The 55,525-nt window shown below is 64.4% G+C and carries 55 protein-coding genes and 2 pseudogenes (1 of these 57 cut by a window edge); 21 read left to right on the top strand and 36 right to left on the bottom strand.

What is annotated here, in order from left to right; genetic code table 11:
* Nucleotides 1-2,059: the 5' portion of an autotransporter family protein gene (locus IC50_RS14070; protein ID WP_244429580.1), read on the bottom strand. 599 nt of this gene lie to the left of the window's left edge; only the first 2,059 of its 2,658 coding nucleotides appear in the window; the start codon lies at nt 2,057-2,059; its stop codon lies beyond the left edge, outside the window.
* A gap of 494 nt (nt 2,060-2,553) precedes the next feature.
* Here IC50_RS14070 and IC50_RS14065 point away from each other — a divergent pair, with 494 nt between their 5' ends.
* Nucleotides 2,554-3,363, top strand: a complete 810-nt coding sequence (locus tag IC50_RS14065; protein WP_035705284.1) for an extracellular solute-binding protein — start codon at nt 2,554-2,556, stop codon at nt 3,361-3,363.
* Here the strand turns inward: IC50_RS14065 and IC50_RS14060 are convergent.
* Nucleotides 3,337-4,035, bottom strand: coding sequence for an ABC transporter permease (locus IC50_RS14060; RefSeq protein ID WP_035705283.1), 699 nt, complete (start codon nt 4,033-4,035; stop codon nt 3,337-3,339). The two genes, IC50_RS14065 and IC50_RS14060, sit on opposite strands and share 27 nt — an antisense overlap.
* 447 nt (nt 4,036-4,482) lie before the next feature.
* On the opposite strand from IC50_RS14060, the gene IC50_RS14055 reads away from it, so the two are divergent.
* From IC50_RS14055 to IC50_RS14040, 4 genes are all read left to right on the top strand, one after another.
* Nucleotides 4,483-5,334, top strand: coding sequence for a 3-hydroxybutyryl-CoA dehydrogenase (locus tag IC50_RS14055; protein ID WP_035705282.1), 852 nt, complete (start codon nt 4,483-4,485; stop codon nt 5,332-5,334).
* Nucleotides 5,335-5,471: 137 nt separating this feature from the next.
* Nucleotides 5,472-5,936, top strand: a complete 465-nt coding sequence (locus IC50_RS14050; protein ID WP_035705281.1) for a group III truncated hemoglobin — start codon at nt 5,472-5,474, stop codon at nt 5,934-5,936.
* Nucleotides 5,937-6,181: 245 nt separating this feature from the next.
* Nucleotides 6,182-6,832: a ubiquinol-cytochrome c reductase iron-sulfur subunit gene (locus IC50_RS14045; RefSeq protein WP_035705280.1), complete on the top strand. Its 651-nt coding sequence runs from the start codon at nt 6,182-6,184 to the stop codon at nt 6,830-6,832.
* A 129-nt stretch (nt 6,833-6,961) separates the two neighbouring features.
* Nucleotides 6,962-8,689 carry a methanol/ethanol family PQQ-dependent dehydrogenase gene (locus tag IC50_RS14040; protein WP_085973737.1) on the top strand — a complete coding sequence of 576 codons (1,728 nt, stop codon included), beginning with the start codon at nt 6,962-6,964 and terminating at the stop codon, nt 8,687-8,689.
* 218 nt (nt 8,690-8,907) lie between these two features.
* Here the strand turns inward: IC50_RS14040 and IC50_RS14035 are convergent, their stop codons facing one another.
* From IC50_RS14035 to xoxF5, 7 genes are all read right to left on the bottom strand, one after another.
* Nucleotides 8,908-9,165, bottom strand: a complete 258-nt coding sequence (locus tag IC50_RS14035; protein WP_035705276.1) for a hypothetical protein — start codon at nt 9,163-9,165, stop codon at nt 8,908-8,910.
* A gap of 72 nt (nt 9,166-9,237) precedes the next feature.
* Nucleotides 9,238-11,550, bottom strand: coding sequence for a xanthine dehydrogenase family protein molybdopterin-binding subunit (locus IC50_RS14030; protein WP_035705274.1), 2,313 nt, complete (start codon nt 11,548-11,550; stop codon nt 9,238-9,240).
* 1 nt (nt 11,551) lies between these two features.
* Entirely contained in the window at nt 11,552-12,004 is a 453-nt protein-coding gene (locus IC50_RS14025; protein WP_008144235.1) for a (2Fe-2S)-binding protein, read from the bottom strand.
* Between the two features lie 630 nt (nt 12,005-12,634).
* Nucleotides 12,635-13,198: an S-(hydroxymethyl)glutathione synthase gene (gene gfa / locus IC50_RS14020; RefSeq protein ID WP_035705272.1), complete on the bottom strand. Its 564-nt coding sequence runs from the start codon at nt 13,196-13,198 to the stop codon at nt 12,635-12,637.
* Between the two features lie 32 nt (nt 13,199-13,230).
* Nucleotides 13,231-14,340, bottom strand: coding sequence for an S-(hydroxymethyl)glutathione dehydrogenase/class III alcohol dehydrogenase (locus IC50_RS14015; protein WP_035705270.1), 1,110 nt, complete (start codon nt 14,338-14,340; stop codon nt 13,231-13,233).
* Nucleotides 14,341-14,403: 63 nt separating this feature from the next.
* A complete protein-coding gene (locus tag IC50_RS14010; protein ID WP_035705268.1) occupies nt 14,404-14,892 on the bottom strand; it encodes a c-type cytochrome, methanol metabolism-related in 489 nt (162 codons plus the stop codon).
* A gap of 109 nt (nt 14,893-15,001) precedes the next feature.
* Nucleotides 15,002-16,807 (bottom strand): lanthanide-dependent methanol dehydrogenase XoxF5, encoded by a 1,806-nt coding sequence (gene xoxF5, locus IC50_RS14005; protein ID WP_035705266.1) that lies wholly within the window; start codon nt 16,805-16,807, stop codon nt 15,002-15,004.
* Between the two features lie 514 nt (nt 16,808-17,321).
* On the opposite strand from xoxF5, the gene IC50_RS14000 reads away from it, so the two are divergent.
* The gene (locus IC50_RS14000; RefSeq protein WP_035705265.1) at nt 17,322-18,290 is read left to right on the top strand and encodes a helix-turn-helix domain-containing protein; all 969 of its coding nucleotides are present in this window, start codon (nt 17,322-17,324) and stop codon (nt 18,288-18,290) included.
* Between the two features lie 138 nt (nt 18,291-18,428).
* Here IC50_RS14000 and IC50_RS41280 read toward each other — a convergent pair.
* The 4 genes and pseudogenes from IC50_RS41280 to IC50_RS13985 all read right to left on the bottom strand — a co-directional run.
* Nucleotides 18,429-18,557: pseudogene (locus IC50_RS41280) on the bottom strand (tripartite tricarboxylate transporter substrate binding protein); the annotation flags it as partial.
* 27 nt (nt 18,558-18,584) lie between these two features.
* Entirely contained in the window at nt 18,585-19,514 is a 930-nt protein-coding gene (locus IC50_RS13995; protein ID WP_035705263.1) for a transporter substrate-binding domain-containing protein, read from the bottom strand.
* Entirely contained in the window at nt 19,511-19,867 is a 357-nt protein-coding gene (locus IC50_RS13990; protein WP_035705261.1) for a c-type cytochrome, read from the bottom strand. Before IC50_RS13990 ends, IC50_RS13995 begins: the two co-directional genes overlap by 4 nt.
* A 10-nt stretch (nt 19,868-19,877) precedes the next feature.
* Nucleotides 19,878-21,542 carry a methanol/ethanol family PQQ-dependent dehydrogenase gene (locus tag IC50_RS13985; protein ID WP_035705260.1) on the bottom strand — a complete coding sequence of 555 codons (1,665 nt, stop codon included), beginning with the start codon at nt 21,540-21,542 and terminating at the stop codon, nt 19,878-19,880.
* 341 nt (nt 21,543-21,883) lie between these two features.
* Between IC50_RS13985 and IC50_RS13980 the strand changes: the two genes are divergently transcribed.
* The 4 genes from IC50_RS13980 (at nt 21,884) to IC50_RS13965 (ending at nt 24,325) form a co-directional block, all read left to right on the top strand.
* Nucleotides 21,884-22,276, top strand: a complete 393-nt coding sequence (locus IC50_RS13980) for an EF-hand domain-containing protein (RefSeq protein WP_035705258.1) — start codon at nt 21,884-21,886, stop codon at nt 22,274-22,276.
* A 446-nt stretch (nt 22,277-22,722) separates the two neighbouring features.
* Nucleotides 22,723-22,803 carry a pyrroloquinoline quinone precursor peptide PqqA gene (gene pqqA, locus IC50_RS13975; RefSeq protein WP_008562446.1) on the top strand — a complete coding sequence of 27 codons (81 nt, stop codon included), beginning with the start codon at nt 22,723-22,725 and terminating at the stop codon, nt 22,801-22,803.
* Between the two features lie 270 nt (nt 22,804-23,073).
* Complete coding sequence (locus tag IC50_RS13970; protein WP_035705257.1) at nt 23,074-23,916, top strand: hypothetical protein; 843 nt, start codon at nt 23,074-23,076, stop codon at nt 23,914-23,916.
* A 199-nt stretch (nt 23,917-24,115) separates the two neighbouring features.
* Nucleotides 24,116-24,325 carry a hypothetical protein gene (locus IC50_RS13965; RefSeq protein WP_035705255.1) on the top strand — a complete coding sequence of 70 codons (210 nt, stop codon included), beginning with the start codon at nt 24,116-24,118 and terminating at the stop codon, nt 24,323-24,325.
* Between the two features lie 9 nt (nt 24,326-24,334).
* On the opposite strand, the gene IC50_RS13960 is transcribed toward IC50_RS13965, so the two are convergent.
* The 5 genes from IC50_RS13960 to IC50_RS13940 are packed head-to-tail and all read right to left on the bottom strand — an operon-like array spanning nt 24,335 to nt 28,015.
* Nucleotides 24,335-24,682: a hypothetical protein gene (locus tag IC50_RS13960; protein WP_035705315.1), complete on the bottom strand. Its 348-nt coding sequence runs from the start codon at nt 24,680-24,682 to the stop codon at nt 24,335-24,337.
* Nucleotides 24,683-24,708: 26 nt separating this feature from the next.
* Nucleotides 24,709-25,512, bottom strand: a complete 804-nt coding sequence (locus tag IC50_RS13955) for a pentapeptide repeat-containing protein (RefSeq protein ID WP_035705314.1) — start codon at nt 25,510-25,512, stop codon at nt 24,709-24,711.
* A gap of 47 nt (nt 25,513-25,559) precedes the next feature.
* Nucleotides 25,560-26,288: an ABC transporter ATP-binding protein gene (locus IC50_RS13950; protein WP_035705254.1), complete on the bottom strand. Its 729-nt coding sequence runs from the start codon at nt 26,286-26,288 to the stop codon at nt 25,560-25,562.
* Nucleotides 26,278-27,015, bottom strand: coding sequence for an ABC transporter permease (locus IC50_RS13945; RefSeq protein ID WP_035705253.1), 738 nt, complete (start codon nt 27,013-27,015; stop codon nt 26,278-26,280). Before IC50_RS13945 ends, IC50_RS13950 begins: the two co-directional genes overlap by 11 nt.
* 1 nt (nt 27,016) lies before the next feature.
* Nucleotides 27,017-28,015, bottom strand: a complete 999-nt coding sequence (locus IC50_RS13940) for an ABC transporter substrate-binding protein (RefSeq protein ID WP_050990990.1) — start codon at nt 28,013-28,015, stop codon at nt 27,017-27,019.
* An 87-nt stretch (nt 28,016-28,102) separates the two neighbouring features.
* Between IC50_RS13940 and IC50_RS13935 the strand changes: the two genes are divergently transcribed.
* On the top strand, nt 28,103-28,462 hold the full coding sequence (locus IC50_RS13935; protein WP_035705249.1) for a hypothetical protein: 360 nt from the start codon (nt 28,103-28,105) through the stop codon (nt 28,460-28,462).
* Between the two features lie 97 nt (nt 28,463-28,559).
* On the opposite strand, the gene IC50_RS13930 is transcribed toward IC50_RS13935, so the two are convergent.
* Nucleotides 28,560-29,378, bottom strand: a complete 819-nt coding sequence (locus IC50_RS13930) for a quinoprotein dehydrogenase-associated SoxYZ-like carrier (RefSeq protein WP_035705312.1) — start codon at nt 29,376-29,378, stop codon at nt 28,560-28,562.
* 53 nt (nt 29,379-29,431) lie between these two features.
* Entirely contained in the window at nt 29,432-30,355 is a 924-nt protein-coding gene (locus tag IC50_RS13925) for a quinoprotein relay system zinc metallohydrolase 2 (protein WP_035705247.1), read from the bottom strand.
* Nucleotides 30,356-30,481: 126 nt separating this feature from the next.
* Here IC50_RS13925 and IC50_RS13920 point away from each other — a divergent pair, with 126 nt between their 5' ends.
* Entirely contained in the window at nt 30,482-31,366 is an 885-nt protein-coding gene (locus tag IC50_RS13920) for a substrate-binding domain-containing protein (RefSeq protein ID WP_035705245.1), read from the top strand.
* On the top strand, nt 31,363-31,920 hold the full coding sequence (locus IC50_RS13915; RefSeq protein WP_035705243.1) for a PQQ-dependent catabolism-associated CXXCW motif protein: 558 nt from the start codon (nt 31,363-31,365) through the stop codon (nt 31,918-31,920). Before IC50_RS13920 ends, IC50_RS13915 begins: the two co-directional genes overlap by 4 nt.
* 79 nt (nt 31,921-31,999) lie before the next feature.
* Here IC50_RS13915 and IC50_RS13910 read toward each other — a convergent pair whose 3' ends face one another.
* From IC50_RS13910 to IC50_RS13885, 6 genes are all read right to left on the bottom strand, one after another.
* Nucleotides 32,000-32,302 (bottom strand): copper-binding protein, encoded by a 303-nt coding sequence (locus IC50_RS13910; RefSeq protein WP_035705241.1) that lies wholly within the window; start codon nt 32,300-32,302, stop codon nt 32,000-32,002.
* Between the two features lie 137 nt (nt 32,303-32,439).
* A complete protein-coding gene (locus IC50_RS13905) occupies nt 32,440-33,045 on the bottom strand; it encodes a hypothetical protein (RefSeq protein ID WP_035705240.1) in 606 nt (201 codons plus the stop codon).
* Nucleotides 33,042-33,890: an ABC transporter permease gene (locus tag IC50_RS13900; RefSeq protein ID WP_035705238.1), complete on the bottom strand. Its 849-nt coding sequence runs from the start codon at nt 33,888-33,890 to the stop codon at nt 33,042-33,044. Before IC50_RS13900 ends, IC50_RS13905 begins: the two co-directional genes overlap by 4 nt.
* Nucleotides 33,887-34,696: an ABC transporter ATP-binding protein gene (locus IC50_RS13895; RefSeq protein WP_035705236.1), complete on the bottom strand. Its 810-nt coding sequence runs from the start codon at nt 34,694-34,696 to the stop codon at nt 33,887-33,889. Before IC50_RS13895 ends, IC50_RS13900 begins: the two co-directional genes overlap by 4 nt.
* A complete protein-coding gene (locus IC50_RS13890; protein WP_035705234.1) occupies nt 34,693-35,661 on the bottom strand; it encodes a YVTN family beta-propeller repeat protein in 969 nt (322 codons plus the stop codon). Before IC50_RS13890 ends, IC50_RS13895 begins: the two co-directional genes overlap by 4 nt.
* Nucleotides 35,662-35,669: 8 nt before the next feature.
* Nucleotides 35,670-36,851, bottom strand: coding sequence for an ABC transporter substrate-binding protein (locus IC50_RS13885; RefSeq protein ID WP_035705232.1), 1,182 nt, complete (start codon nt 36,849-36,851; stop codon nt 35,670-35,672).
* A gap of 60 nt (nt 36,852-36,911) precedes the next feature.
* Between IC50_RS13885 and IC50_RS13880 the strand changes: the two genes are divergently transcribed.
* Nucleotides 36,912-37,481, top strand: a complete 570-nt coding sequence (locus tag IC50_RS13880) for a DUF3280 domain-containing protein (RefSeq protein WP_085973730.1) — start codon at nt 36,912-36,914, stop codon at nt 37,479-37,481.
* A 157-nt stretch (nt 37,482-37,638) separates the two neighbouring features.
* Here IC50_RS13880 and fghA read toward each other — a convergent pair whose 3' ends face one another.
* Both fghA and IC50_RS13870 read right to left on the bottom strand, forming a co-directional pair.
* Complete coding sequence (gene fghA / locus IC50_RS13875) at nt 37,639-38,484, bottom strand: S-formylglutathione hydrolase (RefSeq protein WP_035705230.1); 846 nt, start codon at nt 38,482-38,484, stop codon at nt 37,639-37,641.
* A gap of 70 nt (nt 38,485-38,554) precedes the next feature.
* Complete coding sequence (locus IC50_RS13870; protein ID WP_035705228.1) at nt 38,555-39,175, bottom strand: response regulator transcription factor; 621 nt, start codon at nt 39,173-39,175, stop codon at nt 38,555-38,557.
* A 190-nt stretch (nt 39,176-39,365) separates the two neighbouring features.
* On the opposite strand from IC50_RS13870, the gene IC50_RS13865 reads away from it, so the two are divergent.
* Nucleotides 39,366-40,724, top strand: coding sequence for a histidine kinase (locus tag IC50_RS13865; RefSeq protein WP_035705226.1), 1,359 nt, complete (start codon nt 39,366-39,368; stop codon nt 40,722-40,724).
* Nucleotides 40,725-40,975: 251 nt separating this feature from the next.
* Complete coding sequence (locus tag IC50_RS13860) at nt 40,976-43,450, top strand: TonB-dependent receptor (protein WP_193374120.1); 2,475 nt, start codon at nt 40,976-40,978, stop codon at nt 43,448-43,450.
* A gap of 146 nt (nt 43,451-43,596) precedes the next feature.
* On the opposite strand, the gene IC50_RS13855 is transcribed toward IC50_RS13860, so the two are convergent.
* The 5 genes from IC50_RS13855 to IC50_RS13835 form a co-directional block, all read right to left on the bottom strand.
* Entirely contained in the window at nt 43,597-44,343 is a 747-nt protein-coding gene (locus IC50_RS13855; protein ID WP_035705224.1) for an SDR family NAD(P)-dependent oxidoreductase, read from the bottom strand.
* A gap of 148 nt (nt 44,344-44,491) precedes the next feature.
* A complete protein-coding gene (locus IC50_RS13850; protein WP_035705223.1) occupies nt 44,492-45,409 on the bottom strand; it encodes an MBL fold metallo-hydrolase in 918 nt (305 codons plus the stop codon).
* A 91-nt stretch (nt 45,410-45,500) separates the two neighbouring features.
* The gene (locus IC50_RS13845; RefSeq protein ID WP_035705219.1) at nt 45,501-46,706 is read right to left on the bottom strand and encodes an NAD(P)/FAD-dependent oxidoreductase; all 1,206 of its coding nucleotides are present in this window, start codon (nt 46,704-46,706) and stop codon (nt 45,501-45,503) included.
* Between the two features lie 120 nt (nt 46,707-46,826).
* The gene (locus IC50_RS13840; RefSeq protein ID WP_050990989.1) at nt 46,827-47,099 is read right to left on the bottom strand and encodes a hypothetical protein; all 273 of its coding nucleotides are present in this window, start codon (nt 47,097-47,099) and stop codon (nt 46,827-46,829) included.
* Nucleotides 47,100-47,193: 94 nt separating this feature from the next.
* The gene (locus IC50_RS13835; RefSeq protein WP_085973728.1) at nt 47,194-48,153 is read right to left on the bottom strand and encodes a helix-turn-helix domain-containing protein; all 960 of its coding nucleotides are present in this window, start codon (nt 48,151-48,153) and stop codon (nt 47,194-47,196) included.
* A 158-nt stretch (nt 48,154-48,311) separates the two neighbouring features.
* Between IC50_RS13835 and IC50_RS39100 the strand changes: the two genes are divergently transcribed.
* The 5 genes from IC50_RS39100 to IC50_RS13810 all read left to right on the top strand — a co-directional run bounded on the left by IC50_RS39100 (nt 48,312) and on the right by IC50_RS13810 (nt 52,822).
* The gene (locus IC50_RS39100; protein WP_081492434.1) at nt 48,312-48,626 is read left to right on the top strand and encodes a hypothetical protein; all 315 of its coding nucleotides are present in this window, start codon (nt 48,312-48,314) and stop codon (nt 48,624-48,626) included.
* Between the two features lie 61 nt (nt 48,627-48,687).
* Entirely contained in the window at nt 48,688-49,089 is a 402-nt protein-coding gene (locus IC50_RS13825) for a hypothetical protein (RefSeq protein ID WP_035705215.1), read from the top strand.
* 177 nt (nt 49,090-49,266) lie between these two features.
* Nucleotides 49,267-50,730, top strand: coding sequence for a GH1 family beta-glucosidase (locus tag IC50_RS13820; protein ID WP_035705213.1), 1,464 nt, complete (start codon nt 49,267-49,269; stop codon nt 50,728-50,730).
* A gap of 213 nt (nt 50,731-50,943) precedes the next feature.
* Complete coding sequence (locus tag IC50_RS13815) at nt 50,944-52,176, top strand: acetyl-CoA C-acetyltransferase (RefSeq protein ID WP_035705211.1); 1,233 nt, start codon at nt 50,944-50,946, stop codon at nt 52,174-52,176.
* A 343-nt stretch (nt 52,177-52,519) separates the two neighbouring features.
* Entirely contained in the window at nt 52,520-52,822 is a 303-nt protein-coding gene (locus IC50_RS13810) for an HU family DNA-binding protein (protein WP_035705209.1), read from the top strand.
* A 70-nt stretch (nt 52,823-52,892) separates the two neighbouring features.
* On the opposite strand, the gene IC50_RS42460 is transcribed toward IC50_RS13810, so the two are convergent.
* From IC50_RS42460 to IC50_RS43890, 3 genes and pseudogenes are all read right to left on the bottom strand, one after another.
* Nucleotides 52,893-53,048 carry a hypothetical protein gene (locus IC50_RS42460; protein ID WP_193374119.1) on the bottom strand — a complete coding sequence of 52 codons (156 nt, stop codon included), beginning with the start codon at nt 53,046-53,048 and terminating at the stop codon, nt 52,893-52,895.
* A gap of 5 nt (nt 53,049-53,053) precedes the next feature.
* Nucleotides 53,054-55,435, bottom strand: a complete 2,382-nt coding sequence (lon, locus tag IC50_RS13805; RefSeq protein WP_035705207.1) for an endopeptidase La — start codon at nt 55,433-55,435, stop codon at nt 53,054-53,056.
* Between the two features lie 8 nt (nt 55,436-55,443).
* A pseudogene (locus tag IC50_RS43890) lies at nt 55,444-55,525 on the bottom strand (Hsp20/alpha crystallin family protein); the annotation flags it as partial.

The raw sequence follows: 55,525 nt of genomic DNA, 5'->3' as shown, positions 1-55,525 counted from the left end.
CGGTTCCTTGCGCGCGGATGCGGCCGTTGCCGAACACTGAATTGACGAAGGCCGTGGTCAGGCCGTATTGCGCCGTGAGGCCGACGATCAGCCGGCCGCGGGTATTGTCGAGCCCGACGCCATCGAGCCCGGCCTGCACCTTCATCTCGTCGGAATCATAGGTCGATCCCGTGGTGTTGGACGGCCGCAACGCGCTCTGCCCGCCTTCGATCCGGCCCCAGAAGGCCGATTGCGTCCATGAGCCCTCGGCAGTCTGCGCGGTATTGACGCCGGCGCGCGCCATCGCCTCGCTGCCGCCCCAATAGCGATTGCCGACGCGCTGCTGAAGGCTGGGTGCCTGGTTCATCCCGAGCAGCACTTGCGCGTAGTTCTCGTACAAGGGGACGCCGGCCTGGTAGAGCGGCCCGGCAGGTGCCGATGGCGGCGGGTTGATCAGGACCGACCTGAGATACCAGTCGCCGTCGGCCGGCGTGCTGATCCCGTTCTTCTGCAGCGTATAGGCATAGGCACCGCCGACGACGGCCTGCTGGCCGCCGATGACGTAGTCGCCCTGCAGCGCGAAGGTGCCGTTCGAGGCGCCGGCGATGTCAACGATCTTAATGCCCTCGATGGTCTGCGCGCCGAGGCCGCCGCGGTTGAGCACGCGCACAGTCGTCGAGCCAGACGTGTTGCCGGTGACGACGAGACGGTCCGTCGGCGAGGCATCGCCAGCGAGCACACTTTCGATCTCCAGCGTGCCGCCACTGCCGGTGTAATTGCCCGCGATCGTCAACGTGCCGATGGAATTGCCGGGCGCGATCACGCCGCCATTGGTCGTGGTGCCGACGGTGCCAGTGCCCTGCAGCCGGCCTCCCGGCAGGACGCCGAGCGGACCGCCGAGACTGCCGTTCACGGCCAACGTGCCGCCCTGCACCGTGGTGGGGCCGGTGAAGGCGGCATTGTTGCCGGCCAGCGTCTCCATGCCGCTCAGAAGTGTCAGTCCGGCGCCGCCCTGGAACGTCCCGAAGAAAGTGTCGTTGGCATTGGTCAGCGTCAGCGCCTTCGTGCCCATCGCGACGGTGCCGCTTCCGCCGAGACTCTGGATGCTGGAGCTGGTGGCGGTGATGCCTGAGATATCGAAGGTGCCGTTGGCGATCACGCCGCTTGATGCGGAAATCGCGCCGACGCCTGTCAGCGCCAGCGTGCTGCCGCCCTGAATGACGGTTTGGCCGGTATATGTATTGGCCGCGGTAAGCGTGAAGATGCTCCCGCCGCTCACGGTCAAACCGCCGACGCCGCTGAATACGGAGGTCGAGGCGACGCCCACATTGAATCCGCCGGTGTTGATGGTCAGCCCGCCCGAGGCAATGTTGAACACTCCGACGCCCGAGATCCAGGACGCGCTGGCGCCGGAGGCAACCAGGGTGGCATTGTCGAAATTCATCTGAGCGTTGGCTCTGTTACTGATCGACGCCGAAATCAGTGTGCCATTGTTGATGTTGACCGTGCCCCTTCCGCTCGTGGGGCTTACCCTGAGTGTGCTTGCGGTAACGGACGCGCCATTATTGATGTTGAGTATCCCGACGCTGGTATTGGACGCCACGTTAAGGACGGCGGGAACAATCCACTGCGATCCGATCCCGGTCACCGTGACTGTCGCGGTGCCCGTTGTCGTGCCGATATTCGCAGTTCCTGTGCTTGTCAGCGTGCTGCCGTTCTGGATGGTGAGCGTGTTCGTACCAGTCGAGCCGATGGCGAAGCTGCCTGTCGTGGCGGTCGCCGGACCGTTGACGCCGAGGACCGGCTCTGGCCCCGAGCTGATGGTGACCGCACCGCCAGCCGGCGCCGTTCCACCGGACCAGTTCGAGCCTACGGTCCAGTCGTTGCTGGTCGCACCGGTCCAGGTCTGCGCCGCCGCCGATCGCGGCACCAACGCCGAGAGCGCGACGAGCGAGACGCCCATCAGCAGCAGGCGAAACGCGGCACGCTTGCCTGTGAAGGACGAAAGGTGGTGCGGATGTCTGCCCTGATTGCCGTTCGATTGCCGTGAAGACGTTGCAGCCCCGATGCATTCGCGCATGGCACACAGCTCTTGTTGTCTTGCTGCTGTGCCTCGGATGGCAGCTTGCCAAGCATCATCGACAGCGGATCGTGGTTGTTAGGGTATGTGGCTGCCGGTGACCGGTCAATGCAGATCATTGCCGCGCATTTGGGAAGGGCTGCGCAGTGTGTTTCCGGTGCAACGTCAGGTCGTCAAAGTTAGTGGAGCAGTAACCACGCCAGATCCGTTGGATGCGCGTGACGGCATGTTGCAATAATACCCCTGTTCTGCCCGACGTCGCAAACGCGTCTTCGGCAAGACCGAAAATCCTCAAGCCTTTCAACCCCATCGCTACTGTGCATGGGGTTGTTTTTTCACTTTTGTTTGCAGGCGCGCCTGGCCCGCGCCGGCGCGCTTTTCTGCCAGACGAGGTGCACCGCGCGCATCAGCCCTCGTTGCGATCCAAGGTTGGGGTTCCCGTCGTCGTCGTCAGCGGCTATTGAGGACCGTCAATATCTGGTCGGAGACGGCGCATGAGGAGGCTTGCCACCATCGGAGCGGCTCTGCTCTGGTCCACCATCGCATTCGCACAGGATCGCACCATCACCGTCGCCTCGACCACGTCGACGGAACAGTCGGGGCTGTTCGGCCATTTGCTGCCTCTGTTCTCTAGGGACGAGGGCATCAGCGTCAAGGTCGTCGCCGTCGGCACCGGCCAGGCGCTGGATATCGGGCGGCGTGGGGATGCCGACGTGGTGTTCGTCCATGACCGTGCTGCCGAAGACAAGTTCATGTCCGAAGGGCAGGGCGTGAAGCGCTTCGACGTCATGTACAACGACTTCGTCATCATCGGCCCGAAGAGCGATCCCGCGAAGATCGCCGGCGGCAAGGATGTCGCGGATGCGCTGCGCAAGATCGCGGCGGCAAAGGCGCCGTTCATCTCGCGCGGCGACAAGTCCGGCACGCACGCGGCCGAGCTGAGGCTATGGAAAGAGGCGGGCGTCGACCTCAGTGCCGCCAAGGACCATTGGTACCGGGAGATCGGTCAGGGCATGGGTCCGGCGCTGAACATGGCCTCGTCGTCGAACGCCTATCTTCTGTCGGATCGCGGCACCTGGTTGTCGTTCAAGAATCGCGGCGAGCTCGCCATCCTGACCGAGGGCGACAAGCGGCTGTTCAACCAGTACGGCGTCATGCTGGTGAATCCTGCAAAGCATCCGAACGTCAAGGCGAAAGACGGGCAGGCCTTCATCGACTGGCTGGTTTCGCCAAAGGGGCAGGAAGCGATCGCCGGGTACAAGGTCGGCGGCGAGCAGCTATTTTTCCCCAACGCGTCCCACTAGCACGAAGGCGACGGTCGAAACCGCCACGCTGAGCGCGAGCAGGATCAGCCCGAGCCCCAGCGCCAGCGGCAGGTCGCCTTTGCTGGTCTCGAGTGCGATCGCCGTCGTCATCGTGCGGGTGAAGCCGCGGATGTTGCCGCCGACGATGATGATGGCGCCGACTTCCGCAATGGCGCGCCCGAACGCCGCGAGAAAGGCCGTCAGCAACGAGGTCCGGCCGAGCGCGAACAGCAGCGCCATGCTGCGCAGGGCCGACAGTCCGTCGATCCGCGCCAAGTCGCCATATTCCGCCCAGAGCAGGCTCGCCGGCCGATGCACCAGCGCCACCACGATCGGCGTGGCCAGCAGCGTCTGCGCGATCACCATGGCGGCCGGCGTGAACAGCAAGCCCGCCGCCCCGAGCGGCCCAGACCGCGACAGCAGGAGATAGAGGGCGAGCCCGACCACGACCGGCGGCAGGCCGAGCAGCGCATTGGTCAGAATGATGATGACCTGACGCCCCCGGAAACGGGTGATCGCCAGCAGGGCCCCGAACGGTGCGCCGACCAGGAGCGCGACGATGCTGGCGGTCAGGCTGACCCGAACCGACAATGCAACGATGCCCAGCAGCTCGGCGTCGGCTTCGCCGATCAGCGCGAACGCGGCACCGATGGATCGTGCGAAATCGTTCATCCGGCCCGACGCCGTTGCGCCGGCTCAGTGCCGGTGATTCCGATCACGTCCATCGCGAAACCCCTTCGTCCTCAGCAGCCCGCTCGTCACAGCTCCAGCCTGCATCGGCAGGCCGGTCCTACGGGCACATCCCGGGATGGCAATCGCATCGGTTGTGGCCGCTGCGGACGCCACAATCAAGAGGTGGCATCGGGGTGTTGGTTCTCGTCCATACGAAATCGGGCTTCCGGTCCCTCGGCCTTCATTGGGCCATAAGGGCCAATTCTGGCACGAAGAGCCCAAATCCCGCCCAGGCGCGGTCGCGGACGGCTTTATTCCCCCCGTGGATGCTTTAAGGAGAGGTACAGTCGGGTCGCACCCGCCGCTCGGCAGTGCTAGACCCCGATGCAGGAACAGATCGGGCCGGAGCGATACTGCCAAGCCCGCAAGGATGAAGGATTTGACGCAATGATCCAAACCGTTGGCATCATCGGGGCAGGGACCATGGGGAACGGCATCGCGCAGGTCTGCGCCGCGGCCGGACTCTCGGTCGTGATGGTCGATATCTCCGATGCGGCGGTGAACCGCGGCCTTTCGACCGTCGGCGGCAGCCTCGAGCGCCTGGTCAAGAAGGAGAAGATGACGGCGGCCGACCGCGAGGCGACGCTCAAGCGCATCACCGGCACGACCGATCGGGCGAAGCTGTCGGATTGCGATCTGGTCATCGAGGCAGCGACCGAGAACGAGGAGCTCAAGGTCAAGATCCTGAAGGATCTCTGCGCCACGCTGTCGCCGCGCACGCTGGTCGCGACCAACACATCGTCGATCTCGATCACCAAGCTCGCTGCGGCGACCGATCGTCCCGATCGGTTCATCGGCATGCACTTCTTCAACCCGGTGCCCGTGATGGCGCTGCTCGAGCTCATCCGCGGGTTGCAGACCTCGGACGACACCCATGCCAAGGCACTCGATTTCGCCAAGCGCGTCGGCAAGGTGGCGATCACGGCGAAGAACAGCCCGGGCTTCGCCGTCAACCGCATCCTTTGCCCGATGATCAACGAGGCGATCTTCGCGCTCCAGGAGGGCATTGCGACCGCGGAAGAGATCGACGCCGGCATGAAGCTCGGCTGCAATCATCCGATCGGGCCGCTGGCGCTGGCCGATCTCGTCGGGCTCGACACCATGCTTTCGGTGATGGAGGTCTTCTACAAAGGCTTCAACGATCCCAAATACCGGCCAGCGCCGCTGCTGAAAGAGATGGTCGATGCCGGTCATCTCGGCCGCAAGACCGGGCAGGGCTTCTACACCTATAGCGCCTGATGAAGGCATCGGCGGCGGGGCACTCGGAGCCCGCCGCCAGATCCCGCAATTTGCGCTGCGACAAAGACGCCGCGCGCAATTGACCCGACAATGGCGAACGGGCGGCGTGCGGGAACATAGAACGGATAACAAGGGACATGTCGGATCGACTGAAGGCCGAGCGGGAAGCTGCGGCCGCGCGACGGAACCTGTTGACCCAGGATGCGATCGAGCGCACCGGGATTACCGAGGAGATGATCGGGGAGCTCGTCACCCGCTTCTACGGACGCGTGCGCGAGGACGCGCTGCTTGGTCCGGTTTTTGCGATCGTCCGGAACTGGGACGAGCACCTCGCCAGGCTCAGGGATTTCTGGTCCTCGGTGGTGCTGATGAGCGGCCGCTATCATGGCTCGCCGATGCGGGCGCATCTGCCGCTGAGCCTGGTCGGCGATCATTTCGACCGTTGGCTCGACTTGTTCGAGCAGACCGCGCGCGAGGTCTGCCCGCCGGCGGCGGCGGCGCTCTTCATCGACAAGGCGCGTCGCATCGCCGACAGTTTCGAGATGGCATCGGCAACTATTGCGGGTCGTATCGCATCGCCGCGTCACGTGCTCAGGCCGTGAATACAAAATACCTGCCCGAGAAACGCGCAGCTCGCATCGCGCGATGGCGCGCTGCACCAATTCCAACATCATCGGTCTGATCTGCAAGATCATCATGCTGTTCGCGCGATGCGATGTAGAATTCGCGAAAACGCGCCTGAACGCGTTCAGTATAATTCAATCATCGCGAGCAAAGCCATATTGATGCACTGCGGCGCCAATTCTTCGCCTTGTTTTCGGCAGAGTTCCGGCGCCTGCTATCGTGCATGTCGAGTGCACCGTTCAACGTCAATTCCTCACCATCCGACATTGCGGAAGCTGAAGCCGACGCGGGCACCGAGCAGACACGGCGGACGCTGCTGCTCGGCGCGCTTGCGACCACCGCGTGCCTCGGCTGTTCCCGGTCGGCGCGCGCAGGCGAGGATCCGCCCGGCTCGGACGAACGGCCGCAGAAAGGCGATCTGCTCGTCTTCTCCGAAGGTGACCAGGAAGGAAAGCTCATTACCGCGGCCGATCTGCATGTCGGCGGACCGCCGGTCCATGCCTGGCCGAAGGATCCTCAGACATCGGTGGTGCGCAGCGCTTCGCGGCTGAACGAGATCCTGGTCATCAGGCTAGATCCAGCCGAGCTCGACGAGAAGACCCGCGCGCGCGCCGTGGACGGCATCATCGCCTATTCGGCGATCTGCGCTCATGCCGGCTGTCCCGTCACCGCCTGGGTCAAGAGCGATGTCGGCGACAAGGAGGTGTTCAAGTGCATGTGCCACAACTCCGAATACGACCCTCGCGCGGGCGCGCAGGTCGTGTTCGGACCGGCACCACGACGGCTCGCGGCGTTGCCGCTCGCGCTGGCTGACGGATCGCTCAGCGTCGCCGGCAATTTCATCGGAAAGGTAGGTGGCGCGCAACCAGGATGATGGGCGTTGCGGGTTGGGCCCGCGCACGAGAGGCCGCCTCCGCCGACGGGCGGACGACGGGACGAACGACAAGAATTCACAACAAGAATTCAAACGGATGAAAAAGGGGAAACGTCCATGAAATCTTCCATGACCAGGAAGCAATGGTTACTGTCCGGCTTCGTCGCCTTCACCTGCCTCGCCTCGACCGCCGCAGTGTCGGGTCCGATCGAGAATTATTCTCCGGTCACCGCGCAGCGGCTGGAAAATCCGGAGCCGAGCAATTGGATGCTCTACCGGCGCACCTATGACGGGCAGGGCTATAGCCCGCTCGACCAGATCAACACCTCGAACGTGAAGAATCTCACGCCAGTCTGGACGTTTGCAACCGGCGTGGTCGAAGGCCATGAAGCACCGCCGATCGTCAACAACGGCGTGATGTTCGTGGCGACCCCGATGGGACAGGTGATCGCGCTGAACGCCAAGACCGGCGACGAATACTGGCGCTACAAGCGGCAGCTTCCCGACGATCTGTTCCAGCTGCATCCGACCAGCCGCGGCGTCGGCCTCTGGGAGGACAAGCTCTATCTCGCCACCACGGATGACCACGTCGTCGCTCTCGATGCCAAGACCGGCAAGGTGGTGTGGGACACCAAGGTGCAGGACTACAGGAAGGGCCAGTACATGACCCTGATGCCGCTGATCGTCGACGGCAAGGTCATCGTCGGCGGCTCCGGCGGCGAGTTCGGCGTGCGCGGTTACGTCGCTGCCTATGACGCCAAGGACGGCAAGGAGCTGTGGCGGACCTTCACCATTCCGGGCGAAGGCGAACCAGGCCATGAGACCTGGCAGGGCGACGACTGGAAGAACGGCGGCGGCTCGGCCTGGATGACCGGCAACTACGACAAGGAGACCAAGACGATCTATTGGGGCGTCGGGAACGCCGCACCGTGGCCCGGCGAGACCCATCCCGGCGACAATCTCTACACGTCCTCGGTGCTCGCACTCGATCCCAGCACCGGCAAGATCAAGACCTATCACCAATATCACCAGAACGATTCCTGGGATTGGGACGAGGTCGAGGCGCCGATGCTGATCGATCTGCAACGCGACGGCCGCAACATCAAGAGCCTGGTCCATCCGGGACGCGACGCGATCTTCTGGGTGCTCGAGCGCACGCCGACCAAGATCAACTATGTCGCCGGCTGGCCGTTCGTCTCCACCGACGTCTGGAAGGGCATCGAACCCGAGAGCGGCAAGCCGATCGTGGATCCCGCGCACAAGCCGGTCATCGGCAAGCGCGTCGAGTTCTGTCCGTCGCTGTGGGGCGGCAAGGATTGGCCGTCGGCGGCCTACAGCCAGAAGACCGGCCTCGTCTACGTGCCCGCCAACGAGAATTTCTGCGGCGGTTTCACCGGCGAGAAGGTCGCGCTCAAGCCTGGCGAGCTCTGGCTCGGCACCAAGCCGGAGGACATCGGCCTGAAGACGAAGCCGGGCGCGGATCACTTCGGCGAACTCCAGGCCTGGGATCCCGCGACCGGCAAGAAGGTGTGGCAGCACAACTTCCCGAAGTCGCAGCTGTTCGGCTCGGCGACGGCAACTGCGGGCGATCTCGTCTTCGTCGGCGGCACCAATGATCGCAACTTCCGCGCCTTCAATGCCAAGACCGGTGAACTCCTGTGGGAGCAGAAGACCAACTCGGGCATCGTAGGCATGCCGGTGTCCTACGAGATCGACGGCACTCAGTACATCGCGATCCAGTCGGGATGGGGCGTGGACGCACAGCGCATCCAGGATGCGCTGGTGACCAACAATATCGGTATCGAAGCCAACGTCCCGCAGGGCGGCGTCGTCTGGGTGTTCGCGCTGAAGAAATAGCTCCGCTGGCGGATCGAAAGAGGCTGAGCAGCCGGGGGGTGGCGAATGCGGCGGACGGGTACGTCCGCCGCATTTTTTGCTGCGGAGCGGGATCGCCGGCGTGCCACGTACTCGTCATGCCCGGGCTTGTCCGGGGCATCCACGTTCTTCTTGCTGCGTCACAAGCCGTGGGTCGCCGAGACAAGCCCGGCCGCCGCGGCGTGAGGTGCGCAAGGGCTCTACTTCCCCTGACGATCCACCTTGTCCTTTTCCTTCTGGTTCATTTCACGAATCTTGGGATCGGGATTGTGCTGCCCCGTGGTCTGGGTGGTCGAGGCTGGCGGGGCGTTGGCGTTGGGCAGCGAACTCTGGTCCGGCGCTGTGGGGCGCGTGGCTGTGGTCGGCGGGCTGGTGTTGCTTTGGGCGAACGCGCCTGCGGCCGTCAAAAGAAAGGCGCCCGACAGCGACACTGCGAGCGCCTTCGAGATGTTGGTCATCGATCTGCTCCTGTCAGATCGATGGAAACCGCGTGAGGCGCCCAGTGTTCCGCCTCACGCTTCAGTTCCGTCTCACGCCTCCAATTGCTTGCCGATCGGAAGCGAGCGGATGCGTTTTCCCGTCGCCGCGAAGATTGCATTGATCAGGGCTGGCGCGAACGGGGGAACACCGGGCTCGCCGACGCCGCTCGGCGGCGTGTCGGGTCCGGGCGGCACGATGTAGACGTTGGTCACCACGGGAGATTCGTCGATCCTGACGACCTGGAAGTCGTCAAAATTCTTCTGCTGCACCTTGCCGTCCTTGAAGGTGATCTCGCCGTATTTGGCGAGACTGAGCCCCATGATCGCCGCACCTTCGATCTGTGAGGCGATGCGCTCGGGGTTGACGTAGGTGCCGCAGTCGATTGCGGTGTCGACCCTTGGCACCGTCAGCTTGCCCTTGTCGTCGACGGCCACCTCGACGATGGTCGCGATGTAGCTGACGAAGCTGCGGTGCACGGCGATGCCGAGACCGTGGCCCTTCGGCACCTTGCGTCCCCACTCGCCCTTCTCGGCGACCAGTTCGACCACCTTGCGCAGGCGCGCGGTGTCGATCGGGTAGCTGTCCTGGGGCTCGCCATAGTTCCAGAGGTCCTTCACGTTGGGCTTGACGATACGGGGCGAGCCGATCAGTTCGAGCAACATGTCTTTCTGGTCGCGGCCGGTCGCCTGCGCGATCTCGCCGACCATCGATTGCACCGCGAAGGCGCGCGGGATGTTCGAGACCGAGCGGAACCAGCCGATGCGGGTATGCGCGGCTGCTTCCGGATTCTCACAGGAGATGTTTGCGATCTCGAAGGGCATGTCGACGAGACCCATGCCGATCTCGAACGGTGCCTGATGCACCGTGCCGGCGGCAAAGGTCGAGGCGATGCTGGGAGCCACGCTGCGGTGGCGCCAGGCGATCACCTTGCCGCTCTTGTCGAGGCCGGCTTCGATCCGCTCGACCGAGACGGTGTGCAGGAATCCGTTGTGAACGTCGTCTTCCCGCGTCCACTGCACCTTCACCGGTGCGCCGAGCTCCTTCGACAGCAAGGCGGCCTCGAGCGCAAAGTCACATTTCGACTTGCGGCCGAACCCGCCGCCGAGCAGCGTCACGTTGACGGTGACGTTGCCTTCGGGGATGCCCAGCGTCTTGGCGACGTCCTCGCGGGTGCCGCCAGGGCTCTGCACTGGCGCCCAGATCTCCGCCTTGTCGCCCTTGACGTCTGCGACAGCCACCGGCGGCTCCATGGCGACATGGGCGAGATGCGGGATGTAGTACTCGCCGACGATCACCTTGTCGGCGCCCTTCAGGGCAGCGTCCGCATCGCCCTCCTTGCGCAGGACGAGGCCGGGCTTGCGCGAGGCTTCCTCCAGCTCCTTGCGATAGGCGACAGAGTCGTATTTGCCGTTGGGGCCGTCGTCCCAGACCAGCTTCAGTGCGTCGCGGCCCTTTATCGCCGCGCCGGTGTTGCGCGCGATCACGGCGACGCCGCCGAGCGGCTGGAACTTCGACGGCCACGGCCAGCCGCGCACCTGCATCACCTTCTCGACGCCCGGGACCTTCAGCGCCGCATCGGGATCGAACGAGACCAGCTTGCCGCCCGTCACCGGCGGGCGCGCGATCACCGCATACTTCATGTTGGGCAAGCGGACGTCCGCGCCGTAACGCGCCTTGCCGGTGGTGATGTCGTGGAGATCGACGATGCTGACCTCGCCCTTGCCGAGATAGCGGAAGTCCTTGGGATCCTTCAGCTTGAGGCCTTCGATAGCAGGCACGGATTCCTTGGCCGCGTCTGCTGCGAGCTCGCCGAAGCCCAGCTTGCGGCCGCTGGCACTGTGGACGACCTCGTGGTTGACCGCCTTGACCTCGGTCGCCGGTACGCCCCAGCGTTTGGCCGCGGCCTGCTCCAGCATGGCGCGGGCGGAGGCGCCGATCTGGCGCATCGGCATCAGATAGTGCCGCGTGCTGCGCGAGCCGTCGGTGTCCTGGTTGCCGAACTTGACCTCATCGCCATGGGCCTGCTGCACCTTGACCCTGGACCAGTCGGCTTCCATCTCCTCGGCCACGATCAGCGGCAGGCTGGTGCGCACGCCGGTGCCCATTTCCGAACGGTGCCCAACGATGGTGACGATGCCGTCGGGCGCGACCGAAACGAACACGCGCGGATCGACCACGACGCCGTGCGGCATCTTGCCGGCGCCGGTCTCATAGGCGAGCGCCTGGCGCGACATCACGGGGGCGGCGAGCACGAAGCCACCGGTGACGCCGAGCCCCTTCAGGATGCTGCGGCGCGAAACCTTCTCGACCCTGATCTGCTTCTCGAAACCGCGAAGCCTGCGGGGATTGTCGATGAAATTCATGTCACACTCCCGTCGATGCGAGATGGACGGCGTTCTCGATGCGCTGGTAGCAGCCGCAGCGGCAGATGTTGCCGGACATCGCCTCGCGGATCTGGTCGTGCGAGGGCTTGGGGTTGTCCATCAGGAGGGCCGCCGCCTGCATGATTTGGCCGGCCTGGCAGAAGCCGCATTGGGGCACGTTGACCTGGCGCCAGGCCTTCTGCACCGGGTGGTCGCCGTTGGGGTGCAATCCCTCGATCGTGGTGACCTCGCGTCCGGCGACGTCGTTGATCGACGTGATGCAGGCGCGAACCGCTTCCTTGTCGACGATGACGGTGCAGGCACCGCACAGGGCCTGGCCGCAGCCGTATTTGGTGCCGGTCAGCCCGGCCTCGTCACGCAGGAACCAGAGTAGCGGGAGATCCGGGTCGCCGTCCCAGCTCTGTTCCTGGCCGTTGATCTTCACCTTGATCATGATCGTCCCTCGCTCTTCATAAGCATGCCAAATTCAGAGTCCGCCGCCGCCGGTCGGCGACGGTTGTTGCGTCGTTTCGCCACGTCCCGCCGTTATCCCGCACGGGCAAATCCCGAAGGGGAGCAGGAACGCCAATGGCGATGTCTGGATGTGCTCGATACCTCCCGTTTTGTTCTTAATTGATTGTGTTTCGTGCGGCATCGTGACGGCGCGATCGTAGCAGAGACCGCTCCGGCTCGGCATTCACAGCCGAGTGTTCTCACCGGGAAAAGATTGCATCGATGGTTTGTCAAAAGCAGGGCGCGGCATCGCGCCGCGTGCTGCGCGAAAGGGGCCCAAACAGAAAAGCTTCGTCCGCCAGGAAGACTGCACGGACGAAGCAGGAGGCCTCAGTCGAGGGAGGGAGAAACGCAAGTGCCGCGAACTTCAAGCAGGAAGCGGACGGCCCCTGCGCAGTCATTCAGAGACCAGGACTGAGGATTTGGTGGCCCTCACATACGGTGCCGAAGCGGCGGCATCGCCGCGGGGGTCCCGGAACGGGACCTGTGCGGCTCGCCGGCGGCGATAGGCAGCCAGCGAGCCGAAGAAAGAAGGTCTGGGCCCAAGGCTCGCGGCCCAGCCAGGGACTTCCTAGGCGGCCTTGGCTTTCGCCACATGGGTCGCGATCGCGTCCATCAGTGCCGGCGACAGGCAGTCATAGGGCTCGAGCCCGATCTCCTTCAGCCGCGAACGGATGCCGGCCATCTGCTCCGGCTTCACCCCCGATTCGATCACCGAGGAGACGAAGGCGGCGAATTGCGGCGCCTGCGAGCCCTGCTCCTGGAACAATTCGGGATGGATGAAGTCGAGGCCGTAGAACGGATGGTTCTTGTTCTCGATGCGGCCGTACATGTGGGTGCCGCAGGCCTTGCAGGCGTGGCGCTGGATCACCGCGGAGGGGTCGACGATCTGCAGCTTGTCGCCGTTCTCCAGCACGGTGACGTTCTGGCGCGGTACCACGGCGACGACGGAGAAGGTCGCGCCCTGCGGCTTCCAGCACTTGGTGCAGCCACAGGCGTGGTTGTGTGCGACGTCGCCCTTGATGCCGACCTTGACCGGATGGTCCTTGCATTTGCAGACCAGCGTGCCGCCGGCGAAGGTGCCGCTGCCCTGCTTGATGCCGTTGTCGATCGATGGATGGAGTGCAACAGTCATGGGTCGATCCTCCTTGGTGTGATGGCTGTGAGCTAGAACACGACGACGGAACGGATGGATTTGCCCTCGTGCATGAGGTCAAAACCTTTGTTGATCTCCTCGAGCTTGAGCACATGGGTGATCATCGGATCGATCTGGATCTTTCCGTTCATGTACCAGTCGACGATCTTCGGCACGTCGGTGCGGCCGCGCGCGCCGCCGAAGGCGGTACCGCGCCAGTTGCGCCCGGTGACGAGCTGGAACGGGCGGGTGGAAATCTCCTTGCCGGCTTCGGCGACGCCGATGATGATCGAGGTGCCCCAGCCGCGATGGCAGGCTTCCAGCGCCTGGCGCATCACAGTGGTGTTGCCGGTGCAGTCGAACGTGTAGTCGGCACCGCCGTCGGTGAGGCCGACGAGGTGCTGGACGATGTCGCCGGTGACCTTCTTCGGGTTGACGAAGTGGGTCATGCCGAACCGCTTGCCCCACTCCTCCTTGGAATCGTTGATGTCGACGCCGATGATCTTGTCGGCGCCGGCCATCCTGGCGCCCTGGATCACGTTGAGGCCGATGCCACCGAGGCCGAATACGACCACGTTGGCGCCCGGCTCGACCTTGGCGGTGTTGACGACGGCGCCGACGCCTGTGGTGACGCCGCAGCCGATGTAGCAGCTCTTGTCGAACGGCGCGTCCTCGCGGATCTTGGCAACCGCGATCTCGGGCAGCACGGTGAAGTTCGAGAAGGTCGAGCAGCCCATGTAGTGGTAGATCGGCTTGCCCTTGTAGGAGAAACGGCTGGTACCGTCGGGCATTACGCCCTTGCCCTGCGTCGCGCGGATCGCGGTGCAGAGATTGGTCTTCTGGCTGAGGCAGCTTTTGCACTGCCGGCATTCCGGCGTGTAGAGCGGGATGACGTGATCACCCGGCTTCACCGAGGTCACGCCCGGACCGATCTCGCGGACGATGCCCGCCCCCTCATGTCCGAGGATCGACGGGAAAATTCCCTCGCTGTCGAAGCCGTCGAGCGTGTAGGCGTCGGTATGGCAGATGCCCGTGGCCTTGATCTCGACCAGGACTTCACCGGCCTTCGGACCTTCCAGATCGACCTCGACGATCTCGAGCGGCTTCTTCGCCTCGAAGGCGACCGCGGCACGTGTCTTCATCGTAAAACTCCTCAGATTTTCGAAAGGACGCCCAGGACTAAGTATCGGTGGGCTTCCAAACGTTCACTTCTTGCCCATGCACGAGTCTTCGTTTTTGGTGTAGGCGGCGTTCTTGTCCTCGTGCTTGCTCGGTCGGGCGCGGCCCCAGGCCTCGTTGGAGCGGGCCCGCAGATAGACGTAGAGATCGTCCATGTAGCAGGCGACGTTCGGGTTGTCGCCGAAGGCCGGCATCACGTTCTCTGCGGCAGTTGAGACATTCTTGCGGCCCGAGGCGACGACGCCCAGAAAATCGGCGTAGCTCATCGTCTTGAGCGAATCCTTCAGCGCCGGCGCGTAGGTCGAACCCATTCCGTCCGGGCCATGACAGACATGGCAGTCCGAGTGATAGCGGCGGTATCCCGAATAGGTGTACCAGTCCACGGATCCTTCGGTGATCTTGTAGGTCGGGTTTCCTTCCTTATCGAGCCATTCACCAGTGTCGTTCTGCTTGACGGCAGTCGGATCGCCCGAGCCGTCCGCAACAGCAATTCCTCCGGACGCAACCAAGACCATCGCAGCGATGAGAGAGCAGATTTTACGCAAGAGATTTTTCCTCGAGGAGCCCGGGGGAGACGAGCCGGCGCGTGGAGGTTATCCACGCGCCGGAGCGATGCTGATAGGCCTAGTTCGGCAGCGAGAACACGGTCAGCGTACCGCCGAGTGCCGTGTAGTTGCTGAGGGCCGCGTAGCCGCCGACTGCGCCGAGGCCGGCCGTCGGATCGGTCAGACCTGCCGCCAGACCGATGCCGGCCCAGCCACCAACGCCGGAGAGCACGGCGACGTACTGCTTGCCGCCGTTCTCATAGGTGGTGACGTTGCCGATGATGCCGGAGGGAGTCTTGAACTTGTAGAGCTCCTTGCCGGACTTGGCATCGACCGCCTTCAGGTAGCCTTCGAGCGTGCCGTAGAACACCACGCCGCCGGCGGTTGCGAGCGCACCCGACCAGACCGAGAACTGCTCCTTGTTCGACCAGACGATCTTGCCGGTCTTGCCGTCCCAGGCGATGAAGTTGCCCATGTGGCTCTCACCCGGGGGCGGATACATCGAGAGCGTCGCGCCCACATAGGGCTGGCCCGCGGTGTAGCTCACCTTGAACGGCTCGTAGTCCATGCAGACGTGGTTGGTCGGAACGTAGAACAGCTGCGTGTCCGGCGAGTAGGCCGCCGGCTGCTCGTCCTTGGTGCCGAGCGCGGCCGGGCAGATGCCCTTCACGTTGACGTCCTCGCCCGCCTTGTCGGTCGAAGCTGCGTCGAGCACCTTCGGACGGCCGTAGGTCGGCGAGTTCTTGTCCATGTCGACGCCGGAGGTCCAGTTCACCTTCGGATCGTACTTCTCGGCAACAAGCAGTTCGCCGGTGGCGCGGTCCATGGTGTAGGCGAGACCGTTGCGGTCGAAATGGGTCAGCAGCTTGCGCGGCTGGCCGTTGATCGACTGATCCGAGAGGATCATCTCGTTGACGCCGTCATAGTCCCATTCGTCGTGGGGCGTCATCTGATAGACCCACTTGGCGACGCCGGTGTCCGGGTTGCGCGCCCAGATCGTCATCGACCATTTGTTGTCGCCGGGACGCTGCTTCGGATTCCAGGTCGAGGGATTGCCCGATCCGTAATAGACGAGGTTCAGTTCTGGGTCGTAGGAGATCCAGCCCCAGGTAGCGCCGCCGCCGATCTTCCACTGATCACCCTGCCAGGTCTTGAGGCTGGAGTCCTTGCCGATCGGCTTGCCGAGCGCGGTGGTCTTCTCGGCGTCGACCAGAAGCTGGTTGTCCGGCCCTTCCGAATATCCGCGCCAGGCCAGCTTGCCCGTCTTGATGTCGTAGGCCGACATATGAGCCTGGACGCCGAACTCACCGCCGGAGATGCCGATCAGCACCTTGTCCTTGATGACCATGGGCGCCGACGTGCCGGTCTCGCCCTTGCTGGGATCGCCATTCTTGGTGGACCATGCAACCTGACCGGTCTTGGCATCGAGCGCGACCAGGGTCGTGTCGGCCTGATGCAGGAAGATCTTGCCATCGCCGTAGGCGAGGCCACGGTTGACCGTGTCGCAGCACATCACCGGGATGACGTTCGGATCCTGCTTCGGCTCGTACTTCCAGACGATCTTGTTCTCCTGCGAAAGGTCAATGGCATAGACCTTGTTCGGGAACGGCGTGTGGACGTACATGATGTTGCCGATGATCAGCGGGCCGCCTTCATGGCCGCGCAGCACGCCGGTCGAGAAGGTCCAGGCAACCTGGAGCTTGCCCACGTTCTGCGCGTTGATCTGGTTGAGCTTGGAATAGCGGGTATTGGCATAGTCGCCGGTCGGCATAACCCAGTCTTTCGGGTTCTGCGACATCTTGATCAGCTCGTCATTGGCTGAGGCGCCCCCGACGGCGAGAGCCGCCGCGGAGCCGAGAAAGGTCGCCAGTAGCACCTTGCGCATAGTCATTCCTCCGTTGGTCTCGTTTATTGTTTCCGAAGCATTACCGATTCACCGGGCTTCTCTCCGGCGTCTGCTCGTGCAGGGCGGTCACGATTGGGACCAGAAACGATGCTGTGCTGTTTCCTCCTCCTGATGAGGGCCACGGGTCCACGTGCAGGAGCGGCCCGTCCTTGTTGTTCCTGCCGCAATCCCTAACGACTTCGGCAACGGGAAACTTGCCCAAGAGAGAAGCCAGTTTGCTCGACAGCGCACGAGGGTAAAGATTTTGATTTTGCAGTAGCGAATTCAGCGGCTTCGGCGCTGCGCCGTGCGGAAGCTCAGCGCTCAGGTTCCCCTTGACGGCCGTGCAACTAAGGCGGAGGATTGTACCCAAAGGGTGGCAATGGAACGATGGCGCCTTGTTCCACAAGATCGCTCGATTTCGAGGTAAACGTCACGCAATCACGGCTGAGGGCTCCGGCAGCGCTGGTCGCGATTCGCGTCGAATCTCCCGATCAAACCAGTGGCTGGATTAATGTCCGACACAATTCACACGCTCTCGACGACCGGATTGACGCCGAAGCGGCAGATCCAGAGCTGGATCGACGGGCTGACGAGCCTGTGTGGGCATTTCGACGTCGATCCGCTGGAGGCGTCCTCGCTCGAAGGTCGCATCGACTACACCAGCGTCTCGCGCCTGAAGCTCTGCCAGATCGAGGTGAGCCAGCATCGCATCGCGCACACGCTGGCGCGAGCCAAGGCCAACGAACACCCCTACATCAAGATCCACTTCCAGACCTACGGGGTGTCCTATTTCGAACAAGAAGGCCGCCACATCGAAATCAACCCCGGCGACATCATCGCCTACGACGTCTCTTGCCCGCATTCGATCATCAGCCCCGCGTTCACGCGTCACGACGTGGTGATCGTGCCGAAGGCTCTGCTGCGCGATCGGGGATTCCCGTCCCAGCGGATGCCCGCCTGCAAGCTGTCGTCGAAGACAGGTACGGGGCGGATCGCCCATGATTTCGTCCACGCGACCTTCGACGAGGCGGCAAAGCTGTCGGCCAACAGCGCGGTCGGCGTCGCCGATTCGCTGATCGATCTGTTGCTGTTGCCGCTGCGCGAGGCCGATACGATGTTCGATCGCGTCGGGCCCGAAGCGATGTATGTGCGCGCGCAGTTCTTCATCCGCGAGCACTTGCGCGATCCGGATCTGTGCATCGACCAGATCTCGGCCGAGCTCGGCTGCTCCAAACGATATCTTCACATGCTGTTCTCGGAGCGCGGCACGACGGTGAGCGACTACATCTGGCAGGCGCGGTTGCAGAACTGCCGCCAGGAGCTCGAGGCCCACGCCGGCAAGACCATCACCGACGTCGCGTTCTCCTGGGGTTTCTCCAGCTCATCGCATTTCAGCCGGGTGTTCCGGAAATATTTCGGCGTGGTGCCGTCCTCGATCCACAAGGCGCAGCAGGGCACGGCGAGTTCGAACGAGCACTAGACGTTTTCGAGCGAATGTCCCCAAAGCATCATCCGGAAAGGCGCGCAGCGGTTTTCCCTCGCGACAAACGCGGAACGCGTTTGCGCGGAGATCATGCTCAAACCGCAACCTTGAGCGCGATGACAATTGTCCTAACGTTCAGGCCGGCTCGAGGCCGAGCGACCGTGCGCTCTCGATCCAGATCGGCAGCTCACGCTGGTACAGCGCATTGGTTTCCTTGAAGCCAATTGCCGGTTCGAGCACGAAGGTGGCGAGAACCTCCTTCATGGCCGCCAGGCGAGACAGATTGGCGCATCACCGCTGAATGATTTTCGTCCAGACGTCGCCCAGGATCGCGGGCTCGCGTGGCGGCAGATAGGTGAGGCCGGCCTGCCTGCCGAATTCGGCGATCTTGCCTTCGGCGGCAAGCTGGCCCAGCGCCTTGTTGACGGTCTCGATCAGCGCGCCATCGCTGGCGAGCCCGACATAGCCGCGATTGGCTCCGATCGGATAATAGTAGCCGGAGGCTGTAATCGACGTATCGGGGTGCGCGGCGCGATGGGCGTCGAAGCGCGCAAGATCGATCAGCGTCGCGTCATGGTCGCCACGCTGGAGCGAGCCCAGGAGATCGTCGCGGCCGGGGACGAGATGAGTGATGCTGTCGATCAGTCGGCCCTTGTCGAAGGTCATCAGGATGGCGTCGCCGAGCGAGCCGCTTTCGATGACGAGACGAAGGCCGGCGAGATCGCCGATGTCGCCGATCGTGCGGCCGCGGGCCTTCGGCCCGAGCACCACCGTCATCGGCGAATAGACGTAAGGCCGGCTCGGCGCGAGCACGCCGAGCGGGACGCGGCGCCGCCGATCGTCGCGTGTGGCCCCGGCGAAATCCGGCAAGCGCGCCGTCTTCATCCCGGGCACGACGAGCGAATCCTGCGTCAGTGCGTAGCCGCCGACGAGCGAGCAGCGCCCATCCGAGAGCAGCGCGTTGGCCTCGAGCTGCGGGCTCGAATCCTCGTCCAGCCTGCTCTCGAACCACTGGATCGCCAGCGGCCGTCCGAGCCGCTCCGCCATCGCCTTTGCCAGCAGCACGTCGAAGCCGGCATCCGGCTTGCCGCGGTGGTGCATCGAGAGCGGCGGCCGGTCCTCGTCGAGACAGATCTTCAGGGGATCGTCGGCCGCAAGAGCGACCGACGCCATCGTGGAGAGAAAGGCCGCAACGCTCCACGCAATGTGCCGGCCCCTCATGGCTTCCTCCGGCTGGAGATGAAGGCCCAGAGATCCCCAATCTGGTCGTCGCTGAGGATGTCGCCCCAGGGCGGCATCCTGTTGTTCTTGCCGTTCTTGACCGTGGTGACGAAGCGCGTCCTGTCGTCCGGGAAGACGCGCAGGTCCGGCGTGATGGTGCCGGAGTTCATCAGGTTGGGGCCATGGCAGTGTGAGCATTTCTCGGCATAGGTCGACTTGCCGTGGTCGATCTGCGCCTGCAGGGGATTTCCGGTTGCGTCATCCGCGGCGCGAACGGTCGCCGCAAGCGCGACCGTCAGCACCGCGACGGTGGCGATCGTCGCCACCGTCCTGTGCAATACTTCTCTCAGCATCGTGCCGTGGCTATTGCTTGACCGCAAAGACCCACAGCGAGCCGCCGGGCGGCACCTTGGCAAGCCGCTCGTCGCCGGAGAACAACGAGTAGACGCCGCCATAGCCGCTCGTCACCGCGACGTACTGCACGCCATCCTGCTGCCAGGTCACCGGCTGTCCCTCGATGCCCGACCCGGTCTGGAACTGCCAGAGCTTCTTGCCGGTGTCGGCGTCGAAGGCCTCGAACTCGCCGGTCAGTGCGCCCGAGAACACGACGCCGCCGGCCGTCGACAGCACGCCCGAGAAGCGCGGAATGTCGCTCGGCGCTTCCCACTTCGACTTGCCGGTCATGGGGTCGATGGCCTTGAGGTGACCGCGCGGGCCATCGCCGAACTCCCAGGGGTCGGTCAGGTCCATGCCGAGATACCACTCACCCTGCTTGAAGGTGACGGGCTCGGCCTTGTACTTGCCGCCGAAGTTGAGCGTGTTGGCGTAGGCCAATCCGGTCTGCGGATTGAACGACATCGGCTCCCAGTTCTTGCCGCCGAGGATGGACGGATAGACCGTCACCTTCTTGCCCTCGCGCGCGTCCTTGGAAACGTCGGTCTCGATCGGTCGGCCCGTCTTCATGTCGATGCCGGTCGCCCAGTTGACTTTCACGTAGGGATTGGCCGCGAGTAGCTTTCCGTTGGTGCGGTCGAGCACGTAGAAGAAGCCGTTGCGGTTGGCGTCCATCAGCACCTTGGTCGGCTTGCCCTCGATCGTCATGTCGGCGAGGACCATCTCGGCCACGGCGTCGTAGTCGAACGGATTGTTCGGCGAGAACTGATAGTGCCACTTGATCTTGCCGGTCTTGGGATCCATCGCCAGCACGGAGCAAGTGTAGAGGTTGTCGCCGGGGCGGACCGCCGAATTGAACGGTCCGGGATTGCCGATCCCCCAATAGACCGTGTTCAGCTCGGGGTCGTAAGAACCCGTGATCCAGGTCGAGCCGCCGCCGAGTTTCCAGGTGTCGCCTTTCCAGGTGTCGCCGCCGGGCTCGTCCGGCGAGGGGATCGAGTGGGTGCGCCACAGATGCTTGCCCGTCGCCGGATCCCAGCCGTCGATGAAGCCGCGGGTGCCGAATTCGGCGCCGGAGATGCCGGTGATGACGACGCCGTCCGCGACCAGCGGCGCCACCGTCATCGAATAGCCTTCCTTGATGTCGGCCGCCTTCTGCCGCCACAGCTCCTTGCCGTTCTTGGCATCGAGCGCGATCACGTTCGCGTCGAGGGTGGTGCGGAATACCTTGCCGTCATACAGCGCGGCGCCGCGATTGATGATGCCGCAGCAGACGATGCGCGGCGTCTCGGCGGGATATTCGACCTTGGTCTTCCAGATCTGCTTGCCGGTCTTGGCGTCGACCGCCATGGTCGCGTTGTGCGAGGTCACGTAGATCACGCCCTGGTACACCAGCGGCTGCGATTCCTCGCTTCGATCGTCGTTGAAGGAGTAATTCCAGACCGGGACGAGGTTCTTGACGGTGTCCTTGTTGATCTGGTTCAGCGTCGAGAAGCGCTGGAGATTGTAGCCCATTCCGTAATTGAGAACGTTCGACGTGTCGGTCGCGCCCTTGACCAGCTGATCGGTGGTTTGTGCATTTGCACAGGTTGACGCAAGCATGACGAGGCTCGCGGCCATCGCAAAGCGTTTCATCCGTTCCTCCCAATATGCGCGCCTTTTGACGCTGCGACTGCAACACTCGGCCTGAAAGCAAAACACGTCAATACGAAAGTCGTGAGCGTCGTGCCGATATGGTTGGACGCGGTGCCGGTCACCCGACGGAAACCTGACGCAAGCAACTCCTACTTGTGCGGAGACGCTGATAAAATTCCGCGGCACGAAGCAGTCTCGGGCGCAGGTCGCGGGGCGCATGGCCGGGTTGTCCCGGGTTGTGGCCCGCGCAAGTTGCAGGTCCAGACTTGAACCGAGGCTCGCTTGTGGATTTATGTCGTTTCTGTCCCCACCGATCGGGGCTCTTCGTCAGGGAGGTCCAGATGATTTCGCGTCGTTCAATTGCTCTTGCGCTTACGATTGCATTGCCAGCCGGTCCGGCGTGGTCGGCCTCCGGCAACGCGGTCAAGTTGTTCGACACCGACAATGACGGCACGCTCGATCTTGCCGAGGTGAAGAAGGCGGCCGCCGCATTGTTCACAAAGCTCGATCCCGATCACGACGGCACGCTTGATGCACGCGAATTGCGTGGGCGGTTGACGGCAAAGGAGCTCGCCGCCGCCGATCCCGACCGCGACGGGACACTTACGCTCGACGAATATCTGTCCGTGGTCGAGCAGCGCTTCAACGCTGCGAATCCCGACAGGGATGGAACGCTGGATGCGAAGGAGCTGAATTCGCGCGCCGGCCGCTCGCTGCTGCGATTGTTGCGGTGAGCGCCGCAATCGGAACGGACATGCCGAGGGCAGCGTTTGCCATGATTCCGGCCTGACGCTCGGGGCCCGCGCAACATCCGCCCACCAGCACGATAAATCGTGCTGGTGGGCGAAACCGCGGCTTCCTCCGAGGATGCGCAGCGGCAAATGCAGAGTGAGCCGGCGGCGGCTCGGCGTGCCGAAGGTGCCAGGCCGAACGCCGCAATGGCCGAGAAGGGCTGCGGACGGCGCCGTTGTCGATTCGAAGTGCGGTGCATCGCACAAGGTGCTGCTGTTTCCCAGGTCTCGTTTGACCAAGAGGGAACTGGCTTTGTCCGAGAGTGAAATGCAGCCGCGAAGAATCGACGCTGACGGTCGCGGGAGTCGAATCGAGGCTTGAACTGCACCTGACGCAGCCCTAGGTTTTGCGCCGCGCGATGTCGCGCTCAACACCTTGGGAGACCCGAATGGCTTGGAAAGCTCCGAAGATCGTGGAAGTGCCGGTCGGCATGGAAATCAACATGTACGCCTGCGCTTCGCGCAAGTAAGATCGACGACCTGCGGCGGCTTCGATGGCGAATGCGATCGAAGCCGCGGCAGTGTCGGACCTCGGCCTTGCCTCGTCGTGCTCCGTGCTTCCTCCGTGCTTCGCGAGTGACGCCGAGCTGCGCGTGTGCAGGCTTCAATCCTCTCCCATCAGAATCTCGACCACGCTCCGCGGCGGTGTGTTACGCTGACGCTCGTCAGCGCTGCCGCCGCATCCGCGGCGGCGCGCGCCTTCGGGACAAGGGATGCGCGGCAGAGCCTTTAAGTCTTGGATGGTGATCGGGTGCGCGATTGCGCTCGCACCGGCGCGCACCAGCGCGGAGGAAGGTTTTGATACCGAGCACATTTTCGGCTTCATGATCGGCACCGATGTCGGCAATGCCGGCGAGCGCGAATTCCAGACCCAGACGACGGGGCGCTTCGGCAAGGGCGGAGGGGCCTATCGCGCCCTCGAGCACGAGGTCGAGATCGAGGTGGTGCCGCTGCCGAATTTTCGTGTCGAGGTCGGCGGCACCGCCAGCTTGCACGACATCACCGGCGTCCCTGAAATCGACGACCGCCGCCAGTTCAACTTCCAGGGCGCCTCGCTCGACCTGCGCTATCGGCTGCTGGATCGCAACCGCGCGCCGTTTGGCCTCACCGTCGCTGCCGAACTGCACGGCGACCGCATCGACGAGACCAGCGGCGCGAAAGGGCGGATGTACGGCACCGAGTTCACGCTGGCCCTCGACCGCGAACTCATCCCGAGCTTCGCCATCGGCGCCGTCAACCTGATCTATCAACCGGAATGGGCGCGCTTCGAGGTTGGAGGGGTATCCGAGAAGAGCTCAACGATCGGCGCGGCGTTTGCCGGCCTGGTGCGCGTGCGGCCGAATGTGCTGCTCGGTGGGGAGTTGCGCTATTTCCGGCAGTATGAGGGGATCGGCCTTGGCGAGTTTTCAGGCCAGGCCCTGTTCGTCGGCCCCACCGCCTATTTCCAGCTGTCCGAGCGCTCGCGGCTGACCTTGAGCTGGAGCATGCAGGCTTGGGGACGTCCGGTCGGATCGAGCGCCAATCTCGACCTCGTGAATTTCGAGCGGCACCAGGCCCGGATGGTGTTCGGGATCAACTTCTAGCTGCGGGTCGTGATCCCCGGGCGTGTCCTGACTTGTCCCGGCCATGACGATGTGGCGGCTTCGGCGTTTTGCTTCGCCACAACAGCGAGGGGGAGGTGAGATAGTTCCCACTGCATTCCTCAACCGCTTGAAACTTCCCCCTCCTTGGCACGTAATCTTTCGTGCTAACCTCCATTGCCCCTTGCGAGAGGATCCCGGCATGAACCCGATTGACCTGGTGGTGACTGTGTGTGCGGTGCTCTCGCCGGCGACCTGCGAGGAGCAGCACCTGGTGTTCAACTATTTCGGGTCGCCGCGGCAATGTGTGATGGCCGCGCCGCCCTATATCGCGCAATGGGTCGGCGAGCATCCGAAATGGCACGCGGTGCGGTGGCGCTGCGAATATCCGCACACGCATGACAAGGCGTGAGCGGCGCCGCTACTTGGTGCAATCCTTCAAATCCTTGTCGGCGATTGAGAACACCGCGTCGGCCCTGATCTCGATGCTGCGGACGATGCACTGCCGGCCGTTGGGATAGCTTACCCTGGCGTCGTAATGGCCCGGCTCGACGCCGTTGATGCGCAGCCGCTCGTCGTGGTCGACCTCCTTGTCCTTGTCGTTCAAGCATTGGTTCGGACCCCAATCGGTCCTGCCAGCGGGAGCGAGCTGGAAGCCGGAGATGGTTTCGGTCGTCAGATTCCAGAGCCGGATTCCCTTGCCCTTGGCCTGCGCGGCGGCCTCGCCGGCAAGCGTCAGCGACGCGATCAATGCCAGAACCCAACGCATCAAGAAGTCCTCCCAAAGGCGCGCCGTCATTCCCTGATCAGGCGTTCGCGGTTCCTTGCCTTGTCGAAATTCTTGGCGCGGTCAAGGCCGTTCGGCGCGATCAGCTTGGCGGAGGCGAGATCGGCGCCGTCGAAATCGGCGTCGAAGACGATGGCGCCGGTCAGATCGGCTCCGCCGAGTTGGGCGTTCTTTAGCGATGCACCGCTCAGGTCGGCGCCCCTGAGGACCGCGAATTCGAGGTCGACGCGTGACAAATCGGCGTTGCGCGCGTTCAGCCGTTCCAGGTTGGCGGATCGCAGCACCGCGCGGATCAGCCCCATCGACTGGTTGCGCATATCGGCGCCAAGCTTCGCGTCCGCGATCGAGGCGCCGACCATGCTTGCGCCGGTGAGATCGGCCGCGATGCGCGCTCCCGACAGGTTCGCGCCGTCGAGACGTGCGCGGGCCATTTGCGACGCGAACAGATTGGCTCCCTTCAGGCTTGCGCCGGTAAGATCCGCATCCAGCAGCCACGCCTGATCGAGGATTGCACGGTCAAGCCTGGCGTCTCGGAGTATCGTCCTGTTGAGCCGCGCGGCGCGGAGAACCGCGTCGGACAGGTCCAGGCCCGAGAGATCGAGGCCCGACAGGCGTTTGCCGGTGAAATCGGCGGGTTGCGCAGCGCTGGTTTTGGCCAGCACCGCCTCGACCTCTGGCCTGGTCATTTCGGCCGAGACCATCGCGGGGGAGGTGAGGTCGACGTCACGCATCATGTCCTGCGCGTCCGCCGTCATGGTGACGAGTGCAAGACCAAGCGTTGCAAGCGTTGAGAGGGCGAGCGTCCGCGTCATCATCAACTCCGCCGCCGGCCTTTCTAGCACGTCCGCCAGGCGACCGGCTATGAGATATCTCGTTCGACGCGGTCGCCTTGAGTTCGTTGGGCGAGGCCGGCCTTGATCGCCGCAATCTCGGCCTCGCCGCGTGTGTCACGCGGGACATCGATAGGCACTTCCGCCACGATCCGCGCTGGCCGGGGCGATAGGAAGAACAGCCGATCGCCCAGCCGCACTGCGTCGTCCAGGCTGTGCGTCACCAAAAGCGTCATCACCGGCCGGCTCGCGACGAGCGTCGCAATCTCATCGCGCAGGCGTCCAGCGAGAGCGTCATCGAGTGATGCCAGCGGTTCGTCGAGCACCAAAATATCCGGCTCGACGGCAAAGGCGCGGGCCAGCGCGACGCGACGGGCAAGGCCCAGCGACAATTCGCCGGGGAAATGGCTGCGATGCGCGTCCAGCTCCAGGATCTTGAACAGCTCCGACAGCCTGGCGTCGGTGATGTCGGGTGCAGCGAGCCGCACATTCTGCTCGACCGAGCGCCACGGCAGCAGCCGCGGCTCCTGGAACACCATGCCAATCCGCGCCTCCGGCGGTCGCGCGACGTGGCCTGCAAAGTCATGGTCCAATCCCAGGATGATGCGCAGCATCGTGCTCTTGCCGCAGCCGGACGGTCCGATCAGCACGCCGACCTCGCCGGATTGAAGCGCGAATTGGACCGGCGCCAGCACCTCGTGCATTCCGCCCGCGGCACTTCTGAAGGTCTTGCCTTTGATCTCGACCTCAAGCCGCACGGGGTCGCCACCTGTTTGCGCGGGCTTCGAACGGCTGCACCAGCACGGTTTCGATGACGAGCACGACGGCGGCGAAGGTCAGGGAATAGGCCAGCAGCCGCGGCGTGTCGAACAGCTGGAAGGCGACGCCGATCTCGAAGCCGACGCCGTTGGGCCGTCCCAGCAGTTCGGCGACCAGCACGATCTTCCACACCAGCGATAGTCCCGAGCGGGCCGAGGCCGCGATATAGGGCGCAAGCTGCGGCAGCACGACGTGGCGGAACGCGCGCCAGCGCGGCATCGCGAACACGCTCGCCATCTCGTCGAGCGAGCGGTCGAGCGCGCGGGCGCCCTCGCGCAAGGTGACGATTGCGGTCGGCAGCTTGTTGATGGCAATCGCCGCAATCGCGGCGGCTTCAGTGAGCCCTGCCCAGATATAGGCCAGCACGATCACGACCAATGCGGGGAGATTGAGCAGCAGGATCAGCCAGGGATCGCCGAGCCGGTCGGCGAGCTTCACCCGACCCATCAGGTAGCCGATCGCGCTGCCGAGCGACATCGCCAGCACGAAGGCGAGCGTGACGCGTGCCAGTGTGGCGCCGAGATGCAGGAACAGCGCCCCGGACGAAGCTTCCGCGATCATCACCTGGAGCACGGCCGGCGGGGAGGGCAGCTTCGCGCCGCCGGCGAACAACGCGGCGATCCACCAGATTGCGAGGAACAGGGCGAACGAGAGAAGACGCAGCAACTCAGTCTCCGGGGACTGCGTGATAGAAGGTGCCGGGATCGAGCTCGGCCGCCGGGCCAACGAGATCGCGGCCGCCGATCTCGGCCAGCACGCGGTAGAGCACGCGTGCGTCCTCTTCCTCTTCATCGATGCTTCGGCGCGGGATACCATCGCGATAGCGGTCGCGGTAGGTCTTGAGCATGGCCGGATCAGTAGTGCCAGTGAGCGGCGCGATCTTCTCCCAGGCCGCGTCCGAGGTCACGAGCAACTGCTTGGCCTTGCGGGTCATCGCGATGAAGCGCGCTATCGCCTCGCGATGGCTCGCCGCCCAGCTTTCGTCGAAGACATAGCCGACGGCCGAGACCGCGCCCTTGGCGCCGAGCTTCGGCAGGATGTCCTCGATGCCGGCGAGGCGGCGAAAACCCTTGGCCTCGAGCTGGGCGCAGAAATTCCAGAAATTGAGGCTTGCATCCATCTCGCCGTCGAGCGCCTTGGCGGCGATCAGGGGCGGCGCACCGTAGACGATGGTTGCCTCCGACTTCAGGTCGATGCCGTCCTGCTTCATCCGCGCCTGGAGCAGCAGCCAGCTCTTGTCGATCGCCCCGCCGGCGACGGCGAGCTTGCGGCCCCTGAGGTCGGCGAGCGTCTTGATTGGAGAAGCCGCCGGCACCATCACCGCGCCCAGCGCGCTGGAATAAGGATAGAAACTGAGCTTGGCGCCGAGCGCGCGTTCGCGCGACACCCACAGCCAGTCCGACAGGATGATGTCGGCGCTGCCGGCGCGCATCGCGATCTTGCCGGCCTCGGTGCTCGCGAGTTCGGTGACTTCGAGCGACAGGCCGGCCTCCCTATCGAGACCGCTCGCACGGATCGCGGCCAGCTCCCAGGAGAATGTTCCGGTTTTCTGCACCGCAAGGCGGATCGTATCCGCGGCGCGGCCGGGCGCGGCTAGCGTCAGCGCCAGCGTCGCCGCGAGCGCTACTGTTCGACCAAATGCCCTTGTCACGCCAAATGCTCTCATCGCCTTGTGAGCCGTTTCCTCTGACAGAGTGCTTTTCAGGACAATACGCATAGCATAGCCTCGGTCGCAACCAGCGGGAGGACGCGCATGAATCTGGCCGGACGGCTACGACCGATTGTCGCCGCATTGGCGGTGCTGGCTGCGTCCGCGTGCGCGGCGCGGGCCGAGGAGGCCAATGATTATCCCACCTCGGCGCGCGCGGAGTACGTTTATGGCTGCATGAAGGCCAACGGCGAGACACGGGCTGCAATCGAGCAATGCTCCTGCTCGATCGACGTGGTGGCTTCGATCGTGCCCTACGCGCGCTATGTTACCGCCGAGACTGCGCTCAGCATGTCTCAGGTCCGCGGCAATCTCGGCGTCCAGTTCCGCACCTCGGAGCAGGCGAACTCGGCGGTGAATGATTTGAGGCGGGCCCAGGCGGAAGCCGAGGTGAGGTGTTTCTGATTTTGCACCGTCATTCCGGGGCTGCCCGTAGGACCGAACCCGGAATCTCGAGATTCCGGACTCGCGCTTTGCGCGCTCCGGAATGACGGCGTGACCATCAAGTCCCCGGCTTCTCCACGTCCCACTCGTTACGGAACACGTGCCCATCCGTGTCCTTCGCCTCGGCGCGAAAGCGCTTGGCCCCGTTGGACACGTAGGTGAAGCGCAGATTGGGATCTTCCGAGATCGATATGCCGCCTTCCATCGACAGCACGGGGCTGTCGTCCTGCGTCAGCTTGAGCTGGTTGATGAAGAAGGCGGGAATATAGAGCTGCGTGACCTGGTCCATCTGGAGCCCGGAATTGTTGGGGTGGCCGATCATGATCTGCGCCTCGCGGACGCGGCTCGCCGGCGCCTCCTCGCGTGCGAACTGCCGGTAGCGCATCTGGCCGAGCCGGTTCCGGGCTTCCTCGACGTTCTTTCCTGCCGGCGCCGAGCAGCCGCCGGAGGCCTTCACATAGACTTTCGAGACATAGAGCTGGCCATCGCTGAGCTCGGCGACCGCGTGGACATCGGTGTAATTGTTGACGCGCACGCGTGTGGAGATCTCCGTGACATTGGCCTCCGGCCCGAGCTCGAACTTCGCGGCCATCGGCGCGGGATTGCGATCGATCACCAGCGTGATCGAACGGATGCGCCGCGCATCGCCGGGCGGCAGCTTGCTGCGCAAGGTCACCGGCACGATGGCCGCGTCCTCGGCGCGATACGGCATCTCGATGCCGATGACGGCGCTGCCGTCGTTCATCGGACGGTTGCTGAAGATGTCCTGCACCAGGCCGGGCCAAGGATCGTAGGCTTCTTCAGCCTGCGCCGGCGTCGCGAGGGCGAGGCCGAGCAGGAGCGCGGTGAGAGTGAGGCGGCGTGTGCATCCCGTCATGGTCATGATCCCGCGCGGACGAAACAGTCGTTGGATACAGCGTAGCGCGCCTGCTACTCCCATTCAATTTCCGAGAATGCTGCGGTTGCGTTGCGGGCGTTGTAATCGTCGAACAGCTGCCAATGCGGCCGCTCCGACGCGGCCGCCTTGTCCGCGGCGGCGCGGATCGGCTCGCCGTTCCTGTTCAGCGTGCGGATGTCGGACAGCAGCGTTGACAGGTAGCGCCGTTCATCGGTCAGCGCGGCGGGCCAGTCGCTCACGGGGCCGTGACCGGGAATGACCCGCAGCGCCGGGATTGCCTCGAGCCGCTTCAATGTGTCGAGCCAGCCGCGAATGCTGCCGTCCATGACCGGAATGTGGTGGAGAAAGACGAGGTCGCCAGCGAACAGGGTCCTGGTCGTCTCGTCGTACACGGTCAGGTCGCTGTCGCTGTGTCCGGTCGGCCAAGCGCGCAAGCTCAGGCGGCGCGACCCGAGATCGAACGTCATCGTGTCGGTCACGACCAGAGCAGGGGCGATGATCTTGACGGGATCGATCAGTTCGCTGCCCATGATGCGGCGGAAATTGTCGAGATAGAATGGCCCGCGCGTCGCGAGCGCCTGCGGCAGCCTGCTATGACCGACGAAGCTCACTCTCTCCGCAACAAAGGCGGCATTGCCGAAGACATGATCGGGATGGCCATGGGTGTTGATAACGTAGCGGATCGGCTTGGGCGTGCGGGCCCGCACGGCGGCCAGCAACGCCTCGCCTTCGCGCAGGCTGCCGCCGGTGTCGATGACGGCCACGGCCTCATCGCCGACGATGAAGCCGACATTGGCAATGCCGCCCTCGTTCTCGCGGGTCATCAGGGCGATAGTCCCGGAGTGTACGAAGATTCCCGGTGCGACTTCGCTCACAGGCAATTCGGCTGCCCACGCGCATGCTAGCGTTGCTGTAAGCAGGGACAAGGCTGCGATCAATAGACCGATGCGAGACACTTTTCTGCCTCAGTTCAAAGGGTTTCTCTCATTGCACTGCAACAAAGCAAAGCCAGACAAGGTTGGCACACATGGCGCGTCATGCGTTGCATGGATAACATTCAACCAGAACGAGGAGGAAGCGCGATGACGGAGGCCGGACGACATCGTCGCTGGTTGTTTTTACTGTGGGTCGTGGTCGCATCATGTGCGTTCGGCGCTGGCGCCATCGCGCAGACCAGCGAGACCGGCGATCTTTCGTTCGAGCTGGTCGATCCCAAGGTGCTGCGCGTCTGCGCGGACCCGCGCAATCTGCCGTTCTCCAACGAGAAGGGCGAGGGGTTTGAGAACAAGCTCGCCGAGTTTTTTGCGGACAAGCTGCAGAAGAAGCTCGACTACGTCTTCTTTCCGCAGGCCACCGGTTTCGTGCGCATGACGCTGGGTGCGCATCGCTGCGACGTCATCATGGGCTTTCCGCAAGGTGACGACCTCGTGCAGGGCACCAATCCTTATTACCGCACGACCTATGCGCTGGTCGCGAAGACCGGCAGCGGGCTCGAGGATGTCGATACGCTCGAGCATCCCAAGCTGAAGGGCAAGCATGTCGGCATCGTCGCCGGCACGCCGCCGGCGACCAACATGGCGTTGGCCGGCTTGATGGCCGACGCTAAGCCCTATCCGCTGATGATCGACACGCGCTTCGACAATTCGGCGCAGGCCATGATCGACGACCTCGTCGCCGGAACGATCGATGCCGGCGTGCTGTGGGGACCGATGGCCGGCTACTATGCGAAGAAGGCCGGCCCTTCGCTCCATGTCACGCCGTTGGTCAAGGAAACCACCGGGCCGAAGCTGGTCTATCGCATCGGCATGGGCGTGCGTCCCGCCGATCAGAACTGGAAGCGGCAGCTCAACAAGCTGATCCAGGAGAACCAGGGCGAGATCAACAGGATCCTGCTCGACTTCGGCATCCCGCTGCTGGATGAGAGCGACCGGCCGCTTGGCGCGGAGACGGCCAAGAAGACGCCATGAGACCGCCGTTTGCCGCTGCGATCATCGTTGCCCTGCTCGCGGCACCGGCGTTGGCGCAGCAGCAGGAGCCGTTCGAGCCGGAGGGCTATCGTACCGACAATTATCGCGCGCCGGTGCCGGCGACGCTCGCCGGCGCACGCGTGCTCACGACCGAGGAGGCGGAGGCGATCTGGCGCGCGAAGAGCGGCGCGTTCGTCGACGTGTTGCCCCGTCCGCCGAAGCCGAAGAACCTTCCCGCAGGCACGGTGTGGCGCGATACGCCGCGCAAGGACATTCCGGGCAGCCTGTGGCTGCCGGATACCGGCTACGGCACGCTCCCGCCGGCGATGGACGACTATCTCCGGCACGGCCTCGCGCGCGCGTCGCGCGACGACAAGGCCGCACTGCTGGTGATCTATTGTCTGGCCGACTGCTGGATGTCCTGGAACGCCGCCAAGCGTGCGCTGGCCTACGGCTACTCCAACGTTGCCTGGTACCCCGACGGCACCGACGGCTGGGAGCGCGCGAAGCTTCCCACGGAGGAGGTACAACCGGAGCCGCGGCCGGAGCAGTAGTGATCGGGCACGGGTAAACCTCCCGCCCGCAATGACGATGTGGGCGCAGCTTCGCCTACAAGCGGTAGAGGCGAAGTGACTACTTCTGCTTCTGCAGCTTCGTCAACGTGCCGGTGCCGTTGCTATCGGTCGCCGAATACGTCACCCTGTCGCCGGCATGTACGGCGTCCAGCATCGCAGCGTCCTTTGCCTTGTACTGCTGGAGTGCGCCGGCGCTGCCAGCGCTGGTGCCGACCGTACCCTTCTGGGTCTGCTGGATCGAGATCGTGCCGTTGAGTCGATCAATCCGCGTGATCATCCCGGTCATATCGTCAGCAAGGGCGCTGGTTGCGAGCATGCCGAGGGCCGCAGCGCTCGCGAAGATGATTCTTGTGGTTCCCATCGAGGCCTCCCGACGTCTGGAATTCACTTCGACAAGCCATCCTAGATCGATTTGGTTCCGGCAGATAGCGCCGCAAAACAGTTAACGATCCCGTGGCAATCGCGGGAACTCGTCGCGAGCCGCCAGCGGAGCTGCCGCTATTCCATTTCCTGCTGGATCACGCGCCCGAGCGCGAACAGGCGCTGGTCGATCGCGGTTGGAACCTCGCAAACGAAGCGCACGACTTTGTTGCGGTCTTCGAAAATGCGGGTCTTCCAGATCAGTTCGTTGCCGAGTGCCTCGACCTTGGCCTCATCGCGCGGTGTCGCCCCTTGCAGGGCGTGGAGCTGAAGCGTCTCCTCACGGATCTTGTCGGCGGCCTCGCGCTGCTTGCGACTGACGCGTTCGAGCCCGTTCATGACCTGGAAGCGTTGGGCATTGAGCGTGTCGAACAGGCCGGCGAACAGGAGCTTTGCGTTCGCGGTCTTGTCGGCAGAGGAGGCCAGAAATTCCTTCACGGACTTCTCGGCCTCGTCCAGCGGCGTCTTGCGCGCGGACAGCTTTGCGACCAGCGCGCTGATCTTGGCGTCGTCCTTCCATTTGTTCTGGACATCGTCGAGCGGCGGACCGGCCCACACGGCGGCCAGCGAGATCTCCGGCACCTTGGCCTGGGTGCAGGGCCAGTCCGGGTAGCGCGGATCGGCCGCGCGCGCGGCTGTGCCGGACAGCGCGACGACCATGGCAGCCAAGAGCCTGACCTTCATCCTTCGCCTCCCGCAGGCCCGCGTCGCGCCAGCCCGCGCGAGGGATCATAGGCCAAAATCGCTCCGATCATGAAGACGATTGTGCAAGCGGCGACCACCGCCAGCGAGACCCAGTTGATCTGCCCGTACAGCGCGAAACGGATCAGCTCGACCGCATGGGTGAATGGATTGGCTTCGCAGAGATAATATAGATAAGGGCTGCCCTCCTGCACCCGCCAGAGCGGGTAGAGTGCGGAGGAGGCGAAGAACATCGGGAAGATGACGAAATTCATCACGCCGGCGAAGTTCTCCAGCTGCTTGATGCCCGAGGAGATCAGCATGCCGAGCGAGCCCAGCATCAGCCCGGACAGAATCAGCGCCGGCAGCACGGTGAAATAGCCCGAGGGCGGCGGGGTGATGTCCCAGAACCAGGCGATCAGCAGGAACGCATAGACCTGGAGCAGCGACACCGCGGTGCCCGCGAGCAGCTTGCAGAACAAGAGAAACCCGCGCGGCAGCGGGCTCACAAGCAGCGTGCGCATGTTGCCCATCTCGCGGTCATAGACCATCGAGAGCGAGGACTGCATGCCATTGAAGAGCTGGATCATCGCCATCAGTCCGGGCGCGATATAGACCTCGTAGAGAATGTAGGTCTCGTAAGGCGGGATGATGGAGATGCCTAGCACCTGGCGGAAGCCGGCGGCGAAGATGAACAGCCACACCAGCGGGCGCACCAGCGCCGAGACGAAGCGCTCGCGCTGATGCAGGAAGCGCAGCCCCTCGCGCCAGACGATGCCGGTGAGGCAGGTCAGGTACTCCTGGACCGAGAAGCCGCGCGGCGTCTCGCGCGTGGCGATGCTGCTCATGCGCCGCCTCCCGGCATGGTCTGCGCGCCGGTGAGGCGCATGAAGGCGGTGTTGACGTCCTGCGCGCCGGCTTCCGCGATGACGCGGCTCATCGGCCCCCGCGCCAGCACCTTGCCCTGGTGCAGCACGACGAGATCGTCACCGGGCATGATCTCGTCGAACAGATGCGTGGCCCAGAGCACGCCGATGCCTTGCTCCGTCACGAGCTGGCGAACATGGCGGATGATGTCGGCCCGCGCCTTGACATCCAGGCCGACGGTCGGCTCGTCCAGCAGGAGCAGACGTGGCCGATGCAGCAGCGCGCGGGCGATCTCCAGCCGCCGCATCTGTCCACCGGAGAGATCGCGCACCTTGCTGCCGGCGCGCTCTTCGAGCCCGATGCGCTCGAGCAGCTCGGCGCTGCGCGCGGCGGCCTCGCGGCGGCCGATGCCGTGCAGCGCGGCGTGATAGAGCAGGTTCTGCGTCAGCGACAGATCGAGATCGAGCGTGCGCGGCTGGAACACGACACCGAGCAGCCGCAGCGCCTCGCCGGGATTCTTGCCGACGTCATGCCCGAAAATGCCGACGCGGCCGGACTGGATGCCGAACAGCCGAGTGATCAGCGAGAACAGCGTGCTCTTGCCGGCGCCGTTGAGCCCAAGCAGCGCAGTGAAGCTCGCGGGCTGCACATTGAAAGAGACGTCTATCAACGCGCGGCGCGGACCATAGGTATGGCTGACGCCGTCGATCGACAGCGCCGGCACGGCGGCGGGATCAGGCCCTGGTGCGGCATCGTGTGGCTCGGTGATGGGGGCAGGGCTGGTCATGGCGCGATCGTGATGCCCCAGGGCAGTTCGCCCACCTGGATGGTCTTGATCACCTTTTGCGCAGCAACGTCGATGACGGAGACATCGTTCGACACGCCGTTCGTGGTGAGCAGATATTTCTCGTCCGGCGTGAACGCCATGTGCCAGACGCGCTGCCCCACCAGCAGATATTTCGTCACCTTGCGCGAGGCGACATCGACCACGGCGATGCGGTTGGCGGGACCGAGCGCAACGAAGGCGGTCTTGTCGTCCCTGGTCATGCCGATGCCGACCGGCTGGATCGCCTCTTTCCGCAAGCCCGGAATCTCAAACGTGACCTTGCCGATCACCTCGTGCTTCCCGGGATCGATGATCGACACCGTCCCGCCGATCTCGGAGGATACCCACACTTCCGAGCTGTCATGCCTGAACTCGGCAAAGCGCGGCCGGGCATCCACCAGCACGTTGGCGACGATCTGGCGCGAGGCGGTGTCGATGAAATGCGCCATGTTGGTGGTTTCGGACGTGTTGATCAGCGTCTTGCCGTCAGGGCTGATGGTCATGCCCTCGGGTTCGACGCCGACCTGGATGTCGCCGAGGCGTGCGCGCTTCGCGAGGTCGATCACGGTGACCGTGTTGTCGTTCTCGTTGGCGACATAGAGGGTCTTGCCGGCGGCATCCTGCGCGAACAGCTCGGGGTCGGGCCCCGAGGGCAGACTGTCCACCACGCTTTGCGTCTTGGCGTCGATCACCTGGATGGTGTCGTCGTCGCCGACCGCGACCATCACGAACTTGCCGTCGCGCGTGAAATCGATGCCGCGCGGGCGTTGCCCGACCTTGATGGTTTTCGTCACGGTCCAGGTGTCGGTGTCGATCACCGAGATCGTGTTGCTCTTTTCGTTCGAGACGTAGGCGATGAACGCATGCGCGGGCGCCGCGACGAGCGCCAGTCCGGAGAGAAGCCCAACACGCCATATGCGCGACATCTGCGTCCTCACTTCAATTTGCATTTGCTCTCCGGGCGATCGTATCCGAGCGTATCGAGCTCGGAGACCTGGTGCAGGAAGCCCTCCTGCGGCGACACCGACACCACCATGCGGCCGTCGACCAGCAGGATCGGCTGGCGCAGCTGCAGGTTCCAGTCGCGCAGGGTCAGCCGCGTGCCTTTGAACGCGGCGACCGAGAAATCCGGGCCCTTGATGAAGTCGGTGACCTTCTTGACGTCCCCGGAATTGGTGCGCGAGGTAGCCTCGCCGATCATGCGCACCGCGGTCCAGGCCTGCATGTCGAGCGCGGTCATGCGCCGCGAATTCAGCTTGAAGAAGCGGTTCTGCATCTGGATCGCGCCCCACTGGTCTTGCGCCGCGTCCCAGCTGCGTGGCACGAGGCCGGCGGAGCCCGCGACGGGCCGCGGATCCCAGGTGCGATAGGGTAGATAGGCGCCGAACACCTCACTCTCGTCGGCAGCGACCAGCACGTCATAGGCCGGCGCCTGTTGTGTGAACACCGGCATCTGCCGCTGGATCAGCGTGACGCCGCTATCGGTGCGGCGTGCGCCGCCCTTGTCCTCGAAGGTGCGCTCCTGCACGATCTTGGCGCCGAACCGCGTGGCGGTGCGCCGGAGCGCGTCCGCAAACAGCTTGTCCTCGTCATGCGAGCCGACCACGAGCAGCCAGCGCGACCACTTTTTCCAAACGAGATATTGGCCGAGCGCGTCCGCCAGCATCGCGCGCGTCGGCGCGGTGTGGATCACATTGGCGCGGCAATCGGCCTCGCGCAGCCGTTCGTCGATCGCCCCCGCATTGAACAGCAGCGTGCCGCGCTCGCGCAAGACGTCCGAGACTTTCAACAGCGCGTCCGCCGGCAGGTCGGTGACGATGAAGCCGTTGCGTGCGGCGAGGTCGGTCGCCGCCTGCACGACGTCCTCGCCCTCCTTGACGCGGCGCTCCTCCAGCGTGAAGCGTTGGTTGAGGAATTTGCCCGTGGTGTTGTTGTCTTCGATGGCGAGGCGCGCGCCCGCGACGCCGTCATTCTCCGCGGGCTGCTCGACCAGCGACAGAGTCGCTCTGGTGCCGGCGACGCCGAGATAGCCGACGCCGATCGTGACGGGGTCGGCCGCGAGTGCGCTCGTTGCGGCAAGACTCCAGCCGATCAGGCCGACCAGCCATCGGATCATGTTTCCTCCAGGCGTTCTCCCCGGCTTGACCGCCGCTGGAGAATTGTTTCTGCTTCAAGCATGACCAATTTGTCAGGGCATGCAACCCCGCATTTCGTCCTCACGCGCGCGAGGCCGGGAATCACGATCCTGCGAGCGCTGATCTGTCCCGCCGCCTTGTTGTTGACGGGTTCAGTCGCTCTTGCCGATCCGCCGAAACTCGCAGTGTTCGATTTCGAGCTGATCGACACCAGCCTGCCCGGCGAGTTCTATGGGTCGAGGCCCGAGGAGGCGCGGCTCGAGCGCATTAGCGAGCAGCTGCGCAAGGAACTGGCAGAGTCAGGCAAGTTCCAGGTGCTCGATATCGCGCCGGTCAGGGACGCCGCCAGTCACGCAAACTTACAGGCCTGCGGCGGCTGCGACCTCAAACTCGCCGGACAATTGGGCGCCGAGCTCGAGATTACCGGCCTGGTACAGAAGGTCTCGAACCTGATCATCAATCTCAACATCTATTTGCGCGACGTGAAGACCGGCAACATGATCACCGTCGCCAGCGCCGACATGCGCGGCAACAGCGACGAATCCTGGACTCGCACGATGAGCTATCTGATCCGCAACCGCCTGCTGGCGCCGAACTACGGAAAACCGTGAGGTCTTCGCCTCTCCCCGCTTGCGGGGAGAGGCCGGAATTTGCGGGAGCAAATTCCGGGTGAGGGGGAGTCTCCGCGAGTCCAACTGCGACCGACCGCGTGGAGAGTCCCCCTCACCCCGACCCTCTCCCCGCAAGCGGGGCGAGGGAGACGTAAGATCACGCCGTCAATCTTGCCGCATGCCAGTGCAAGTGGTCGCTCATGAATGTCGAGATGAAATAATAACTGTGGTCGTATCCCGCCTGCCGCCGCAGCGTCAGCGGGATGTTGGTCTTGGTGCAGGCCTCCTGCAGCAGCTCCGGCTTGAGCTGCTCCTTCAAGAAATTGTCGGCATCGCCATAGTCGACCAGGAAGCCCGAAAATTTCGCACCGTCCTCGATCAGCGCCACCGTATCGTGGTTGCGCCAGGCATCTTTGTTCGGTCCGAGATAGCCGGTCAGGGCCTTGATGCCCCAGGGCACCTGCGAGGGCGCCACGATCGGCGCAAACGCGCTCGCAGCGCGAAACCGGTGCGGGTTGCGCAGCGCCACCGTCAGCGCACCGTGGCCGCCCATCGAGTGTCCCATCACCGATTGCCGCTTGGCGTCGACTGGAAAGTTCTCGGCGACCAGCTTGGGCAGCTCGTCGGTGACGTAGCTCCACATCCGATAGTTGCGCGCGAACGGTTCTTGCGTCGCGTCGACATAGAAGCCGGCCCCTAAGCCGAAATCATAGGCGTTGTTGGCGTCACCCGGCACGTCCGGCCCGCGCGGTGAGGTGTCGGGCGCGACGAAGATCAGGCCGAGCTCGGCGCAGGCTTTGCGGAATTCGCCCTTCTCCGTGACATTGGCATGCGTGCAGGTGAGCCCGGAGAGGTACCAGACCACGGGCAGCCTGGCGTCGTTCGCGTGCGGCGGAACGTAGACCGAGAACACCATGTCGGTTCCGGTCGCCTGGCTTGCATGGCGATAGACGCCCTGCACGCCGCCATAGGATTTATTCGTCGAGACAGTCTGGATCGTCATGCCCTAGAGCTCCGTGGCATCTCACCACACCAACATTGCAACGCTTGTGTGACCGAATTTTGTGGCGTCGTCAGGCGACGCCGCTGTCGATCGCCAGCCGCACCAGCTCGACCGAGGTTTTCACCCCGAGCTTCTGGCGCATGATGGACGAGGTATTGGCCACCGTCTTGTAGGACGATTGCACCAGCCAGGCTATCTCGGACAGGCTCTTGCCGGCGCTGAGCAGCCGCAGGATCTCCATTTCGCGCGCGTTCAGCTTCGACAGCGGGCTTTGCGCCAGCGTCGGCCCCGCAAAGGCGATGCTGCGCGCGATCGCGGTCGGAAGGTACGTGCCGCCGCCGCCGACGGCGCGGATCGCCTCGACGAGGTCGTGGGGATCGCCGGTCTTGGAAACGTAGCCCTTGGCGCCGCACTCGATCGCGCGCGCGGCGAAAGCAGGATCGTCGTTCATGCTGAACATGATGATACGCGCCTCCGGTGCGCGCTCGAGGATGCGGCGTGCCAGCTCGAATCCGGAGACGGTCGGCAGATTGATGTCGATGATGCAGAGGTCGGGGCGTTCGACGATGAAGACGCACTCGCCGTCTTCTGCGTCGGCGGCCTCCAAAATCTCGACCTCGCCTTCGTCCGCCAGCACGGCACGGCAGCCGGAGGCGACGATGGGATGATCGTCGACGATCAGAATGCGCATAGGCGTTCCCCGCGACAGCCTCGGCCTGTTCTGCGCCGCATGAGCTGCCAGGCAAGACGCGTGTGTCTCATGTGGCTTCATGCAACCCGGCCGGAATTGCTGTACGCTTCCGATTAGATATCGGGCGCTTCGCCTCTGTCAACGTCATCGGACAGGCGCGGGCATCCTTCGCGAGGTACGGGCGATACCAATGTGGCAGAATTTATCCTTGCGCGGACGCATCAACCTCTTGCTGGCGCTGCTGCTGGCGCTGGGGCTCGCCGTCAATATCGGCCGCCAGGTCGCGGAGGCCGGGCCGCGCGTGCAGGCCGAGGACCAGAGCGTGATCCGCCTTGCCCGCGAGTTCATCGAGATGATCGTGGCGGATCTCAACGAGGCCCCCGATCCGGATGCCAGGCTCAACCAGATCGCGCGCGATCTCAGCCGCCTGCGCCATGTCAGCATCACGCTTCGGGACGCCGGCGGCCATCCGCTGACGCCCCCCCGGCTTGACGCCGACGCCGACACGCGCGCGCCGCCGGCCTGGTTCGTCGCCCTGGTTCATCCCGAGCAGACCGCGGTCAGCGTGCCGGTCTCGATCCGCGGCAAGCCCGCCTCACTCGTGATCACCTCGCATCCCGACGACGAGATCGCCGAGATCTGGGACGGGATCGTGACCCAGCTCGAGGTCGGCTCGGTGATCGCGTTCGCGCTGTTCCTGGTCATGACGAACGTGGTCGGCCGGGCGCTGGCACCGCTCGAGTCGCTGGCGGAGGCAATGGGGAAGCTCGAAGGCGGACGCTACGATGCCCGTGTCGCGCCGGGGGGCGCGCCGGAACTCGCCGCGATCTGCACCAAGCTCAATCACCTTGCCGCGACGCTCGGTGAGGCGGTCGAGGACAAGAGGCGTCTTGCCGAGCGTGCGGTGTCGCTTCAGGACATCGAGCGCAAGGAGATTGCGCGCGAGCTTCATGACGAGTTCGGGCCTTACCTGTTCTCGCTGCGCGCGCATGCGAGCGCGCTGGCGAAGCAGGCGGACGGGCGCGACCCGAGCGCGGATGCCGTGCGAAAACACGGCAGCGCCATGCTGGAGCAGATCAATGCACTCCAGCAATTCAACCGCCGTGTGCTGGAGCGCCTTCGGCCCGTGGGCCTTGCCGAGCTCGGCCTGCGCAAGGCGCTCGAATCCCTGTCGCGGCTGTGGCGGGAGTCGCATCCCGACGTCGCTATCGAGACCGTGATCTCGCCGGCGCTCGGGCCGACCGGCGAGACCGCCGATCTCACCATCTATCGTATCGTGCAGGAGGCGCTCACCAATGTCTTCCGCCACGCCGGTGCGACCTCGGTCAACGTCGTCATCGAGCCGGTGGAGCAGATGGCTCACGACGGCCGCGGTTGCGCCCGGGTGCGGGTCAGCGACAACGGGCGCGGCATGGAGCCGGGGCAGAAGCTCGGCTTTGGCCTCGTCGGCATGCGCGAGCGGATCCTGGCGCTGGGCGGCACGCTCAACGTCGTCTCCGGCGATGCCGGATTGACCGTCGAAGCGCTGGTTCCGACCGCTTCTGCCTGATCGCGCCGGGGCATGATCCGGAAAGGTGTGGGCGGATTTCCGAGACGGTCATGCTCAAATACTAACCTGAAGCGTGATGATCTCATCGGGCGTGAGGATAATCGGGAAAAATTCCCGATTCTGTCGGGAAAACGGGTGCGGATACTGCCCGACCTTTTGTGGCTGGCGCGCGAACGGCCCCAGATTACACTCCTCGCTCGACCAAACGGCGAAAATCAGAACAGCCGGTGGTGACGGATGGGAAGGCAGGGATGGGCGAGCGTCTTTGGTTCAAGCGTCGTTTGTTGATGGCGTCGGTTTCGACCGGGCTGGTGTCCGGGTTGGTTTTCGCGAGCCCTGCCGAGGCCGCTCAGGACGAAGAGACCAACGTCCAAAACCTGCCGCCGGTCGAGGTGGCGGCGCCGCCGCCTTCGGCGGCGAGGCGCACCGCGCCGGTGCGACCGGTCGCGCGCGTGGGAGCGCCGGGGTCAGCCGCCCCCAGGACCCGGCTCTATGTCTACCCCACCGCGCCGGGTACGGGCAGGGGTCTCGATGTCGACAAGGTCCCGTCGGCGATCAATGCCGTTGATGCCAGCCAGATCAAGCGCACGGGCTCGCTGAACGTGTCAGATGCGCTGCGCGACAACATCCCGGGCGTCAATATCAGCGAAGTCACGGGCAATCCGTTCACGCCCGATGTCGAGTTCCGCGGCTTCGTCGCCTCCCCCGTGACCGGCACGCCGCAGGGCCTTGCCGTGTATCAGAACGGTGTCCGTATCAACGAGGCGTTCTCGGACGCGGTCAACTGGGACCTGATCCCTACCGCCGCGATCAGGTCGGTGACGCTGGTGACCAACAACCCCGCCTTCGGTCTCAACGCGCTGGGCGGCGCGATCAACTTGCAAATGAAGGACGGCTTCACCTATCAGGGCGCCGAGATCGACATGATGGGTGGGTCGTTCGGCCGCATCCAGGGCTCGGCGCAATGGGGCAAGCAGGTCGACAAGAACTACGCCGTCTATGCCGCGCTCGAAGGCTTGCACGACAACGGCTTCCGCAATTTCTCTCAATCGGACGTACGGCGCTTCTACGGCGACGTCGGCTACAGGGCGGGCGACAGCGAATTCCACGCCAATATGGGCGTGGCCAAGAACGATTTCGGCGCCAGCGCGACCGTTCCGGCCGAGCTGCTCGACAAATATTGGGGTGCGACCTATACCACGCCGCAGACCACGTCCAATCGCGTCGGTTATCTCAACCTGACCGGCAAGGTCGACGCGACACCGACCTGGACGCTCGAAGGTACCGCCCATGTGCGCAGGTTCGAGCAGAAGGTCGTCGACGGCAATCCGACCGACGTGGAGGAGTGCGGTGCAGATCCGGCGTTGCTCTGCTTTGGCGACGACACCACACCCGCCAACGGTGCGGGCGGCGTGCAGCTTGCCAACCCCTTTGCTCCGGGAACGATCCTCGGCGAAATCGATCGGGGCTCGATACGTTCGACCACGTTCGGCGTGTCGGGACAGGCCACCAACACCGATCAACTGTCCGGCCACGACAACCGCTTCGTGATGGGCGCAACCTATGACGCCAGTGTCACGCGGTACAACGCCACCGCCGAGATCGGCTCGATGGGCGAGAACTACGTCGTCAGCGGCAGCGGTGTCTTCCTGGGAGCGACTCCCACGGTAGACCCCGTTGCCGGCCCCGCCTCGTTGCGGACCGTCAATCAATACAACGGTCTCTACGCGATGGACACGTTCAACGTCACGGATGCCTTCGCCATCACGGGCGGCGGCCGCTTCAACGCGGCGCGGATCTCGCTGGAGGATCAACTCGGGACCGCGCTCAACGGCGATCACACCTTTACCCGCTTCAATCCGATGATCGGCGGGACCTACAAGATCACGCCGGGATTGACCGCTTATGCCGGCTATTCCGAGGCCAACCGCGTGCCGACGCCGCTCGAGCTCGGCTGCGCGGATCCCGCCCGGCCCTGTCTCATCGCGGCGTTCCTTGTTTCCGACCCGCCGTTGAAGCAGGTCGTCTCCAAGACCGTGGAGGCCGGCTTCCGCGGCACAAAGGAGCTGAATATCGGCACGCTCGGATGGAAAATCGGCGGCTTTCGCGCCACCAACTATGACGACATCGTAGCGGTGCCCGTCGTTGGGCGGACGGGCTTTGGCTATTTCACCAATGTCGGCCGGACACGGCGGCAAGGGTTGGAAGCAGAGGTCAACATCAAGTCGCCCACGCTCCAATTCCAGGCCAGCTACGCCTTCGTCGACGCGCGCTTCCTCGATCCGCTCGAACTCGGCTCGGAAAGCCCGTTCGCCGATGACGCCACTGACACCATCCAGGTCAGACCCGGCAACCAGATCCCTGCGATCCCGCGCCACCGCGTCAAGGTCGGCGTCGATTACGCCGTGACCGACGTCTGGAAGGTCGGCGGCAACGCGCTGTTCGTCTCCAGCCAATATCTCGTCGGCGACGAGTCGAACCAGTTCGCGAAGCTGCCGTCCTATACGGTGTTCAATCTCCACACGTCCTACCAGGTGACGAAGAACATCCAGCTCTACGGCCGCGTCGACAACGTGTTCGACAAGCGCTACGTCACCTACGGCCAGTTCTTCGACCGTGAGGCCTTGCCCAACTTCACCAACGGCGGCAACGACTTCATCGACCCGCGTTCGCTGAGCCCGGCACGGCCGCGCGCGTTCTATGCCGGGATGCGGGTGACGTTCTAGGCGCCTACGAAGCGCGGCGGATTCAATGTCGGCGCAGGACTCAAAGCGCGATGCGGTAGGGACGATTCGTTGTCGCGCTTCGGGTCATTCTTCGAGCATGATCTTTTCGGAAAGCCGCTGCATACTTTTCCGGATCATGCTCTGAACTAGGCCAGTCCCAGGCCACCATCGACTGCGAGAACTTGGCCCGTCATCCATTGCGAGGCGGGTCCTGCAAGCTGCACGATCCATCGCGCGATGTCGTCGGGAACGCCGCGCCGACCGAGCGGAATTCGCGCGCGCTCTTCGTCCTTGACGGCTTCTGCCGCTTCCGCGGACAGCCCCATCATTCCGGTCAAGGCGCCGGATTCGGTCGGGCCGGCCGCGACCGCATTCACCCTTATTCCAAGTGGCGCGAGCTCGAGCGCCCAGCAGCGTGTCAGGTGCTCCAGCGCCGCCTTGCTTGCGGCGTAGTGGGACAGTCCCGCGGCCGGCCGGTGACCAAACGTCGAGGAAATGTTGATGATGGTGCCCCGCGTTGCCTGCAGGTGAGGAAGGGCGGCGCGGGCCAGCAGGCTCGGACCGACCACATTAACGGAAAAGATGTCCGCGATCCGCTCGGCCGCAACATCCGACAACGGAAGGATGGCTCCTGCGCCGGCGTTGTTGACGAGCGTGTCCAGCCGGCCCCATTTACCGATCGCCTCGGCGATGGTCCGCTCGGCGTCTTCTGCGGAAGCGGTATCCGCAATCAGGCCCGCGATGTTCTGATGCTCCGCCATCGTCTTCTCAATAGGCCCGGCACGACGGCCGGTGATGAGCACCTTGTCGCCTTGGCTGGCGAAACGGAGAGCTGCGGCTCGACCGATGCCGGAACTGCCGCCCGTGATGATGATGACTTTGCTTTCTTGCATGTTCGTTCGCCTGGTTGAGCCGTTCGAAATCGCCGGAGCGCCCGTAGACCAAGGCTTCGGCGTCGACGGCTCAGTGCATGTGGAGTCCAGGGCGCAGACTCATCCTGATGAGCGCGCGCCCCGGTTTGGATTCGGTCCGGCAAGCCGCTCAATAGTCCCAGGACACGGGCACCCAGCGGAAAGCGTCGCCGGCGACCGCGACATGACCGACCGACGGGAACGGCATATGCGTGGCCACCAGCAGCTCGCGGTTCGCCGCAAGCTCCCGCAAAAGGTTCACTCTGACGCGGGCGGCTTCCTCGGGATCGTGTTCGAATCCGTTGTGCCAGTCAGGGTGTTCGAACCCGACGGTGAACACGAGGTCGCCGGCGAATGTCAGTCGCTCGCCGCCGGAGGTCAGGCGGACCACGCTGTGCCCGGGGGTGTGACCGCCGGTGCGGCAGACCACCACCCCCGGCGCGACCTCGAATTCGGCTTCAAACGTCCGGAGCTGGTTGTGATATTCGTGCGCGAACCGTTTGGCCGTCTGTCGAAGTGCGTCGGGGAATCCCGGCGGCATGGAGACGCGGGAGAAATCGGGCGACTCCCAAAACTTGACTTCGGCGGCTGCCACATGGATCCGCAGGTCCGGACGCAGCCGGTCTTTCACGCCTTCGACGAGCAACCCGCCGACATGGTCCATGTGCATGTGGGTCAGCACCACGTCGGTCACGGATGCCAGATCGATGCCGGCGGCCTCCAGTCGCTTGACCAACTGCCCGGCTCGCGGAAGGTGCAGGTCCGGGTCCAATCCGAGCCCGGCGTCGATCAGAATGGTCTGCTCTCCGCTGCGCACCACGACCACGTTCAACGCCCAGTCGAACGCGTCCGGCGGCAGGAACATGTCGTCCAGCCAGGCCGCGCGGACCGCGGGGTCGGCATTGTGCGCCAACATCTCGGCGGGTAGCGGCAGCACGCCGTCGCTCACCACCAGCACGTCGATGTCGCCGACCTTCAGGGCGTAGCGCGACGGGACAAGCTCTTCGGGCTTCGATGTCGCGGGGTAGGAGGTGTTGTGCAGGTTCATGTTGGTCTCCTGTTGCGGTTCTTGTTCTGGCTGATCTTCGTTTGAGCAGGCCGCGGCGCCAGGGGGCTGCCGCCTGCCATGGCGTCGTGCGTTAGAGGCTGGTCACGCGTTCCGGATCGGCCGATGCGAGCGCAGCGGCACGTTCGGCCTTCGGCGGATAGATCCAGACGGTGTTGATCTCTTGCTTCGTCTTCTTGGCGACATCGCCGACCATCTCGACCTTGCGATCCCAGCCGCGGGTGAACAGTGCGCCGGCTTCGCCGAGATCGAGACAGGTGACGTAGGCCTTCTGGTGATAGGGCCTGGTGGGAACGCCGAGCAGCTCGGCGGCGGCATTGTTGCCCGCGAAGGCGCCCATGCGCGTGGCGTGCTGGCACGACATCAGTGCGTAATTGCCCTCGTCGTCGCAGGCGGCACGGGCCGCGTCGCCGGTCGCGAAGACGCCCTCGACGCCCGGCACCCGCAAACAGCGATCGACCAGCAACCGGCCGAAATTGTCGCGCTCGGCGGGAATTTGAGCCGTCAGAGGGGCCGCACGAATACCCGCCGCCCAGATCACGGTCTCGGTTTCGATGTGCTCGCCGTTCGACAAGGTGACGCCGGATTCGTCGAGCGAGGCGACCCCGGCCCCGAGGCGGGTCTCTACGCCGAGCTTGCGGAGGGCGCTCTCGATGACTGGGCGAGGACCTGCGCCCATGTCGGGTGCGATCGCGCTGTTGCGCTCGACGATGATGACGCGAGTCTTGGCATCCGCGCCGAGGATTGCGCGGAGCCGCGCCGGCATTTCGGTGGCCGCTTCGATGCCGGTGAAGCCGCCGCCGGCGACGACGATCGTGTCGCGTCCGTTCACGGCCGGCCGCCTGGCGAGGCCATGCAGGTGCCTGTCGAGCGCAATCGCATCGTCCAGCGAATCGACGCTGAAGCCGTGCTCGGCAAGACCCGGAATGTTCGGGCGGAACAGCCGGCTCCCGGTGGCGGCCACGACGCGATCGTAGGAAAGCGTCTTCCTGGTGCCCTTCGTCGTGGCGATCTTCACCATGCGGGATTGGGTCTCAACCGTCTCGACGCTGCCCTGAACATAGGTGACGTCGATCGCCTTGAGCACGTCGAGGAGCGGCGCCGTCAAGGTTTCCGGATTCTTCTCGTAGAGGCGCGGGCGGACGACCAGCGTCGGCTCGGGTGCGACCAGCGCGATCTCGAACTCGTCGGGCGAGACGCCCCGAATCTCGCGCAGGCGGGCAGCGGAAAGAGCGGCATACATGCCGGCAAAGCCGGCGCCGATGATGACTAGTCGCATTGACGGTCTCCCTTGGTTGATCTTCCCGGACACAGGCGCGTTGCCGCCGCCGCTACCGGTTTGCGGCAAGCCCTGTTGCGGTCGGCAACGACGCGAAGGTTGAAGCGAATTCGCAGGCGCTCAATGGACGGGGCAGCCGAGCGGCCAGCCTTGACGAAAGACGATCGACGGCGCGGACTTGCGGCTCCAGTCCCGATAGGGAAGGCGGGAGTCGTCTCCGGTGATGACTGAAATCACCGGGTGAGCGCGTTGTACGGATGGCGGCGGAATGTCGTCACCTGCGGTTGAAGTGAAGCGAACGGTCAGCGTGAGTCCGTACACGACCGCGGTCGCGAGACCCTTGCGGGATGAGGTGATTGCCAGCCGGTGGACGAAATCTTTCCCGATCATCATCTCTCTCCGTCGTGGGATTGGACATGATGATGATCTAACCGATCAGGGGTGCCGCTGCCCCAGAGCGATTGCTGCCGCTATAGAGCGATTGCTGCTAACGGATGCGCCTGCGCCAATCGCTCGGCGTTTCGCCGGTCAGCTTCCTGAAGGCCGCGGCGAACGCCGTCTGCGAGGAATAGCCAAGCGCCGCAGCGATCGAGACGACCGGTTCGTCGCTCTCCCGCAGCATGTTCATGGCCTGCTCGAGCCGGTGTTGGCGCAGCCAGGCATGCGGCGAGAGTCCGGTGCTCTCCTTGAAGGCGCGGCAGAAGTGAAAGCGCGACAGGCCGGCATCGGATGCCAGCGCATCGAGGGAGACGTCCGCATCGCTGTCCGAGCGCAAGCGTTCGATCGCGCGGAGCAGGACCTTCGGCGACAGCCCGCCCATGGTCGGATGGAACGTGGCCGGCGAACCTGTGTGCGCAGCCAGGACGCGCGTGGCAAGAAGATCCGTCACCTGATGCCGGAACAGCGTATCCAGGACCCCGTGGCCTTCGAGCGCATCCGCTGCACTCAAGAGCAGTCGGGACGTGATGGGATCAGGGTGCGCCGTCCGCTCCAGCAGGTCGGCCGCTCCTGCGATCCCGGCCTCGCCGGCAACGCGCTTCAGTGTCGCATTCGGAAGGTAGAGTTGCACGACATCGACGGGCTTCGGAATGTCCCATCGGGAGCTCGATCCTTCCGGAATGATGATCACGACGCCGGGGCGAAACGTGCCGATCGAAACCGATCTTCCCGACCGGCGCTCCATGCGTTGGATCACGCCGTTATACGCCATGATCACGTGGTGGCTCATGGGCTCGACGACGTCATGCAATGGATCATGGTTCCAATGCGCGATTCCGGCACCGGAGGAGTCCAGGGCCATGCGGGTCGGTTCGGTCCCGAGCACCCGCGCCATCTCCACGTCGGCGGCGCGCCGCTCGGACATTGCGCTATCGGCGGGTTGCGCGCTGGGGACGGGCGGCTGGCCCCTGGACGAGGGATTGAGCATGAGTGCGGTGCTCCCGGTCATTGCATAGCTCCTTGATCGCTGGCTGCCTCGGATCAGGGGCCGTATTTGTACGGGTCGGCGCGGGTTCTATGCGGCGCGGGGGCTTCGGGTCTTGCCTGAAACGGTTCTGTTTTGCCCGATCCCGCTCCAGGCAATCGTTGCGGTTTCACAAACGCACGATGAGCGACGATGAGCTGTCGCGCGGCCCGACGGACGAGGCCTGGCGCCGCCTAGCCGTTAACCGATCAGAAACCATGGAAAATGATCTGAAAGTTTTACTGAAACTGCTCGGTCCTCTCCGCGTCGATGTGGCGGAGGGCCGTCTGATGACAGAACGCCAGTTGAGAGAGCAGGAATTCCTGATCGCGCGTTACCGGCATTTGGAGCGCGAAGTGACCGACCCGCTTGCCGCGCATCTGCTTCACAGCATCATCGAGGAGCTTGAGGCCGAGCTGCGCAAGGAAAGACCGGATTGGCACGGGCACGGTCATTAACCGTTTGTTCGCACTGATGATGCCAATGATCCGCATGGCAATACCAGGGGAGACTGCTCCCATGCTGGAGGACGGCACCTACGCGGCGTGGTACAGCACGCCGCTCGACCAGGGTACCGGGATCGTCCATGTCGCAGACGGCCAGATTTGGGGGCGTGACAGCCTGATGACGTATCACGGTTCCTGCAGGGTTGACGGCGACCGTTTCACCGCGACCGTGTCGACGAAGCGGCATACCGATGGGCGGGCAACGGTCTTCGGCGTTGAAGATGAGCTCACGCTGGACATCGAGGGATACTCCCTCGGCAAGATTGCAAGATACACCGCGACGGCCCGGCAGGTGCCGGGAATGATCCTCCATGGCACGCTCATTCTGACGGAACAGCAGCCGCCGGCATGTGCCAAGCAGGCGCAGGCGTTCAATCCCGACAAATTGCCAAAATTGCCGAAGCGCTCGCGCTGATCTCTCTTTTCGGGCTGCCGCCCCAGGAAGCCAAGTGCGATCCTCTCGTTTTGGGGGGCTCTGATGGGCATGTCGTGGGCCGCAATTCTGCATCCTCATCCCGCGCCCGCCGGCTTCTCAAACGGCCCGCGACTCGCCATTGTGCGCCGGCAACAACGCAAGAGTGGGGAAGCATCAATGACGGACAAGGTCTCGCGTCGCCAGCTTGCGAAGATCGCGGGGCTGTCCGCAGCCGGGATGACTGGCGCGCTCGACCAAGTCGAAGCCAAGCCGGGACGGCCGCCGCGCGGCGGGAGCGGCTTTCCAGCCGGCTTTGTCTGGGGCACGGCGACCTCGTCCTATCAGGTGGAAGGCGCGGTGAACGAGGACGGGCGAGGACCCTCGATCTGGGACAAGTTCGTGCGCATCCCCGGCAAGATCGAGGACGGCACCACGGGTGACCGCGCCAATGAACACTATCACCGCTACAAGGAGGACATCGCGCTCATCAAGGAACTCGGCTGCAAGGCTTATCGCTTCTCGGTGGCCTGGCCGCGGCTGTTTCCGGACGGCGACGGCAAGCCCAACCCGAAGGGGCTCGACTTCTACAATCGTCTCGTCGATGAGCTCCTGAAGAACGGCATCGAGCCGTGGCTGACGCTCTATCATTGGGACCTGCCCCAATCGCTCCAGGACCGTTTTGGCGGCTGGCGCTCGACGGAAACCTGCAAGATCTTCGGCGATTACGCGGCCTATGTCGCCGAGCGTCTGACCGACCGGGTCAGGAACGTGTTCACGCTGAACGAGAGCGGCCGCTTCGTCTATTTCGGTTACGGCATCGGCATCGACGCGCCGGGCCAGACGCTGCCACAAGCCGATGTCAACCAGATCAGGCACAACAGCGCGCTCGCGCACGGGCTCGCCGTTCAGGCGGTGCGCGCCCATGGCAGCCGCGGCACCAGGGTGGGGCCGGCCGAGAACGTCGATGCCTGCGCGCCCGCGATCGACACGCCTGAGAACGTTCGCGCCGCGGAGATCGCGCTGCGGGAGATGAATGCCGGTTATCTCAACGTCATCATGACGGGGCGCTATACCGACGCCTTCCTGAAATTCGCCGGGCCCAACGCGCCGAAGTTCACCGATGCGGAGCTAAAGATCATCTCCTCGCCGGTCGACTTCCTCGGCCTCAACATCTACGCGCCGAACAATTACGTCGTGGCCTCCGACCAGGGCGCGGGCTTCATGCCGCTGCCGATCCCGAAATCGTTTCCGCACATGAATTCGGACTGGCTGCGCGTCGGGCCCGAGACGATCTACTGGGTGCCGAAGCTTGCGGCAAAGGTCTGGAAGACGGATGCGATCTATATCAGCGAGAATGGCGCATCCGGCGACGATGCGGTGACGCCGGACGGCAAGATCTACGATACCGACCGCATCATGTATTTGCGGAACTATCTCGCCCAGCTCCAGCGCGCCACCAGCGAGGGCGTGCCGGTGCGCGGTTATTTCCTGTGGAGCCTGATGGACAATTTCGAGTGGGTCTACGGTCTGAACAAGCGTTTCGGGCTGTACCACGTCAATTTCGACACCCAGGTGCGTACGCCAAAGCTCAGCGCCAGTTTCTATCGGAACGTGATCGCAAAGAACGCGGCGGGAGCGTGAACTCTTCCCTCGTGTCGAGGTCGTCGTGCTCGGGCATCCACGTTCTTCGTGCCGGTGGCAAAGCGTGGATGACCGGGACAAGCCCGGCCATGACGTCGCCGAGGCTTTCGTGTAACGGAAAATCCAGCTGAAGGGCTTAAACGCCGCGCATTGACTCTCCTCGCCCCCTTATTCAGAACCGTCCTCGACGCTCATAACAGGAGGACAACCCCAATGGCTGACGCGCTGATCATCGATGCCTGCCGGACCCCACGAGGCGTCGGCAAGGCCGGCAAGGGAGCGCTCTCGGGCATTCATCCGCAGCAGCTCGGGGCAACCGTGCTGCGCGCGCTCGCGGATCGCACCGGCATCGATACGGCCGACGTCGACGACATCGTCTGGGGCTGCAGCGCGCAGGTCGCAACGCAAAGCGGCGATCTCGGCCGCATGTCAGCGCTCGATGCCGGCTACGATGAGCGCGCCAGCGCGGTGACGCTCGACCGCTTCTGTGGAAGCGGCATCACCAGCGTCAACATGGCCGCGAGCTCGATCATGGCCGGCACTGAGGACCTCGTCATCGCCGGCGGCTGCGAGATGATGTCGATGGAGGGACGCCGCGGCGGCGGTCCGATGATGATGGACTCCGGAAATCTGCGCCTTCGTGCGCGGCATCCGCAGTCGCACCAGGGCGTCTGCGCCGACGCGATCGCGACCATGGAAGGCATCACACGCAGGGATGTCGACGCGCTCGGGCTGGAGAGCCAGAAGCGCGCCGCGCATGCGATCGCGAACGGCCACTTCAGGAAGAGCCTCATACCCGTCCACCACGAAGACGGCAGCCTCGCGCTCGACCACGAGGAGTATCCGCGGCCGCAGACCACGATGGAAGGGCTCAGCAGCCTGAAGCCGGCGTTTCCCGCGATCGCCGACTACGCGCTCGACGACAAGGGCACGACCTATCGCGGCCTCATCCTGCAAAAATATCCCGATCTGAAGATCGACTTCGTGCATCACGCCGGCAACTCCTCCGGCGTCGTCGACGGCGCGGCCGCGATCCTCCTGGCCTCGCCCGCCTATGCCAAGGCGCACGGCCTCAAAGCCCGCGCACGCGTGGTCGCGATGGCCAACATGGGGGACTCGCCGACCCTGATGCTGAACGCGCCGGTGCCGGCCACGCGCAAGGTGCTGGCGAAGGCGGGCCTCACCATCGACGACATCGACCTGTTCGAGATCAACGAGGCCTTTGCAGTGGTGGCGGAAAAATATATCCGCGACCTCAAGCTCGACCGCGCCAAGGTCAACGTCAATGGCGGCTCGATCGCGCTCGGCCATCCCATCGGCGCCACCGGCTCGATCCTGATCGGCACCGTGCTCGACGAACTCGAGCGGCGCGACCTCAAGCGCGGACTCGTCACCATGTGCGCCGCCGGCGGCATGGCGCCGGCCATCATCATCGAGCGCGTCTGACCGACCGGGCGCTCGCTTTCTCCCTGTTTTTACGAGGAGGAAGACCGGCGACATGCGATCCGGCCCTTATTTTTCAGGGTGAAACGCGACCGGCCTTTCACAAAGAGGCCGGTCGTCGCTTGTCGAAAGTGGCGAATCAGTTCTAGCAAGATGTCGTGCGGGCCTTTGAAACAAGGCAAAATCCGCTGCTCGAAGCTTCTTCCGCTCTGGAAGTAGCTAAAATGCAGGGTTTTTTGCCACAGCGGGGCAAAAAGCCCGTAAAATCGCGATAAGACTGTGCAGAAGGCTATAGGCCTTCGCCGGTTGGTCTAATATGCAGCCGTCACGAATCAGAGGAGACACGATGGCAACCCAAATGTCCAAATCGCAGTTGATCGAAAAGATTGCGACCGCCACAGAGCTTTCCAAGCGCGACGTCAAGAACGTCATGGAGACGCTGACCGACGTCGGTCACAAGGAGCTCAAGAAGAACGGCCTGTTCCTGGTGCCGGGCTTCGCCAAGTTCGTGGTCATCAAGAAGCCCGCGACCAAGGCGCGCAAGGGCACCAACCCGTTCACGGGTGAAGAGATGATGTTCAAGGCCAAGCCGGCCCGCAAGATCGTCCGCGCCCGCCCGGTCAAGGCGGCCAAGGACGCCGTGTCCTAAGAACGCAAAGGCCCCCTTGAACGAGGGGGCCTTTTGTTTGGGGCAGCCGCGAGGGCTCGAGACGGAGGGCTCAACCCTTGCGGCGCTTCACCCGGATCGGGACCGGCTGAAGCCGCGGCTCGGGCGCTGCAAGCGTATCGCGAACCCGGTCGATCGCGCGATCGAGCAACTGGCGTAGCCGCTGCGCTTTCCGCGATCTCTTCGCCCTGTCCAGCAGTTTCTTCATCGCATTCACTCCGCAGCTTCGACCTTGGCATCAGTCGGCTCGAGCGCCGCGGCGATCGCCTCGTCGACGCGCTCCAGCCAGATGAATTCGAGGTTGTCCCGCGCGCTCTTCGGGATGTCGTCATAGTCCCGCTTGTTGCGTGCCGGCAGCATCACCCGCTTCAAGCCGGCGGCAGCCGCAGCCACCACCTTCTCCTTGATGCCGCCGACCGGCAGCACCAGGCCGCGCAGCGAGATCTCGCCGGTCATCGCGGTGTCGCTGCGCACCGTACGGTTGGTAAGCAGGGACGTCAGCGCCGTGAACATGGCGACGCCCGCGCTCGGCCCGTCCTTCGGGGTCGCGCCCGCCGGGACGTGAACGTGGATGTCGCTCTTCTCGAACAGCTGCGGATCGATGCCGAGCTGCGAAGCTCTGCTCTTCACCAGCGTCATCGCAGCCTGCACGCTCTCGCGCATGACGTCGCCGAGCTGGCCGGTCAGGATCAGACTGCCCTTGCCGGGCACGCGCGTTGCCTCGATGAACAGGATGTCGCCGCCGACCGGCGTCCAGGCGAGTCCGGTGGCCACGCCGGGAACGCTGGTGCGCAGTGCGATCTCGCCTTCGAAGCGCGGCTGGCCGAGCACCGTGGCGATGTCCTTCGGCGTCACCACGACCTTCGTAGCCGTGCCTTCGGCGACCTGCACCGCGGCATGGCGGAACAGCTTGCCGATCTCGCGCTCGAGATTGCGCACGCCGGCCTCGCGGGTGTAGCCCTTGACGATGAGCTTCAGCGCCTCCGGCTCGATCTCGGCCTGCTCGGCCGTCAGGCCATTGGCCTCGAGCTGCCGCCGCACCAGATAGCGCTGCGCGATCTCCAGCTTTTCATCCTCGGTGTAGCCGGCGAGGCTGATGAGCTCCATGCGGTCCAGCAGCGGACCCGGGATCTGGTCCAGCATGTTGGCGGTCGCGATGAACACCACGCGCGACAGGTCGAAGGGCACGCCCAGGTAATTGTCCCGGAACGTCCCGTTCTGCTCGGGGTCGAGCACCTCCAGCATGGCAGCGGAGGGATCGCCCTGAACGCCGCGGCCCATCTTGTCGATCTCGTCCAGCATCATGACGCAGTTCCGGCTGCCTGCCTTCTTGATGCCCTGGATGATGTTGCCCGGCAGCGCGCCGATATAGGTGCGCCGGTGGCCGCGGATTTCGGCCTCGTCATGCACGCCGCCCAGGCTGACGCGCACGAAGGGGCGGTCCATCGCACGCGCGATGGATTGGCCGAGCGAGGTCTTGCCGACGCCGGGCGGGCCGACGAAGCACAGGATCGGCGCCTTGCCCTGCGGAGCGAGCTTGCGGACCGCCAGATATTCGATGATCCGGCTCTTGATCTTCTCCAGGCCGAAATGATCGGCATCCAGGACGGCTCGCGCCGCCTTGATGTCGATCGGCTTCTCCGCGGGCAGCGCCCAGGGCAGCTCGATCAGCCAGTCGAGATAGGTGCGAACCATGCCGGCTTCGCCGGCGGCTTCCGGCATGCGCTCGTAGCGGCGTAGCTCCTTCTTCGCGTGCGCGTCCGCCTCCGGCGGCATGTTGGCCTTGGCGATGGCTGCCGTCAGTTCGGCGACCTCGGCCGCCTTGCCGTCGCCTTCGCCGAGCTGGCGCTGGATGGTCGCCATCTGCTCGCGCAGGATCGCCTCGCGCTGCCGCTCGTCGAAAGAGGCCTTTGTCTTCTGGCCGATCTCGTTGGAGATGCGCAGCACCTCCAGCCGCTCGGCCAGATGCTTCGACACCTTCTCGACGCGCAGGGCGAGGTCGATGGTCTCCAGCACCTCCTGCTTGTCCTGCGGCTTGATGTCCATGAACGAGGTCGCCAGATCCGCCAGCGCGCCGGGCGCGGTGGTGCCCTGGAACATCGCGGCCAACTCGGGCGGCGCCTGCGGCAGCAGCTCGATCGCCTCGATCGCCTGGCGCTGCAGGTTCAGCGCCCGCGCCTCGATTTCGGGCGAGGTCGTGGTCGGCTCGGGGATCTGCTGGATGCGCGCAGCCGGGAACGGCGTCCCCGGCAGGAAGTCGAGGATGCGTGCGCGCTGCACGCCCTGGCAGACGATGTGATGGGTGCCGTCGGGCGCGGTGATGTAGCGCACGATGTTGGCGATGGTGGCGACCCTGTAGAGGTCGTCCGGCCCGGGCTCCTCGGTCTCGGGGCTGCGTTGCAGGACGATGCCGACCGGCCGCTGCTCGCGCAACGCCTGCTGCGCGGCGGCGATGGACTTCGCCCGGCCGATCGTGATCGGGGCGATGGCGCCGGGAAACAGCACCATCTCGCGCACGGGAATGATGATCAGCGCGTCGTCGGGGATCTTCACGTCGTTGTTGGTCTGTTCGTTGTTCATCTGTTCGGTGGCCATGATCGACCTCAGGATTTGGCGAGGCGCAATGCGACGCAGCCGTCCATCACGAAGCGGCTGATGGCGTAGCGGCCAAGGGGGAGTGCGATG

This window comes from Bradyrhizobium genomosp. I (2014) (genome assembly GCF_000261685.1).
Lineage (GTDB): Bacteria > Pseudomonadota > Alphaproteobacteria > Rhizobiales > Xanthobacteraceae > Bradyrhizobium.
This window is presented reverse-complemented; position numbering and strand designations above follow the sequence as displayed.

Excerpts from the sequence above, each read along its gene's own strand:
- IC50_RS13955 (WP_035705314.1), bottom strand. The coding sequence starts at position 25,512 with ATGACGCGGACGCTCGCCCTCTCAACGCTTGCAACGCTTGGTCTTGCA.
- IC50_RS14030 (WP_035705274.1), bottom strand. The coding sequence starts at position 11,550 with ATGAATTTCATCGACAATCCCCGCAGGCTTCGCGGTTTCGAGAAGCAG.
- IC50_RS13990 (WP_035705261.1), bottom strand. The coding sequence starts at position 19,867 with ATGCTGAGAGAAGTATTGCACAGGACGGTGGCGACGATCGCCACCGTC.
- IC50_RS13965 (WP_035705255.1), top strand. The coding sequence starts at position 24,116 with ATGAACCCGATTGACCTGGTGGTGACTGTGTGTGCGGTGCTCTCGCCG.
- IC50_RS13985 (WP_035705260.1), bottom strand. The coding sequence starts at position 21,542 with ATGAAACGCTTTGCGATGGCCGCGAGCCTCGTCATGCTTGCGTCAACC.
- IC50_RS13840 (WP_050990989.1), bottom strand. The coding sequence starts at position 47,099 with ATGATGATCGGGAAAGATTTCGTCCACCGGCTGGCAATCACCTCATCC.
- IC50_RS13865 (WP_035705226.1), top strand. The coding sequence starts at position 39,366 with ATGTGGCAGAATTTATCCTTGCGCGGACGCATCAACCTCTTGCTGGCG.
- IC50_RS13940 (WP_050990990.1), bottom strand. The coding sequence starts at position 28,015 with ATGAGAGCATTTGGCGTGACAAGGGCATTTGGTCGAACAGTAGCGCTC.
- IC50_RS13935 (WP_035705249.1), top strand. The coding sequence starts at position 28,103 with ATGAATCTGGCCGGACGGCTACGACCGATTGTCGCCGCATTGGCGGTG.
- IC50_RS42460 (WP_193374119.1), bottom strand. The coding sequence starts at position 53,048 with ATGAAGAAACTGCTGGACAGGGCGAAGAGATCGCGGAAAGCGCAGCGG.
- IC50_RS14035 (WP_035705276.1), bottom strand. The coding sequence starts at position 9,165 with ATGACCAACATCTCGAAGGCGCTCGCAGTGTCGCTGTCGGGCGCCTTT.
- IC50_RS14045 (WP_035705280.1), top strand. The coding sequence starts at position 6,182 with ATGTCGAGTGCACCGTTCAACGTCAATTCCTCACCATCCGACATTGCG.
- IC50_RS13930 (WP_035705312.1), bottom strand. The coding sequence starts at position 29,378 with ATGACGGGATGCACACGCCGCCTCACTCTCACCGCGCTCCTGCTCGGC.
- IC50_RS13900 (WP_035705238.1), bottom strand. The coding sequence starts at position 33,890 with ATGAGCAGCATCGCCACGCGCGAGACGCCGCGCGGCTTCTCGGTCCAG.
- xoxF5 (WP_035705266.1), bottom strand. The coding sequence starts at position 16,807 with ATGCGCAAGGTGCTACTGGCGACCTTTCTCGGCTCCGCGGCGGCTCTC.
- IC50_RS14055 (WP_035705282.1), top strand. The coding sequence starts at position 4,483 with ATGATCCAAACCGTTGGCATCATCGGGGCAGGGACCATGGGGAACGGC.
- pqqA (WP_008562446.1), top strand. The coding sequence starts at position 22,723 with ATGGCTTGGAAAGCTCCGAAGATCGTGGAAGTGCCGGTCGGCATGGAA.
- IC50_RS14050 (WP_035705281.1), top strand. The coding sequence starts at position 5,472 with ATGTCGGATCGACTGAAGGCCGAGCGGGAAGCTGCGGCCGCGCGACGG.
- lon (WP_035705207.1), bottom strand. The coding sequence starts at position 55,435 with ATGGCCACCGAACAGATGAACAACGAACAGACCAACAACGACGTGAAG.
- IC50_RS13915 (WP_035705243.1), top strand. The coding sequence starts at position 31,363 with ATGAGACCGCCGTTTGCCGCTGCGATCATCGTTGCCCTGCTCGCGGCA.
- IC50_RS14040 (WP_085973737.1), top strand. The coding sequence starts at position 6,962 with ATGACCAGGAAGCAATGGTTACTGTCCGGCTTCGTCGCCTTCACCTGC.
- IC50_RS14065 (WP_035705284.1), top strand. The coding sequence starts at position 2,554 with ATGAGGAGGCTTGCCACCATCGGAGCGGCTCTGCTCTGGTCCACCATC.
- IC50_RS14000 (WP_035705265.1), top strand. The coding sequence starts at position 17,322 with ATGTCCGACACAATTCACACGCTCTCGACGACCGGATTGACGCCGAAG.
- IC50_RS14010 (WP_035705268.1), bottom strand. The coding sequence starts at position 14,892 with ATGGTCTTGGTTGCGTCCGGAGGAATTGCTGTTGCGGACGGCTCGGGC.
- IC50_RS13970 (WP_035705257.1), top strand. The coding sequence starts at position 23,074 with ATGGTGATCGGGTGCGCGATTGCGCTCGCACCGGCGCGCACCAGCGCG.
- IC50_RS13870 (WP_035705228.1), bottom strand. The coding sequence starts at position 39,175 with ATGCGCATTCTGATCGTCGACGATCATCCCATCGTCGCCTCCGGCTGC.
- IC50_RS13825 (WP_035705215.1), top strand. The coding sequence starts at position 48,688 with ATGCTGGAGGACGGCACCTACGCGGCGTGGTACAGCACGCCGCTCGAC.
- IC50_RS13905 (WP_035705240.1), bottom strand. The coding sequence starts at position 33,045 with ATGAAGGTCAGGCTCTTGGCTGCCATGGTCGTCGCGCTGTCCGGCACA.
- IC50_RS13845 (WP_035705219.1), bottom strand. The coding sequence starts at position 46,706 with ATGCGACTAGTCATCATCGGCGCCGGCTTTGCCGGCATGTATGCCGCT.
- IC50_RS13855 (WP_035705224.1), bottom strand. The coding sequence starts at position 44,343 with ATGCAAGAAAGCAAAGTCATCATCATCACGGGCGGCAGTTCCGGCATC.
- IC50_RS13885 (WP_035705232.1), bottom strand. The coding sequence starts at position 36,851 with ATGATCCGATGGCTGGTCGGCCTGATCGGCTGGAGTCTTGCCGCAACG.
- IC50_RS14025 (WP_008144235.1), bottom strand. The coding sequence starts at position 12,004 with ATGATCAAGGTGAAGATCAACGGCCAGGAACAGAGCTGGGACGGCGAC.
- IC50_RS39100 (WP_081492434.1), top strand. The coding sequence starts at position 48,312 with ATGAGCGACGATGAGCTGTCGCGCGGCCCGACGGACGAGGCCTGGCGC.
- IC50_RS13895 (WP_035705236.1), bottom strand. The coding sequence starts at position 34,696 with ATGACCAGCCCTGCCCCCATCACCGAGCCACACGATGCCGCACCAGGG.
- IC50_RS14060 (WP_035705283.1), bottom strand. The coding sequence starts at position 4,035 with ATGAACGATTTCGCACGATCCATCGGTGCCGCGTTCGCGCTGATCGGC.
- IC50_RS13810 (WP_035705209.1), top strand. The coding sequence starts at position 52,520 with ATGGCAACCCAAATGTCCAAATCGCAGTTGATCGAAAAGATTGCGACC.
- IC50_RS13835 (WP_085973728.1), bottom strand. The coding sequence starts at position 48,153 with ATGACCGGGAGCACCGCACTCATGCTCAATCCCTCGTCCAGGGGCCAG.
- IC50_RS13995 (WP_035705263.1), bottom strand. The coding sequence starts at position 19,514 with ATGAGGGGCCGGCACATTGCGTGGAGCGTTGCGGCCTTTCTCTCCACG.
- IC50_RS13910 (WP_035705241.1), bottom strand. The coding sequence starts at position 32,302 with ATGGGAACCACAAGAATCATCTTCGCGAGCGCTGCGGCCCTCGGCATG.
- IC50_RS13890 (WP_035705234.1), bottom strand. The coding sequence starts at position 35,661 with ATGTCGCGCATATGGCGTGTTGGGCTTCTCTCCGGACTGGCGCTCGTC.
- IC50_RS13850 (WP_035705223.1), bottom strand. The coding sequence starts at position 45,409 with ATGAACCTGCACAACACCTCCTACCCCGCGACATCGAAGCCCGAAGAG.
- IC50_RS13820 (WP_035705213.1), top strand. The coding sequence starts at position 49,267 with ATGACGGACAAGGTCTCGCGTCGCCAGCTTGCGAAGATCGCGGGGCTG.
- IC50_RS13860 (WP_193374120.1), top strand. The coding sequence starts at position 40,976 with ATGGGCGAGCGTCTTTGGTTCAAGCGTCGTTTGTTGATGGCGTCGGTT.
- IC50_RS13960 (WP_035705315.1), bottom strand. The coding sequence starts at position 24,682 with ATGCGTTGGGTTCTGGCATTGATCGCGTCGCTGACGCTTGCCGGCGAG.
- IC50_RS13920 (WP_035705245.1), top strand. The coding sequence starts at position 30,482 with ATGACGGAGGCCGGACGACATCGTCGCTGGTTGTTTTTACTGTGGGTC.
- fghA (WP_035705230.1), bottom strand. The coding sequence starts at position 38,484 with ATGACGATCCAGACTGTCTCGACGAATAAATCCTATGGCGGCGTGCAG.
- IC50_RS13980 (WP_035705258.1), top strand. The coding sequence starts at position 21,884 with ATGATTTCGCGTCGTTCAATTGCTCTTGCGCTTACGATTGCATTGCCA.
- IC50_RS14015 (WP_035705270.1), bottom strand. The coding sequence starts at position 14,340 with ATGAAGACACGTGCCGCGGTCGCCTTCGAGGCGAAGAAGCCGCTCGAG.
- gfa (WP_035705272.1), bottom strand. The coding sequence starts at position 13,198 with ATGACTGTTGCACTCCATCCATCGATCGACAACGGCATCAAGCAGGGC.
- IC50_RS13880 (WP_085973730.1), top strand. The coding sequence starts at position 36,912 with ATGACCAATTTGTCAGGGCATGCAACCCCGCATTTCGTCCTCACGCGC.
- IC50_RS13815 (WP_035705211.1), top strand. The coding sequence starts at position 50,944 with ATGGCTGACGCGCTGATCATCGATGCCTGCCGGACCCCACGAGGCGTC.